62 protein-coding genes and 1 tRNA gene (1 of these 63 running past the window's edge) are annotated in these 55,462 nt (G+C 57.9%); 38 read left to right on the plus strand and 25 right to left on the minus strand.

The features are described 5' to 3' along the window. The 6 genes from V8J84_RS13200 to V8J84_RS13225 all read left to right on the plus strand — a co-directional run. A protein-coding gene (locus V8J84_RS13200) for a molybdopterin oxidoreductase family protein (RefSeq protein WP_339931876.1) crosses the window boundary here: on the plus strand, positions 1-255 show its end. It extends 1,374 nt beyond the left edge of the window; only the last 255 of its 1,629 coding nucleotides appear in the window; its start codon lies beyond the left edge, outside the window; the stop codon is at positions 253-255. A gap of 124 nt (positions 256-379) precedes the next feature. Then, positions 380-844 carry a (2Fe-2S)-binding protein gene (locus V8J84_RS13205; protein WP_339931879.1) on the plus strand — a complete coding sequence of 155 codons (465 nt, stop codon included), beginning with the start codon at positions 380-382 and terminating at the stop codon, positions 842-844. Between the two features lie 76 nt (positions 845-920). Next, a complete protein-coding gene (locus V8J84_RS13210) occupies positions 921-1,235 on the plus strand; it encodes a hypothetical protein (protein WP_339931881.1) in 315 nt (104 codons plus the stop codon). A 127-nt stretch (positions 1,236-1,362) separates the two neighbouring features. Continuing rightward, positions 1,363-1,923 (plus strand): hypothetical protein, encoded by a 561-nt coding sequence (locus V8J84_RS13215; protein WP_339931883.1) that lies wholly within the window; start codon positions 1,363-1,365, stop codon positions 1,921-1,923. Positions 1,924-2,011: 88 nt separating this feature from the next. Beyond that, positions 2,012-3,418: a glucuronate isomerase gene (gene uxaC, locus V8J84_RS13220; protein WP_339931885.1), complete on the plus strand. Its 1,407-nt coding sequence runs from the start codon at positions 2,012-2,014 to the stop codon at positions 3,416-3,418. A 7-nt stretch (positions 3,419-3,425) separates the two neighbouring features. Next, positions 3,426-4,856 carry a mannitol dehydrogenase family protein gene (locus tag V8J84_RS13225; protein WP_339931887.1) on the plus strand — a complete coding sequence of 477 codons (1,431 nt, stop codon included), beginning with the start codon at positions 3,426-3,428 and terminating at the stop codon, positions 4,854-4,856. A gap of 39 nt (positions 4,857-4,895) precedes the next feature. On the opposite strand, the gene V8J84_RS13230 is transcribed toward V8J84_RS13225, so the two are convergent. Together V8J84_RS13230 and V8J84_RS13235 are read right to left on the minus strand one after the other, a co-directional pair. Continuing rightward, entirely contained in the window at positions 4,896-5,414 is a 519-nt protein-coding gene (locus V8J84_RS13230; RefSeq protein ID WP_339931889.1) for a redoxin domain-containing protein, read from the minus strand. A gap of 32 nt (positions 5,415-5,446) precedes the next feature. After that, positions 5,447-6,127: a GntR family transcriptional regulator gene (locus tag V8J84_RS13235; RefSeq protein WP_339931891.1), complete on the minus strand. Its 681-nt coding sequence runs from the start codon at positions 6,125-6,127 to the stop codon at positions 5,447-5,449. A 326-nt stretch (positions 6,128-6,453) separates the two neighbouring features. On the opposite strand from V8J84_RS13235, the gene V8J84_RS13240 reads away from it, so the two are divergent. The 3 genes from V8J84_RS13240 to V8J84_RS13250 all read left to right on the plus strand — a co-directional run bounded on the left by V8J84_RS13240 (position 6,454) and on the right by V8J84_RS13250 (position 9,409). Beyond that, positions 6,454-7,437 carry a TRAP transporter substrate-binding protein gene (locus V8J84_RS13240; protein WP_339931893.1) on the plus strand — a complete coding sequence of 328 codons (984 nt, stop codon included), beginning with the start codon at positions 6,454-6,456 and terminating at the stop codon, positions 7,435-7,437. Positions 7,438-7,521: 84 nt separating this feature from the next. After that, complete coding sequence (locus tag V8J84_RS13245) at positions 7,522-8,109, plus strand: TRAP transporter small permease (RefSeq protein ID WP_339931895.1); 588 nt, start codon at positions 7,522-7,524, stop codon at positions 8,107-8,109. Between the two features lie 10 nt (positions 8,110-8,119). Next, positions 8,120-9,409 carry a TRAP transporter large permease gene (locus tag V8J84_RS13250; protein ID WP_339931897.1) on the plus strand — a complete coding sequence of 430 codons (1,290 nt, stop codon included), beginning with the start codon at positions 8,120-8,122 and terminating at the stop codon, positions 9,407-9,409. Between the two features lies 1 nt (position 9,410). Here V8J84_RS13250 and uxuA read toward each other — a convergent pair whose 3' ends face one another. The 10 genes from uxuA to V8J84_RS13300 form a co-directional block, all read right to left on the minus strand. Beyond that, complete coding sequence (uxuA, locus tag V8J84_RS13255) at positions 9,411-10,559, minus strand: mannonate dehydratase (RefSeq protein WP_339931899.1); 1,149 nt, start codon at positions 10,557-10,559, stop codon at positions 9,411-9,413. Between the two features lie 93 nt (positions 10,560-10,652). After that, positions 10,653-11,582: a sugar kinase gene (locus V8J84_RS13260; protein WP_339931901.1), complete on the minus strand. Its 930-nt coding sequence runs from the start codon at positions 11,580-11,582 to the stop codon at positions 10,653-10,655. A 12-nt stretch (positions 11,583-11,594) separates the two neighbouring features. Continuing rightward, a complete protein-coding gene (locus tag V8J84_RS13265; RefSeq protein ID WP_339931903.1) occupies positions 11,595-12,341 on the minus strand; it encodes an SDR family NAD(P)-dependent oxidoreductase in 747 nt (248 codons plus the stop codon). An 8-nt stretch (positions 12,342-12,349) separates the two neighbouring features. Then, positions 12,350-13,270 (minus strand): NAD(P)-dependent oxidoreductase, encoded by a 921-nt coding sequence (locus V8J84_RS13270; RefSeq protein ID WP_339932068.1) that lies wholly within the window; start codon positions 13,268-13,270, stop codon positions 12,350-12,352. Beyond that, complete coding sequence (locus V8J84_RS13275) at positions 13,260-13,610, minus strand: cupin domain-containing protein (protein ID WP_339931905.1); 351 nt, start codon at positions 13,608-13,610, stop codon at positions 13,260-13,262. Before V8J84_RS13275 ends, V8J84_RS13270 begins: the two co-directional genes overlap by 11 nt. Beyond that, entirely contained in the window at positions 13,607-15,928 is a 2,322-nt protein-coding gene (locus tag V8J84_RS13280; protein WP_339931907.1) for a DUF4962 domain-containing protein, read from the minus strand. Before V8J84_RS13280 ends, V8J84_RS13275 begins: the two co-directional genes overlap by 4 nt. Before the next feature lie 78 nt (positions 15,929-16,006). Next, the gene (locus V8J84_RS13285; protein WP_339931909.1) at positions 16,007-17,566 is read right to left on the minus strand and encodes an extracellular solute-binding protein; all 1,560 of its coding nucleotides are present in this window, start codon (positions 17,564-17,566) and stop codon (positions 16,007-16,009) included. 25 nt (positions 17,567-17,591) lie between these two features. After that, positions 17,592-18,473 carry a carbohydrate ABC transporter permease gene (locus tag V8J84_RS13290; protein WP_339931911.1) on the minus strand — a complete coding sequence of 294 codons (882 nt, stop codon included), beginning with the start codon at positions 18,471-18,473 and terminating at the stop codon, positions 17,592-17,594. A 12-nt stretch (positions 18,474-18,485) separates the two neighbouring features. Beyond that, positions 18,486-19,499, minus strand: a complete 1,014-nt coding sequence (locus V8J84_RS13295; protein ID WP_339931913.1) for an ABC transporter permease — start codon at positions 19,497-19,499, stop codon at positions 18,486-18,488. Between the two features lie 3 nt (positions 19,500-19,502). After that, positions 19,503-20,579 (minus strand): ABC transporter ATP-binding protein, encoded by a 1,077-nt coding sequence (locus tag V8J84_RS13300; RefSeq protein WP_339931915.1) that lies wholly within the window; start codon positions 20,577-20,579, stop codon positions 19,503-19,505. A 144-nt stretch (positions 20,580-20,723) separates the two neighbouring features. On the opposite strand from V8J84_RS13300, the gene V8J84_RS13305 reads away from it, so the two are divergent. From V8J84_RS13305 to manD, 6 genes are read left to right on the plus strand one after another with little or no spacing between them, the layout of a single operon-like run. Further along, positions 20,724-21,416, plus strand: coding sequence for a GntR family transcriptional regulator (locus tag V8J84_RS13305; RefSeq protein WP_339931917.1), 693 nt, complete (start codon positions 20,724-20,726; stop codon positions 21,414-21,416). 39 nt (positions 21,417-21,455) lie between these two features. Beyond that, positions 21,456-22,823 carry an MATE family efflux transporter gene (locus tag V8J84_RS13310; RefSeq protein ID WP_339931919.1) on the plus strand — a complete coding sequence of 456 codons (1,368 nt, stop codon included), beginning with the start codon at positions 21,456-21,458 and terminating at the stop codon, positions 22,821-22,823. A 33-nt stretch (positions 22,824-22,856) separates the two neighbouring features. Further along, on the plus strand, positions 22,857-23,684 hold the full coding sequence (gene kduI / locus V8J84_RS13315) for a 5-dehydro-4-deoxy-D-glucuronate isomerase (protein ID WP_339931921.1): 828 nt from the start codon (positions 22,857-22,859) through the stop codon (positions 23,682-23,684). After that, positions 23,681-24,436: a 2-dehydro-3-deoxy-D-gluconate 5-dehydrogenase KduD gene (gene kduD / locus V8J84_RS13320; RefSeq protein ID WP_339931923.1), complete on the plus strand. Its 756-nt coding sequence runs from the start codon at positions 23,681-23,683 to the stop codon at positions 24,434-24,436. Before kduI ends, kduD begins: the two co-directional genes overlap by 4 nt. Continuing rightward, on the plus strand, positions 24,433-24,912 hold the full coding sequence (locus tag V8J84_RS13325; RefSeq protein WP_339931925.1) for a GNAT family N-acetyltransferase: 480 nt from the start codon (positions 24,433-24,435) through the stop codon (positions 24,910-24,912). The genes kduD and V8J84_RS13325 overlap by 4 nt, the downstream gene beginning before the upstream one ends. Beyond that, the gene (manD, locus tag V8J84_RS13330; protein WP_339931927.1) at positions 24,899-26,125 is read left to right on the plus strand and encodes a D-mannonate dehydratase ManD; all 1,227 of its coding nucleotides are present in this window, start codon (positions 24,899-24,901) and stop codon (positions 26,123-26,125) included. Before V8J84_RS13325 ends, manD begins: the two co-directional genes overlap by 14 nt. A gap of 525 nt (positions 26,126-26,650) precedes the next feature. On the opposite strand, the gene V8J84_RS13335 is transcribed toward manD, so the two are convergent. Beyond that, a tRNA-Ser gene (locus V8J84_RS13335) sits at positions 26,651-26,740 on the minus strand. A gap of 170 nt (positions 26,741-26,910) precedes the next feature. On the opposite strand from V8J84_RS13335, the gene V8J84_RS13340 reads away from it, so the two are divergent. Continuing rightward, the gene (locus V8J84_RS13340) at positions 26,911-27,732 is read left to right on the plus strand and encodes a hypothetical protein (protein ID WP_339931929.1); all 822 of its coding nucleotides are present in this window, start codon (positions 26,911-26,913) and stop codon (positions 27,730-27,732) included. A gap of 15 nt (positions 27,733-27,747) precedes the next feature. Here the strand turns inward: V8J84_RS13340 and V8J84_RS13345 are convergent, their stop codons facing one another. Further along, positions 27,748-28,095 carry a hypothetical protein gene (locus tag V8J84_RS13345; RefSeq protein WP_339931931.1) on the minus strand — a complete coding sequence of 116 codons (348 nt, stop codon included), beginning with the start codon at positions 28,093-28,095 and terminating at the stop codon, positions 27,748-27,750. A gap of 203 nt (positions 28,096-28,298) precedes the next feature. Between V8J84_RS13345 and V8J84_RS13350 the strand changes: the two genes are divergently transcribed. From V8J84_RS13350 to V8J84_RS13380, 7 genes are all read left to right on the plus strand, one after another. Next, positions 28,299-29,042, plus strand: a complete 744-nt coding sequence (locus tag V8J84_RS13350; RefSeq protein WP_339931933.1) for a 50S ribosomal protein L21 — start codon at positions 28,299-28,301, stop codon at positions 29,040-29,042. 12 nt (positions 29,043-29,054) lie between these two features. Beyond that, complete coding sequence (rpmA, locus tag V8J84_RS13355; RefSeq protein WP_339931935.1) at positions 29,055-29,324, plus strand: 50S ribosomal protein L27; 270 nt, start codon at positions 29,055-29,057, stop codon at positions 29,322-29,324. Between the two features lie 149 nt (positions 29,325-29,473). Beyond that, positions 29,474-30,019 (plus strand): GNAT family N-acetyltransferase, encoded by a 546-nt coding sequence (locus tag V8J84_RS13360; protein ID WP_339932070.1) that lies wholly within the window; start codon positions 29,474-29,476, stop codon positions 30,017-30,019. Beyond that, entirely contained in the window at positions 30,016-30,525 is a 510-nt protein-coding gene (locus V8J84_RS13365; RefSeq protein ID WP_339931937.1) for a GNAT family N-acetyltransferase, read from the plus strand. Before V8J84_RS13360 ends, V8J84_RS13365 begins: the two co-directional genes overlap by 4 nt. A 39-nt stretch (positions 30,526-30,564) precedes the next feature. Next, positions 30,565-31,623, plus strand: a complete 1,059-nt coding sequence (obgE, locus tag V8J84_RS13370) for a GTPase ObgE (RefSeq protein WP_339931939.1) — start codon at positions 30,565-30,567, stop codon at positions 31,621-31,623. Then, positions 31,611-32,717 (plus strand): glutamate 5-kinase, encoded by a 1,107-nt coding sequence (gene proB / locus V8J84_RS13375; protein ID WP_339931942.1) that lies wholly within the window; start codon positions 31,611-31,613, stop codon positions 32,715-32,717. The genes obgE and proB overlap by 13 nt, the downstream gene beginning before the upstream one ends. A gap of 12 nt (positions 32,718-32,729) precedes the next feature. Then, the gene (locus V8J84_RS13380; RefSeq protein WP_339931944.1) at positions 32,730-33,992 is read left to right on the plus strand and encodes a glutamate-5-semialdehyde dehydrogenase; all 1,263 of its coding nucleotides are present in this window, start codon (positions 32,730-32,732) and stop codon (positions 33,990-33,992) included. On the opposite strand, the gene V8J84_RS13385 is transcribed toward V8J84_RS13380, so the two are convergent. Further along, the gene (locus V8J84_RS13385) at positions 33,989-34,579 is read right to left on the minus strand and encodes a histidine phosphotransferase family protein (RefSeq protein ID WP_339931946.1); all 591 of its coding nucleotides are present in this window, start codon (positions 34,577-34,579) and stop codon (positions 33,989-33,991) included. The two genes, V8J84_RS13380 and V8J84_RS13385, sit on opposite strands and share 4 nt — an antisense overlap. Before the next feature lie 32 nt (positions 34,580-34,611). Here V8J84_RS13385 and V8J84_RS13390 point away from each other — a divergent pair, with 32 nt between their 5' ends. The 3 genes from V8J84_RS13390 (at position 34,612) to V8J84_RS13400 (ending at position 36,522) form a co-directional block, all read left to right on the plus strand. Continuing rightward, complete coding sequence (locus V8J84_RS13390; protein WP_339931948.1) at positions 34,612-34,797, plus strand: DUF3553 domain-containing protein; 186 nt, start codon at positions 34,612-34,614, stop codon at positions 34,795-34,797. Between the two features lie 124 nt (positions 34,798-34,921). Continuing rightward, positions 34,922-35,689: a GNAT family N-acetyltransferase gene (locus V8J84_RS13395; RefSeq protein ID WP_339931950.1), complete on the plus strand. Its 768-nt coding sequence runs from the start codon at positions 34,922-34,924 to the stop codon at positions 35,687-35,689. Next, entirely contained in the window at positions 35,686-36,522 is an 837-nt protein-coding gene (locus V8J84_RS13400; RefSeq protein WP_339931952.1) for a lysophospholipid acyltransferase family protein, read from the plus strand. Before V8J84_RS13395 ends, V8J84_RS13400 begins: the two co-directional genes overlap by 4 nt. Here V8J84_RS13400 and V8J84_RS13405 read toward each other — a convergent pair. Continuing rightward, the gene (locus tag V8J84_RS13405) at positions 36,496-37,125 is read right to left on the minus strand and encodes a thiamine phosphate synthase (RefSeq protein WP_339931954.1); all 630 of its coding nucleotides are present in this window, start codon (positions 37,123-37,125) and stop codon (positions 36,496-36,498) included. The genes V8J84_RS13400 and V8J84_RS13405 overlap by 27 nt on opposite strands. Before the next feature lie 126 nt (positions 37,126-37,251). Between V8J84_RS13405 and V8J84_RS13410 the strand changes: the two genes are divergently transcribed. The 3 genes from V8J84_RS13410 to V8J84_RS13420 all read left to right on the plus strand — a co-directional run bounded on the left by V8J84_RS13410 (position 37,252) and on the right by V8J84_RS13420 (position 40,683). Further along, a complete protein-coding gene (locus tag V8J84_RS13410; protein ID WP_339931956.1) occupies positions 37,252-37,995 on the plus strand; it encodes an RNA methyltransferase in 744 nt (247 codons plus the stop codon). A gap of 76 nt (positions 37,996-38,071) precedes the next feature. After that, positions 38,072-39,217, plus strand: a complete 1,146-nt coding sequence (ctaA, locus tag V8J84_RS13415) for a heme A synthase (RefSeq protein WP_339931958.1) — start codon at positions 38,072-38,074, stop codon at positions 39,215-39,217. Beyond that, positions 39,214-40,683 carry a carboxypeptidase M32 gene (locus tag V8J84_RS13420; RefSeq protein ID WP_339931960.1) on the plus strand — a complete coding sequence of 490 codons (1,470 nt, stop codon included), beginning with the start codon at positions 39,214-39,216 and terminating at the stop codon, positions 40,681-40,683. The genes ctaA and V8J84_RS13420 overlap by 4 nt, the downstream gene beginning before the upstream one ends. 15 nt (positions 40,684-40,698) lie before the next feature. On the opposite strand, the gene V8J84_RS13425 is transcribed toward V8J84_RS13420, so the two are convergent. Further along, positions 40,699-41,481, minus strand: a complete 783-nt coding sequence (locus V8J84_RS13425; protein ID WP_339931962.1) for an enoyl-CoA hydratase — start codon at positions 41,479-41,481, stop codon at positions 40,699-40,701. A 51-nt stretch (positions 41,482-41,532) separates the two neighbouring features. On the opposite strand from V8J84_RS13425, the gene V8J84_RS13430 reads away from it, so the two are divergent. Next, entirely contained in the window at positions 41,533-41,952 is a 420-nt protein-coding gene (locus V8J84_RS13430; RefSeq protein ID WP_339931964.1) for a PaaI family thioesterase, read from the plus strand. Between the two features lie 46 nt (positions 41,953-41,998). Here V8J84_RS13430 and V8J84_RS13435 read toward each other — a convergent pair whose 3' ends face one another. Continuing rightward, positions 41,999-42,247, minus strand: a complete 249-nt coding sequence (locus V8J84_RS13435) for a DUF1127 domain-containing protein (RefSeq protein WP_339931966.1) — start codon at positions 42,245-42,247, stop codon at positions 41,999-42,001. A gap of 88 nt (positions 42,248-42,335) precedes the next feature. Here V8J84_RS13435 and V8J84_RS13440 point away from each other — a divergent pair, with 88 nt between their 5' ends. The 8 genes from V8J84_RS13440 (at position 42,336) to V8J84_RS13475 (ending at position 49,053) form a co-directional block, all read left to right on the plus strand. Beyond that, entirely contained in the window at positions 42,336-43,766 is a 1,431-nt protein-coding gene (locus V8J84_RS13440) for an aminotransferase-like domain-containing protein (RefSeq protein WP_339931968.1), read from the plus strand. A 152-nt stretch (positions 43,767-43,918) separates the two neighbouring features. Further along, positions 43,919-44,416: a 50S ribosomal protein L13 gene (gene rplM / locus V8J84_RS13445; protein WP_339931970.1), complete on the plus strand. Its 498-nt coding sequence runs from the start codon at positions 43,919-43,921 to the stop codon at positions 44,414-44,416. Beyond that, complete coding sequence (gene rpsI / locus V8J84_RS13450; protein WP_339931972.1) at positions 44,416-44,916, plus strand: 30S ribosomal protein S9; 501 nt, start codon at positions 44,416-44,418, stop codon at positions 44,914-44,916. The genes rplM and rpsI overlap by 1 nt, the downstream gene beginning before the upstream one ends. Positions 44,917-44,995: 79 nt before the next feature. After that, on the plus strand, positions 44,996-45,736 hold the full coding sequence (locus V8J84_RS13455; protein WP_339931974.1) for a helix-turn-helix domain-containing protein: 741 nt from the start codon (positions 44,996-44,998) through the stop codon (positions 45,734-45,736). Between the two features lie 73 nt (positions 45,737-45,809). Continuing rightward, positions 45,810-46,190: a VOC family protein gene (locus V8J84_RS13460; RefSeq protein ID WP_339931976.1), complete on the plus strand. Its 381-nt coding sequence runs from the start codon at positions 45,810-45,812 to the stop codon at positions 46,188-46,190. Between the two features lie 111 nt (positions 46,191-46,301). Continuing rightward, on the plus strand, positions 46,302-47,174 hold the full coding sequence (locus tag V8J84_RS13465) for an ABC transporter permease (protein ID WP_339932072.1): 873 nt from the start codon (positions 46,302-46,304) through the stop codon (positions 47,172-47,174). Further along, complete coding sequence (locus tag V8J84_RS13470; protein WP_339931978.1) at positions 47,171-47,971, plus strand: ABC transporter permease; 801 nt, start codon at positions 47,171-47,173, stop codon at positions 47,969-47,971. Before V8J84_RS13465 ends, V8J84_RS13470 begins: the two co-directional genes overlap by 4 nt. After that, complete coding sequence (locus V8J84_RS13475) at positions 47,968-49,053, plus strand: ABC transporter ATP-binding protein (RefSeq protein ID WP_339931980.1); 1,086 nt, start codon at positions 47,968-47,970, stop codon at positions 49,051-49,053. The genes V8J84_RS13470 and V8J84_RS13475 overlap by 4 nt, the downstream gene beginning before the upstream one ends. Here the strand turns inward: V8J84_RS13475 and V8J84_RS13480 are convergent. The 7 genes from V8J84_RS13480 to mnmA form a co-directional block, all read right to left on the minus strand. After that, on the minus strand, positions 49,050-49,565 hold the full coding sequence (locus tag V8J84_RS13480) for an acyloxyacyl hydrolase (RefSeq protein WP_339931982.1): 516 nt from the start codon (positions 49,563-49,565) through the stop codon (positions 49,050-49,052). The genes V8J84_RS13475 and V8J84_RS13480 overlap by 4 nt on opposite strands. Before the next feature lie 37 nt (positions 49,566-49,602). Then, entirely contained in the window at positions 49,603-50,220 is a 618-nt protein-coding gene (locus V8J84_RS13485) for a TetR/AcrR family transcriptional regulator (RefSeq protein ID WP_339931984.1), read from the minus strand. Next, the gene (ppk2, locus tag V8J84_RS13490) at positions 50,213-51,067 is read right to left on the minus strand and encodes a polyphosphate kinase 2 (RefSeq protein WP_339931986.1); all 855 of its coding nucleotides are present in this window, start codon (positions 51,065-51,067) and stop codon (positions 50,213-50,215) included. Before ppk2 ends, V8J84_RS13485 begins: the two co-directional genes overlap by 8 nt. Positions 51,068-51,119: 52 nt before the next feature. Beyond that, on the minus strand, positions 51,120-52,118 hold the full coding sequence (locus tag V8J84_RS13495; protein ID WP_339931988.1) for an alpha/beta fold hydrolase: 999 nt from the start codon (positions 52,116-52,118) through the stop codon (positions 51,120-51,122). Then, a complete protein-coding gene (gene metA / locus V8J84_RS13500) occupies positions 52,102-53,019 on the minus strand; it encodes a homoserine O-acetyltransferase MetA (RefSeq protein WP_339931990.1) in 918 nt (305 codons plus the stop codon). Before metA ends, V8J84_RS13495 begins: the two co-directional genes overlap by 17 nt. 32 nt (positions 53,020-53,051) lie before the next feature. After that, entirely contained in the window at positions 53,052-53,924 is an 873-nt protein-coding gene (locus tag V8J84_RS13505; protein WP_339931992.1) for an ATPase, read from the minus strand. 305 nt (positions 53,925-54,229) lie between these two features. Beyond that, positions 54,230-55,369 carry a tRNA 2-thiouridine(34) synthase MnmA gene (gene mnmA / locus V8J84_RS13510; protein ID WP_339931994.1) on the minus strand — a complete coding sequence of 380 codons (1,140 nt, stop codon included), beginning with the start codon at positions 55,367-55,369 and terminating at the stop codon, positions 54,230-54,232. Between the last annotated feature and the right edge of the window lie 93 nt (positions 55,370-55,462).

The raw sequence follows: 55,462 nt of genomic DNA on the forward strand, positions 1-55,462 counted from the left end.
AAAAATGACCACGGTCAGGCGATCCTGCGCGCCCGGATTACAGCCGACGTGCAGCGCGGCGACCTTTTTGCGCCGATCGACTGGACCGGAGAGACCGCGCCATCTGCACGGGTTGATGACCTTGTCGCGCCGCATGTGGACCCAGCATCGGGTCAACCGGCAAGCAAGGCCAGTACGGTGGCGGCGCACAAGTTCGAGGCAGGCTGGTATGGGTTCGCCGTTGCGACTAGCCAGATGCACTTGCGCTGGGACTAATGAGCCATGGCGCGCACCGTGAACGGCGTCCGCGCTGAACTTGCCGGAACCGCGTCAATAACTGTATAGGAAGGCGAGGCGCGCAGGATATTTGACGCAGCAGACACAGACATTACCAGTATACTTGACCCCCAAACGCGGCACCGCACGCGTTGTGTTCCGGCGCGATAAGGTGCTAATCGGCGCGCTTTGTGTCGCCCCGACACCTGTGGCCGTGATGCGCGACTACCTTTGCACTCTTTCGGGCCAAAACGCGCCAGAGTCGATCACCGGCTGCGTTCCGAAGTCGGTTCCCAATCCGGGACCGGTGCTGTGCTCGTGTTTCGGCATGGGTATCAATACCATCGTGACGGCGATTGAAACCAAGGGCTTGATGAGCGTCGAAAGCATCGGTGAGGTATTGGGTGCCGGCACCAATTGCGGGTCCTGTCGGCCTGAAATGGCGCAGTTGCTTGCGCGGATGCAGGTGCGGGAAGCAGCGACAGCGCTGGATCGCAGCGGTATCGCCTATCTCCCGTTTGAAACGCTGCACTCCGCGTGTTTCGATCGCTGGCCCTGCGCGACGTGCTTGGGTTGCGGTCCTGCGTGAATACGGTGTGCCGGATGCTGAACCCTGCCGGGGCGGCGGCCAGTGTGCAGGGGTTTTTCATCCCTCAAACCGCCTGTTGCAGGCCGACGCTGCGACCTTGTTGGGCTGCAACATCCTGACAGTGACCAAAGGTGGCGGCGGCGAATTCGAGCGCAGTCCGTCAAAGACCTGTGCCGCTTTTGGTTTGCGGGACGGTCAGGTTTGGGAGGGCAATTTGCCCGCGCTGTTCCCGGATGGTCTTCGTCTGCCTGACCCGACTGGGCTACATCTCAGCGCCAACTGTATCGCGGGCGCGCCAGACGCTTTCGAGAAAGCCATAATTGATGCCACGACAGCGGCGGCCCTTGATACGATGGTTCACACCACATCACGCATCGAAACAGCCGCTTAAGGAGGGATGCCAGATGAAGGCCTTTCCAGTGTTCATTCGCACGACAGGCCGCAAGGTCGTGATTGTGGGAGGTGGAGAGTAGGCGGCGCAAAAGGCGCGGCTGATCCTGAAAACTGACGCACAAATAGTGCTGGTTGCTGCAGGTCTTGATGATGAACTCATGGCTCTTGTGCATGAGCGCCGGGCGCAGCACATCAAAAAGCTGGAAGCGGGTGTGTTCCACGATGCCGCGATGATCTTTATCGGGACCGGCTGTCCCGGCATTTCCGCCGCCGCCGCTGCTAGCGCTGCCTTAGGTGAAAGTCTGACGGAGCGCGGGAAAACTGACACGTTCATCATTGCGACCGGTACGGGATGCGCGGACAATGCCGCCCCCGATTGCACGCGCTTTGCACGACCGAGAACGACCACGGCCCTTAACATCTCAACGCGTCCGTCCGATCAGATCGGCGCAAAACTGGCCGAGCAAGGTTTTCCGGCGTCGGGTGAGAATGATATCTGCGTGTATGTCTTCAAGCCGACGGAGCGTCTGATTAAGGCGACCCGCATGACTTTGTCGCGTGTCCTCAAGGAAAATGAGATCAGAAACGGTGCAGTCTTACTTGTGAAACGGCCAAGGGATGCACTGGCGCATTCCGAAGCGATACCGGCGAAAGCCGCGCAGCATCTGCTGGTGCATCACGGTTGAAGCCCCGCCTTCACCATTGTCAGTCGCGGCTTTGACCCGGCATAGTCGCTGCTCTATCAAGGGGTAACGCGACGCAGGGACAAGACCGATGCCACTCACCGATCCCGACCGTTTGTTCCCTGCGGAACCTCGTCAGCGCGACTTGGCGCGTGCTTTGTACAGCGCTGTTGCCGACCACCCAATCATCAGCCCACACGGTCATTGTGACCCAAGGTGGTTTGCGGAGAACATGCGTTTTCCCAATCCGACCGACCTGTTTGTTACGCCAGATCACTATGTGCTGCGCATGCTGGTCAGTCAGGGCATTCAGCTCACCGACCTTGGTATTACGGGAGCGGATGGCGCTGCGTCTGAAACGGACCCCCGCGCGATCTGGCGGCGCTTTGCGGCGGCCTATAAGCTGTTTCGTGGCACGCCGTCGGCGCTTTGGCTTGATCACTCGTTTGAACATGTGTTCGAGATCGACACAGTTCTTGGACCAGATACCGCCGACGCGATTTATGACCGGATCGAAACGCAGCTGGCCGCAGATGCCTTTCGCCCCCGTGCATTGTTTGAAAGGTTCAAGATTTATCTGCTGGCCACAACGGATGCGGCACTGGACGATCTGGGCTGGCATAGTGCAATCGCAGACAGCAGTTGGTCGGGGCGCGTGATCCCGACCTACCGCCCCGATGCCGTTGTTGATCCGGATTTCGAGGGCTTTGCAGACAATGTCAGGGCCTTGGGTGATCTGACGGACGAAGACACGATGACTTGGACGGGTTACCTTGCTGCGCACCGCGCCAGACGTGCGGTTTTCAAAGCCCATGGCTCGACGGCATCCGATCACGGACACCCCAGCGCTAAGACAGCAAACCTCATGCCAGCCGAAGCGCAGCAACTGTTTGATACCGTGATGTCAGGCGATTTCACACCCGCGCAGGCCGAGATGTTTCGGGGTCAGATGCTGACCGAAATGGCGAAGATGAGCCTTGAGGACGGGCTGGTCATGCAACTCCACCCTGGATCACGCCGCAACCATAGCGCCGACATTTTTGCGTGTTTCGGGCGAGACAAGGGCTTTGATATCCCCGGTCCAACGGACTACGTGAGCGCCTTGCAACCGTTGCTGGATGCTGTGGGTTTGGAACCTGATCTGACGGTGATCCTGTTTACCCTTGATGAGACCGCCTACAGTCGTGAACTTGCGCCGCTTGCAGGCGCTTATCCGGCGCTGAAGCTAGGCCCGCCGTGGTGGTTCTTTGACAGTTACGAGGGGATCAAACGGTTCCGTGAGGCCACAACCGAAACCTGCGGGTTCTATAACACTGTGGGCTTTAACGACGATACGCGCGCCTTTTGTTCAATCCCCGCACGCCATGATGTGTCGCGTCGTTGCGACAGTAGCTATCTGGCGAACCTCGTCGCAACAGGGCGGCTGCGCGAGGCAGAGGCGTTTGAACTGGCCGATGATCTGGCCTACGGCCTCGCCAAGCGTGCGTATAGGTTGTGAGGGTGCGATGACCGGACGAGCACGCCTCAGCCGTAGCGGGCAGCCGCCAAAAATCGGTATCGTCCATTTGGGCCCAGGTGCCTTTTTTCGGGCGTTCAATGCGCCTTTCACGCAAGACGCGATGGACATAGCTGGTGGCGATTGGGGTATTCTGGCCGTCAGTCTGCGCAGCCCTGCCGCACGGGACGCGCTATCGCCGCAAGGTGGCGTCTATCATGCGGTGACGAAGCAAGACGGTGGATTGGCCCCGCGGCTTATAAAGGCAGTCACGGATGTTTGGGTTGCGCCAGATGATCCGCGCGCAGTTGTTGAAGCGATGGCGGATGCCGATGTGCGGATCGTGTCGCTAACCATCACCGAAAAGGGCTATTGCAAAAGCGCAGAAACGGGTGGCCTTGATCTGGACCACCCTGATATTGTGCATGACCTTGCCTCGCGAGATCAGCCGGTGTCAGTGGTGGGGTTTATCGTTGCGGCTTTGATGGCGCGAAAGACGCGCGGGGCAGGGGCGTTCACCGTGCTTTCCTGCGATAATCTGCCGTCCAACGGCGCGCTGGTGCGCCGGTTGGTGCTTGAATTTGCAGGCCAAATCGATTCCGATCTGACGGAATGGATCGAAACGCATGCGACGTTCCCGTCAACGATGGTGGACAGGATCACGCCCGCGACGACCGAAACCGACCTTGACGCGCTGGCGCAATTGACCGGCGTTCAGGATGACGCGGCGGTCTTTCACGAAGATTTCCGCCAATGGGTGATCGAGGATAGCTTTGCAGCAGGGCGACCCGCGTGGGACGAAGCGGGCGCGCAGATCGTACCGTCCGTGGACGCCCACGAGATGATGAAGCTGCGGTGTCTGAACGGAACCCATTCGATGCTGGCTTATCTGGGCTATCTGGCAGGATACGAGACCATCGCCGATACGGTTGCCGATCTGGCCTTCGCGGCGCTATGCGAACGTGCTTGGCGCGAGGAAATCATTCCAACGCTTCCGCCGCCGGAAGGCGAAAACGTGCATATCTATTGCGACACGCTGATAGCGCGATACCGCGACACGTCAATCCGCCATCGGACGTGGCAGATTGCGATGGACGGCAGTCAGAAACTGCCGCAACGCATTCTCGGCACGATCGCCGACAACATCGCAGCCGGGCGCGCTACACCTTGCCTGATCCTCACCGTCGCCGCTTGGATGCGGTATGTGGGCGGTATTGATGAGCAGGGCGCACCAATCGACGTGCGAGATCCACTCGCGGCAGACTTGCGCGCTGCTTGTGACGCAAGTGATGGGACCGCCGAGTTGGTCAGTGAGCTTATGTCAGTTGCCGCAATCTTTCCGGCTGGGTTGCGGCAGCATGATGCGTTCAGGAACGCCGTTGCTGACGCCTCTGACAGATTGATCCGCGATGGTGCACAGGCGACCGTGAGGTCACTGTAGCCGATTACCCTGCCAAAGTTCCTGCTGGGTGTAGAGCGGCTAAGCCGTCCCGCGCACCGGGCGATCATTGGTGATATTGAAGATCATGCCGTCCAGCAACTCTTCCAGATCGGGGCGGGCAGCCGGTCCGTTTGAAATGTCGACCAGCATCAGCGTGCCGTCAGGACGCAAACCAAAGGCGCCTGGTTCAGCGAAATTCTTTGTCGTTTCCGCCTCGGACAAGGGCGTGGAGACATACAGGCCCAATGCGCGCATCTGGGGCTCGCTCAGATCATAGCAAAGCTCAAAATTCCACCCAAACTCGGCCAGATCCGCTGCCGCTTTGTCTGCGCTGTCGGCAGAGGCGACGATGATGTCCATATGGGCGGCCCAGTCGTTCAGCGCCGCATTCAGTTTGTTCAAGAACCGCTTGCAACGCGGACAGTGCCGCCCGCGATAGATAAACAGCATGGTCCAGAGATCAGATGGCGCACCGATTGTGCGGGTGGTCTCCTGACCGACGATAGGCAGATCAAACGGCGTCAGGGGCTGACCAACGCTGGGTTTAGGAAATGCCATGATCTATCCACTTCGATTTGTGTTTCAGAATTCTATTGAAAATAATCCTGATGGGTTTTGTGGATCTCTGCAATGATCGGATCAAGGCGACTGACATGGCCCCGGACAAGGGCCCGTGCGCGCGGGGCGTCACGATCCGCCAGTGCTTTGGCGATGTTGATGTGATCTGCCAACACATCCTCGCGTTCCTCGTCGTGGGACAGGCTTAGGACACAAAGCCGATCGACATGACGCTTGCAGGATTGGACCGTGTCGAAGGCAAGGGAAAGACCTGCCGCTTCACAGATCAAACGGTGGAAGTCATAGTCGAGGTCGTGGAAACGGGCGGTGTCTGCCGCGGCCAGCGCGGCCTTCTGGGCGTCCAGATTGACGTTCAGGCTGTCCGAATGCTCTGGCTGCCAAACCATGCAAGCGCGATCAATCACCTCAAGCTCAACAGCAAGACGAAGGAAACGTGTGTTCTCAATCTCTGCCAGTGAAAAGCGCCGGACGACCGTCGCGCGTTGGGGTCTGATGTTGAGAAGATTAAGGTTGCCCAGACGACGGAAAGCGTCGCGGATCGGCTGGCGCGACACACCAAACCGCTTGGCGACCTCGACTTCAGAGATTTTGGTGCCGGGCAAGAGTGTGAGGGACACAATCTCTTCGAACAAGTGGTCAAACACGACGTCCGCGGTTGAACGTGACTGCTGAATCGCCTGTTGGGTGGTCATCTGCGGCTCCTGAGAGTCAAATTTCTATGCTGCCTTCGCTGCGGTGCCTTAACCTAGCTTGTCTGCACAGACAAACCAGAACATCCTTGACTATTCTAGGATACTAGTCTTCATTGATGGTGTGGCCAGTAATCTTTACGCGGATTGCAAGGGCATAAGATGCGATCAGGGTGCATGGAGGATGTGCCAAGGTCGAAACTACAACGGGCGGAGGGATTTCACAGAACGGGACCTATCGATCTGTCCCGATGCGGACAAAACGAGCCTCAATGGCCAAATGTGTTCCGCCACACCCCCACCAAACATAACCTTTCAGGGAGAGAGACATGTACACGACCTTTATCAAATCCATTCCGGCGGTTGCTGCCGCTTTGACGCTGAGCGCGACGGCTGTTGTCGCCGAAGACTGGCGCGCGTGGAACATCCACGTCGATGGCCATCCCAACACTGCCGCAATGGACCGTTTTGCAGCGCTGGTCGCCGATAAAACCGGTGGCGATGTCACTGTTGAAGTTTTTCACGGTGGCGTTCTGGGCAGCCAGCCTGACGCGCTTGAGCAGGTGCAGCTTGGTGCGATTGACGTGGGCAACTTCAACCTTGGTCCCATCGGTCCGATCGTGAAAGAAGCCAACCTTGTGTCCTTGCCGTTTATCTTCCGCGATGTGGATCACATGTTCCGCGTGATGGACGGACCGGCGGGCGATGCTGTGTCCGAAGCCATGGGCGACGCTGGTATTCTGCCGATTGCATGGTTTGATGCGGGCGCGCGGTCTTTCTACAACAACACCGGTCCGATTAATTCGCCTGCCGACGTTGAGGGCATGAAAATCCGTGTGATGAACAACGATCTGTTCACCGGCATGGTGAATGCAATGGGTGGTAACGGCACGCCAATGGCCTTTGCCGAAGTGTATCAGTCGCTGAGCACAGGAGTTGTGGACGGGGCAGAGAATAACCTGCCGTCGTTTGAATCCGTGGGTCACTTTGAAGTTGCCGGCTATTATTCGATGTCCGAGCACCTGATCATTCCCGAGTGCATCTGCGTAAACACCGCCAAATTCAACGCTTTGTCCGAAGACATGCAGGCCGCTGTGACCGAGGCTGCTGTTGAAGCTGCTGCATTCCAGCGCGAGCTTTGGGCAGAGCAGACACAGGCCAGCCGCGAGGCGGTGGAAGCTGCTGGCGTCAAGATCAACATGATCGAAGACAAAGGTCCGTTCCAAGCCGCGATGGAACCGGTTTATGCCGACTATCTGGCAGCCAACCCGGACATGACCGAACTGGTCGAGATGGCCCAAGCGACCGAGTGATGTAAGCTCTGGTAAGAATTGGGCGTCCGGCTTTGGTCGGGCGCCTGCCTTTTCGGCAAATCACAGCAACAAGCGGAGCGTCGCATGACCGGCACCGACCCCATCCAGCCCATCGTAGACCCAGAGGCCAGCGAAGAGCACGGCACGGATTTTGGCCCCAAGGTTGGGCATGATTTGGGCCCCGTCGACACCGTCTTTCGCGGGATTGTCTGGGTGTGCCGGGTCATTACCGGCGTGGCGCTGGTCGTGCTGACCATTTTGTTGGGGTATCAGGTCTTTGGGCGCTACGTGATGAACGACACGCCGACATGGGTCGATCCGCTGTCGCTGCTGTTGATTATGCTGATCGCCTTTCTGGGTGCAGGGATCGGCGTATATGAACACACGCATTTGGCTGTCGTGATGCTCCGGCAGGCGGTATCGAAACGCATCCGCACGATAATGGTTTTTGCGACCGATCTGATCATGGCGGCATTTGGTGCGGTGATGATGTGGTATGGCTGGTCTTTGACACTGTTCAAATGGAAGTCGGACATCCCGCTGATTGGCTTGCCCGAAGGGTTGCGATCACTCCCGCTGACCATTTGCGGAGGCATGATCCTCGTGTTCTCACTGGGACATATGGTGCGGCTCTTGATGGGGCGCGACACGCGCGCCGACAGCGTAGAATAGGAAATTCGGGATGGGACTGGCACTGCTTTTGGGGATTTTTGCCCTGTGTGTAGCATTGGGCACGCCTGTAGCCTTTGCACTTGGTATATCCGCAATTTCCGTTTTCTGGTATGAAGGGCTGCCGCTGGTTGTCGGCTTTCAGCGGATCATCTCGGGCATCAATGTATTTTCGCTGCTGGCCATCCCGTTCTTTATTTTCGCGGGCGAGCTGATGTTCCATGGCGGGATCGCCATGCGGCTTGTCAAATTCGCTCAAGCCGCTGTGGGTGCGGTGCGTGGCGGGCTTGGCATCGTCAACGTATTTTCCTCTATGCTGTTTGGCGGCATCTCAGGCTCCGCGATTGCAGACATTTCGGCGCTCGGGTCGATCCTGATCCCGGTGATGAAAGACAAGGGCTATGACGCGGATTACGCGGTCAACGTAACTGTTACATCGTCAATCGCGGGCATCATTATCCCGCCCAGCCACAACATGATTATCTATGCAATTGCTGTCGGTGCCGGGTCCGGCATGTCGATCTCGAGCCTCTTTCTGGCGGGTGTCGTGCCGGGCATTCTGATGTGTATTTGCCTTGCGCTGGCTGCCTATCTGGTCGCTGTCAAACGTGGCTACCGCGCCGAACAATTCCCGGGATGGGAAGCCCTGCTGTTCGCCTTCTTCGGCGCAATCCCGGGCCTGATGACAGCGGTCATTATTGTGGGTGGCGTTCTGTCAGGTGTGTTCACGGTGACAGAGTCCGGCGCATTCGGTGTGATCTACGCGTTTCTGGTGACACTCATCGTCTACCGGTCGCTCACTTGGGAAAACTTCAAGATTGCGGTGAACCAGTCGGTTAAGACCACGGCGATGGTGATGATCCTGATCGCCTGTGCTGCGGCATTTGCTTACATGCTGACGTATTACCGTGTGCCAACGATGATGGTCGGCTTTATGATGGGCCTGACGGATAACCCGATCCTAATCCTGTTGATGATTAATGCCGTCTTGTTGCTGCTTGGCATGATTATGGACATGGCCGCATTGATCCTGATCTGCACGCCGATTTTTCTGCCCGTCGCAATGGCGCTTGGGATGGACCCCGTGCAATTTGGGATGGTTCTGCTGGTCAACCTTGGGCTTGGCCTGTGCACGCCGCCGGTCGGATCCTGTTTGTTTGTGGGTTGTGCTGTTGGCAAACTGCCCATGGAAAAGGCCGTGCGGACAATCTGGCCGTTTTATCTGGCGATCTTTGTCGCGCTGATGCTGATCACATTCGTTCCGGCCATTTCCATGACGCTGCCGAACCTAATCAACGGCTGATCTAGCTTAGGGCTGCAATGATGCCGCGTAATTCGGCCAGTCCGCGCAGGCGCCCGATCAGGGTGTAGCCGGGCTGAACGTCGCGCCCCAGATCGTCAAGCAGGGCATGTCCGTGATCGGCGCGGAAAGGCAAGCTACGGCCAAGGCGGCTTTCGACCTCAAGCAATTCGTCAATCACGGCGACCATGTCGACATCGCCGTTCAGATGTGCGCTTTCGGCAAAAGAGCCGTCGGCGGATTTTGTGACGTTACGCAAATGCACGAAGTGGACGCGGTCCCCAAATGCCTTCGCGATGGCGGGTATATCGTTGTCGGCATGGGCGCCAAGCGATCCGGTACAAAGCGTCAGGCCGTTTGCGGGCGCATCAACGGCGTTCAAAATCCAAGCGATATCATCTTGGGTCGACACAATCCGTGGCAGGCCAAGGATATCGCGCGGCGGATCGTCTGGATGAATACACAAGTTGACACCCAACGATGTTGCGGTCGGGATCACCTCTTGCAAAAACCGTTTGAGATTGGTGCGCAGATCGTTGTGGGTGAGGCCGGAATACGTCTCTAGCACCGCGCGAAGCCCATCCAGATCATAGGTGTCCACGGCACCGGGCAGACCGGCCATGATTGTCTCTAAGAGCGTTGTTTGATCTTGGGCGGTGCTGGCTTCAAACCATGCCTGCGCATCTGCGAGCGTTTTGGCGTCATAGTCCGCTCGTGCAGCCGCCCGTCCCAGCATATGAACCTCAAACGCTGCCATTTGGGTCGCCGAAAAGGATAGACATGTGCCACCACCAGCCACCGGCGCGGCAAGGTCCGTGCGTGTCCAGTCAAGGATCGGCATAAAGTTGTAGCAGACCGTTGTGATGCCTTCAGCCGCAAGGTTTTTGAGGCTCTCGCAATAGGCGGCAAAAAGAAGGTCAAGATCACCGATGCCACGCTTGATGTCCTCGTGAACCGGTAGGCTTTCAACCACGTCCCATGTCAGGCCCGCTGCCTCAATCTCGGCTTTGCGGGCGGCGATCGCTGTGCGGGGCCAGACCTCGCCATAAGGGATTGCATGCAGGGCGCTGACGATGCCCTGGGCGCCGGTCTGGCGCACTTGGGGCAGGGTGATGGGATCAAATTCTCCGAACCAGCGCCACGTTTCACGCATTTTTGTGGCCGTTCCTTAAAGCCGTATTGTCATAACGCAGGTGGCCGCGTTGATCAGCGGACAGTGCAATCTTTTCGGCAGGCACGGGCAAGATCAAGACTTCGATCGCGAGGCGAGAGAGAGGGAGGACGGATCAATTGGGACAAGCGCCCCGCGATGACCGATGACTTGACGTGAAAGAGCGCAGGCAAAGCGGATACCGTCCTCAAGCGACACGCCCGCAGCGTGACCGGCAAACAGGCCGGAATTGAAACTGTCGCCAGCCGCGGTGGTGTCGACAACCCGCTCAAGCGGCGAGACAGGCACCTCGGCCATTTTGCCGCCTTCAGCATAAAGCACGGCGTCCGCACCATTTTTGACCACAACCGTTACCGCGCCAGCATCAAGATAGCGTTGCGCGGTTGCTTGCGGATCGGCGTCGTGGAACCAATCTACTTCATCCTCGTACGAGGGCAGCACAAGATCGCTGATGGCTGCGCCACGCATGATTTCAGCCGTCATCTCATCGCCTGACGCCCAAAGCTTTGGCCGCAGATTGGGATCAAACGCGATTGTTTTTCCGTCTGCGCGCGCGTCACGCAGCACAGCAAGGAGAGTTGGACGGCGTTCAGGGGCAAGAATTCCCAGCGTGATGCCCGAGAAATAGATCAGGTCTGCATCTGCCATGGCAGCGGACAGTGCATTGGGATCATCGGCCAGCGTGCGGGCGGCGGACTGGCCACGCCAATAGGAAAAGCTGCGCTCACCATTGTTCAGCGAGATTAGATAAAGGCCAACGGTCCGTCCCGCAGCGGTTTGCACAAAGTGGTCGTCGATGCCGCTGTTTTGCATGAAGGCCCGCATATCGCCCGAGATCGCATCATCCCCGACGGCGGTGAAGTAACTGACCTGCGCGTCCGGCGCACAGCGCGCCAGATACCACGCGGTGTTGAACGTATCGCCTGCAAAACCCAGCCGAAAGTCCCCCGGCGCATCCGAGGGCGCCAGCTCTGCCATACATTCGCCAATCGCGAGAACCCGCATCAAAAGCGCCTCTTATGAAAAGACCATACCGCCATTTATGTCGATGTTTGTGCCGGTCATGAAGGCACTATCGTCACAGGCCAGAAACAGGATCAGGTTGGCGGCGTCGTCGACATGGCCCTGACGTTTCAGCGGTGCGTTTGCTTCAAACCCGCGCCGACCTGCATCAGGTGTGTGGATATTGTGGAAATCGGTGTCGATCATGCCGGGGCAAAGGGCGTTCACACGCACATCGGGGCCGACCTCTTTGGCAAGACCACGCGTCATGGTCATCACGGCGCCTTTGGACGTGGCATAGGCCAAAGAGCCGGGTCCACCACCGTCACGACCCGCTTGGCTGGCGATGTTTACGATGGCACTGCCGGATTTCATGTGTTCAAGACAGGCCTTGGTCATCATGAAAGTGCTGGTCAGGTTCAGTGTCATGACCTTTTCCCAGAACGCCACATCCATTTCGGCGATGGTCTTACGGGCCACAAGGCCGCCTGCGTTGTTCACAAGCACATCGACGCCGCCGAAGTTGTCCACTGCGGCACCGACCAAGGCATCAACACCGGCTTGCGTATTCAGATCGGCCTGCACAGCAACCGCCTTGCCGCCTGCGGCCTCGATCTGGGACACAACGGCATCCGCCCCCTTGGAGCTTTCGAAATAGCTGATGGCGACATTTGCCCCCTCGGAGGCAAGCTTGCGCGCCGCGGCGGCCCCGATGTCACGTCCGCCACCAGTGACAATGGCTGTTTTTCCGGAAAGCTTCATCTGGTGTCCTATCGTTCAAGCGTTTTGAAATAGTCGAAAATTTCGGGCACATTGCCTTCGCCCATGCCCGCCGCAACGCCAGCTTGCAAGGCGCTGGAGGTGCCTTCAGCGATGGGGGACGCAGTGTTCATATCCGCGACCATTTGCAGGAAATAGGCGATATCCTTGTTGGCATTATTGATCGAGAAACCAAGATCGCTGACGCCATCAACGGCGTATTTCTTGCAAAACCCCATGAACGGTGAATTCGACGGGCCTGCTGACATGATGTCGTAAAGCTGGGCACGGTCGATTCCTGCGCGATCGGCCACGGCAAAGGCTTGGCTCATCGCGGTGACGGTTGTCATGCCCATGAAGTTGTTGATCAGCTTGGTCACATGCCCCGCGCCAAGCGCACCAAGGTAGAAGACGTTTTCGCCTTGCTCATCCAGCACCGGCTTAACCTTGTCATAGGTTGCGCGGTCACCCGCCGCCATGATGTTGAGCAATCCGTCCTTGGCGTGGGCGGGCGTCCGGCCCAGCGGCGCATCGATCATGCCCGCACCTTTGGCGGCCAAATCAGCACCGATCTTGCGTGTGCTTTCAGGGATCGATGTGCCGAAATCAATCAGAACTGCACCCTCTTTGATACCCGCAAGGATACCGTCATCGCCGTAGACAAGGCTTTCGACCACGTCGGATGTCGTCACGCAAAGCATCACGATATCGCTGGCCTCTGCCACCTCGCGGGGGGTGGCGACTTCGGTGGCGTTCCCGCGTGCCAGCACGGCGTCAAGGGCGTCACGTTTGCGGCCCATGACCACGACCTCAAACCCGCGGGTTTGCAGGTTCTCGACCATGTTGCCGCCCATAAGGCCAAGGCCGATGAAGCCGATTACAGGTTTGGTCATGTTTGGTCCTCCAAAAGACGCATTGGTCTTAGATGAAATCTTCGCGGTGCGGTGTGAATACGTCGAGCAGCATGCCCGCCTCTAGACAGGTCGCGCCGTGTTCGATGTTTGGCTCTTTATAGAGGCTGTCGCCCGCGCCGACGGTGTATTGCTTGTCGCCAACGGTGAAAGCGAATTTGCCCGACATCACGTAGGTGATCTGCTCATGGCGATGATGATGCAGGGGGGCCGTAACACCCTCATCGAAATGCACTTCGACCACCATCAGGTTGTCATTGTAGGCGCCGATTTTGCGGCGCAGGCCGGGGGCTACTTCTTCAAGTTTGCCATCCGCTGCGGGAAAGTAATTTTGCACGCTCATGGTGTCTCTCTTGTTCATGAATTGGCGAGTTTCTTCATCACGACCTTGAAGGTGTTTTCGTCGGGGTCGGTGAAATACAGATCGGCGTCGTACCCCTGATCATCCATAAAGTTGAAGATCCGCTTGGGCGCGTCCAGCCGGTAGGGCACCAGCAGCGTGGCGATCCGGTGGCGTGTGGCGGCGGGGTAGGCGGCGGTCAGGTACGTGCTGACATGCAGACCATCGTAATCGGCGGGGTCCACATCCGTAAATTCGGTCTTTTGCGAGATCACGGGCTTGCCCGCCTCGGACCAAACGACCTGACCATAAAACCCTGCACGCTCTCCGGTGTGGCGGAAGGACGTTTTGCCAAGCTCAAACCGGTTGTTGGCATGAAGCAGCCAATCGACCGTTACGGGTTCGTCCGCGTCGACTTTATCGACGATCACAAAATAGGAATTGCGGACGAAATAGACCTCGCGTTCGGCGCGGGTCACTTCGGGTGACAGGCTTTGATAGGCCGCCGTGGCATCGCCGCAGATATAGATGTGATCCTCGCGCTCTTCTGCCCCGATGATCCGACCTGATGCGGCCAGTGCCTTGGCCTTATCCTTTTCGGCGTACTGCCCTTTGCCATTGATCAGGATTGCGTTCTTCGACCGGGTCTGGCGGCGCCATGCGCGGTGCATGGACGAGTTGAAGGCCACATAGTAGCCCGACTGGATTGCCATATCCTCGCCGTAGGCGGCCATGCAAAACGCGTTCTGATCGCCGTGGCTGTGGCTGACAGAGCCAAAGCGGGATGATTTGAACACAAACTGGATGTGGTTGTCGGGGTCGTCCATCGCGTGCTGCACGCCGACCCAGCCGATCCCTTTGAAATGTCTCAATCCACCTTCTGGCGGGGTGGCGGCGATCACCGGAAAATCGGTCTGATAGACCAGTTCATCAAAGTTGGTATCCCACCAGCCCCAATTATAGAACGCGCCCTCTGTGCCAGGGTTCGTGGCAAGGTTTTCGTCGCAATACCACTGGTATTCGCCTTTGCCCGTGACACCTGCAAACTGACGCAGGTTTAGACCGGTTTTGATCCCGGCAAGCTCCCCTTGGGTGCTGTCATCGCCAAAGGTGGCGCGTCGGGTGTTCGGAGCCTTGCAGAACAGCGGGAAGTCCCCGGTGTTTTGCAGGAACGGGCGCTTGTAGAGATCAATGCCGGTGTACGATTTCAGCCGGTTTGCCGCGTCGATCAGATAGGCGATGCCCATCATCCAGTAGTTGGTGCCCTCGGCCCAGCCACCGTCTGCATCGCCCCACGGCGAATAGACCGTCATCAGGAACTCGATGGAATAGTTCAGCCAGTCGCGGGCCTCGTCGTCCTCGTCGTCGCCCAGCAAGGCGATGCAGCAAGGGATCAGGCAAAGCGAGACAGAGCGCACGGCGTGGCTGTCATAGGGAAATAAGTGGATTTTGGCGTTATCAATCGCGTGCTCCGCAATATCGCGGGTGCGGGCAAGGAGGGCGGCGCGCACGGTCGCGCGCTCTTCGTCCGACAGATCGTCATAAAGCCAGTCGTAGCCCCAAGAGAGCGCATTGCAGACACGGTAAGCCCATTCATCGGTATAGGCGCGCGACGTGACGCCCATCGGGTCCCAACTTGCGGTTTCAAGCAGCCACTCTTTCGCGCGGGCGGTCATTTCGGCGTTGCCAGTCACCTTGCCGCCGATGGCGAGGTGGCGGATCGCATACCACATTTCTTGCAGGTCGATATAGGTCTGACGCCAGACCGGCGCCGTGCGCTGGTGACCGGGGTAGCCTGCCGGTTCTTTCATCACGTCGCGATCCATCCACGGCAGAACGGACTTTTCATAAAAGGTGGACCATGTGGCGTGGTCGGCATCCTTGGCGACGGCGGCTTTGAACTCGGCCAAGCGATCAGACGTCAGCCACAGGCGCGGGTGATCGATTGCGACGCCTGCAAGCCGCGTATCGCGTGGCGCGAGGGGAACTTCTGGCAGGCCCTCGGGCATGGTGAAACTGCGGATATTGCTCCAATCGCTGGTGGGCGCGCCGGTCGCGGCGTCGCAAGTGGCGTAAGACCAATGGTGTTCGCCCGGTTCCAGCACAGTGTCTGGCGTGAAAAAGTTATAGGGCAGACCCGCAAATGTCTGCGTCTTTCCCTTTGGAAAGGCCGGATCAGTCGAGAGGCGCAGCACATATGCAGCGCCTTCATCAATGACCGGAAGCCATGAAAAGCGGGGCGGATTTTCGACAATGTCGATGTCATTCGTCGGTCCATACTGAATGGTCAAACGGCCTGCATTGGGCTCATCGAGCGGTGGCAGTGTGTCTTTGGGCATCGGTTCGTAATCCGCAAATCTGTTAGAAATTATGTTCGGGTGCGACGACATGCGCCGCCCCCGAAACGGGAGGATGATTTAGCCGCCGTACTGGCGATCATAGGCAGACTGCATGACAGCCAGCAGTTCCTGCATGCCCATCTCGTTGACTGTCGCGATATACTCGTCCCAGTCTTCCATCACGTCACCATTGCCCAGAATCCAGCTTTGCTGACGCTCAAGCATGTAGTCACGGATCGAGCTCCATGTACGGTCATAGACCTGCTGCTCTTCGGCCGTGAATGCAACGCCAAGGAAGTCGGGGATCAACAGATCCTCGGTGTCGTAAAGCGCGATACCTTCCAGAGCGAATTCGTTGCTCCACTGGATTTCGTAGTTGTAATCCTGGAAGTAGCCACGACCCTGAAGCTGGGCACCCACCTGATAGAGGGACCGGTTGACCGGACCAGCATCAAGGAATTCCTGCGTAAAGATCGGTTGGCCATCAACCATTTCATACTGTTCGCCCTCGACGCCGAAATTCGCCAGACGGCGACCTTCTTCGGTGAACCAGAAGTCAAAGTACTTGATGGTTTCAACTGGGTTTTCATTGGTGTGACCAATGGCCCAACCATCAGGCTTTACCAGAATACGGCGGTGCTCTTCGATGCGACGACCCAAGGGAGACGCCGGTGGCAGGAAAGCTTCAAACGCGAAACCGTCAATTTCCGACGACAAACGGTTGTAGCCGGATGTGGATGCAAACCAGTCGTGTGTCGAGCCGCCAAGGTTTTCCGACAACAGGAAGTCACGCGCGGACGAACCACGGGTGAAGATTTCCGCGTCGATCAGGCCCTCATCATACCAGCGTGCCAGATTGGCGATACCGTCCCGGTAGCCTTCGCCAATGTAGCCATGGTCAATCGTGCCGTCTTCGACAAGGAAGTCATGGTAGGTGTCAGAGCCGTGCGCACGTCCGTCCCAGAGAGTGACGAGGCGGATAAGCTCTGGCCACTGACGGGCAAAGAACGGAACTTCGTCGGCCAGACCATTGCCATTCGGGTCTTGTGTTTTGAAGGCACGCAGGACGTTTTCGTATTCCTCGACGGTTTCGGGAACCTCAAGATCAAGCGCCTCAAGCCAGTCAGTGCGGATCCAGTAGGCACGTCCATATTTGCCGTCGGGCAGATACGGGATGTAGTACATCTGGCCATCAGATGCCTTTACCGCAGCTTCGATGTCGGGACGGGTTGCGTAATAGGCGGCGATGTTTGGCGCGTGCTCGGCAATCAGATCATTGAGCGGGACAAACGCACCCTCTGGGCCAAACTGGTTGACGAAGTCGCGGATCCGGCTGGAGCCGACGATGTCGGGGATGTTGCCACCCGCAAGCATCAGGTTCAGGGCCTCGGTGCGGCCTGTGTTTTCGTCGGTGCGCATGTTCGCGCCAACGGTGTCGTTGATCAGGTGGATGCCGGTCAGCTCACGGGCGACCTGCTCCACGGGCCAGCTTTCCTCATAGATCGGATAGCGTGCGTGGTTCATCTGGATGGTCAGTTCCAGCGGTTCATCAACGATCCGCAAGTGACCATCGGCAAAGGCCGGTGTGGTGATGGCGCTGCCTGCAAGCAGGGCCGCCGCTAGTGTAAGTTTACGCATTTGATTTCCTCCCATTTGCGTTTTCTTATTCTTTGACACCCCCGAGAAGGATGCCTTTCTCAAAATATTTTTGGATGAACGGGTAGACGATCAGCACGGGGATGATCGAACAGACAATGATGGCCGCCGTCACGGTTTCGGCGCTGAAGCCTGCGGCGGTTTGCACGATGGCAAATTCATCGTCGTCCGACAGCGTTGCGATGGTGTGGCGCAAGAAGACTTGCAGCGGAATTTTGTCTTCGGATTGCAGCAGCACCATGGCCCAGAAAAAGCCGTTCCAACGCGCCACAATACAAAACAGTGTGATGGTCGCGATCGCGGGTTTGCTCAGCGGGATAAAGACCTTCCACAGCACCTGAAAATCATTCGCACCGTCCATCCGTGCCGCTTCCTCAAAGCTTTGCGGGATCGCTTCAAAGAAGTTGCGCAGCAAGATGATGTTGAAGGCATTGACCGCAAAGCCAAGGATGATCCCGAACATGCTGTCCAGCAGCCCCAGATCGCGCATGTTCAAAAAGAACGGGATCAGGCCGGCGTTGAACCACATGGTGAACGCGATGAAGAGGTTAAAGAACCGCCGTCCTTTCAGCTGCGGCCGCGACAGGGCATAGGCGCAGGGGATAATGAACACCAGCGACATGATCGTGCCACCGATGGTGTAGATGAAGGTGTTGCGATAGCTCAGCCAGAATTTCGGATCGCCGATGATGTAGCCATAAGCCTCGAGCGTGGCATCAATGGGCGTCAGCACCACCTTGCCCGCCTGCGCCGCGAAACCGGAACTGAAAGAAACAGCCGCGATATAGATGAACGGATAAAGCGTCGCTGCCGTAAACATCCCGATCAGGACGGACACCACCAGCGCGAAAATCTTGTCACCGCGTGAATATAGACCCCATTTTTGCATGTCTTTATCCCCCTACCAAAGCGATGTGCGTGAATAGCGACGCGACAAGGTGTTGGCGGTCATCACCAGAACAAAGGCGACAACGGCGTTAAACAGACCCGCGGCGGCAGCCAGATCGTATTGGCCCGATTGCAAGCCCTGACGATAGACCCAGGTGTTCACCACATCCGCCGTTTCATACGTGGCTGGCTGATACAGCAGGATCACAAGTTCGAACGACACTTCCATCACGTTGCCGATGCGGATGATCAGCATGATCAGGATGGTGGGCAGGATCGATGGAATGGTGATCTTCCACATCATCTGCCAACGGTTCGCCCCGTCGACCACAGCACTTTCGTAAAGCGACGGGTTCACCCCGGCGATCGCGGCAAGGAATACGATGGAGCCAAAGCCCGCCTCTTGCCAGATGCCGGTGCCCACAAAGATGGGACGGAACCAGTCCGGCTGGGTCAGAAAGTAGATGGAATCAAGCCCGAACCAGCCCATCACGGCGTTGATCACACCCACAGTCGGCGAGAACGCAGTGATCACGATACCCGCAATGATCACCGACGAGATGAAGTGCGGCAGGTACACAATGGTTTGTGCCGTGCGCTTGTAAGAGGCGTTCAACACCTCGTTGAACATCAATGCCAGAATGATCGGGGCAGGGAAGCCGAACAGCAGATTGTAAAAGCTGATCGTGATTGTGTTGCGGACGGCGCGGATGAATTGATCGTTGTTGAACAACGTCTCAAAGTGTTCCCAGCCGATCCAGGGGCTGCCTGCCACACCACGGAAGATCGAATAGTCTTTGAACGCGATTTGCAGGCCATACATCGGCTTGTAAAGGAAAACGACGAACCAGATGATCGCTGGCAACAGCATCACGTAGATCTGCCATTCGCGCTTGAAGTGATCGAACGTCCTGACCCATGTGCTGTCGGGCGTGCGGGTCTGGCGACGCTCGCGAAGGGCTTCGTTGGCCTCGACCACCACCTCTTCGACAGGAATGCCCCCAACGTCTGAATTGCGATCCGACATGGTCTAGCCCCCGATGTTAAGCGCGTGGCCGGTGTCAGCGTCGAAAAGCTTGATCAGGTGGGCCGGCACGTGAACGGCGCCCACGCCGGACAGGTGCGCGATATCGCCCTGTGTTTCGGCCTTGAACACCAGATTGTCTTCGCCGTAGCGCGCATGCAAAAGGGCCTCGGACCCCAGTGGCTCTACCAGATCAAGGTTGATGGGCAGGGGGGTCGTATCGGCCCCTTCGGTCAGTGACACGTGTTCGGGTCGCACCCCGACAATGACGTTGCGACCCGCTTGGCCGTTGATGGCACCCGAAAGCTTCAGTTCGGTGCCGCCGATCTGGGCGCCGCTGTCGGTTAGCACGCCCTTCATCTGGTTCATCGGCGGAGAGCCAAGGAACCCGGCGACAAAGGTGTTGGCTGGATTGTTAAAGAGCTCCATCGGGGTGCCGACCTGTTCGATGCGGCCATCGTTCATGACGACAATCCGGTCGGCCAGCGTCATCGCCTCGACCTGATCGTGGGTCACATAGATGGATGTGACACCAAGGCGGTTGTGCAACCGCTTGATCTCGGCCCGCATTTGGGTCCGCAGTTTGGCGTCGAGGTTCGAGAGCGGCTCGTCAAACAAAAAGACCTTGGGATGCCGCACGATAGCGCGGCCCATTGCAACCCGCTGTCGCTGCCCGCCTGAAAGATCGGCTGGGCGACGGTCAAGATATGGGGTCAGGCCAAGGATCTCTGCGACGTCATCAATGGTCGTCTTGATCTCGGCTTTCGGCATTTTGCGGATACGCAACCCGAAGGCCATGTTATCGGCCACGTTGAGGTGCGGATATAGGGCGTAGTTCTGGAACACCATTGCCACATCGCGGTCTTTCGGGGCCACGCGGTTCATCCGGCGTCCGTCGATTTCCAGATCACCGTCGGTGATCTCCTCCAGCCCCGCGATCATCCGCAGGGTTGTGGATTTGCCGCAACCGGACGGGCCGACAAGGACCACAAATTCCTTTTCCGCGACCGTCAGGTCGATGCCATGAACAACTTGAAAAGCCCCGTAGGCTTTCACGATCCCATTCAGATCAACGCCGGCCATTGTTCCCTCCCCACGGCTGTCGTGACGGTTGATCCCCTCCAAGCGAATCAACTTACATACTGGTATACTAGTCAAATATTTGCTTTGCCAGTCTAGTATACTAGTTTAATCTGGTTTAGCGTGGGCGGGAAATAGGAGAGCGGGATGGTCACGACACCTGTGAGAACTGAACGGCGCACCAGTGTGGATGACGTTTTCGATGCGCTTCACGAACAGATTTCGACACTGGAATTAAAGCCGGGTGACCGGATATCAGAGGCCGAGATCGCGGCACAATTTGGCGTGTCGCGGCAGCCGGTGCGCGATGCGTTTAGCCGTCTTGCCAATCTTGATCTTCTTTTGATCCGCCCGCAGCGCAGCACAGAAGTGCGACGTTTTTCAATGCGGCAGATTGAAAAGGCGCGTTTCATCCGCGCCGCAATCGAAACCGAAGTGCTGCGCCGTGCTGCCCGACTGTGCGATGCCGCCGGAGAAGTGGAACTGAACGCGGCGCTGGCGCAACAAGACGCTGCTGTTGAAAAAGCGGATATCGAGACCTTTGGCCGGCTCGACTATGAATTCCACGGCACGCTTTGCCGGATTGCGGGCGTTGATTACGCCTATGATGTGATCCTTGAAGAAAAGGCAAAGGTAGATCGGCTGTGCATGTTGGGCCGCGAGAAAGAGCAACGCATGCCCGAACTGGTCGCGGACCACCGGGCAATCGCAGGTGCGGTGGTTGCTCATGATGCCGAGGGGGCCGTGTCTGCTGGCATGAAACACCTGTCACGCCTAGACGAGACGATCAGCAGGATCACTGCGACGAATGCGAACTACTTTGAACACGCGCCTGAATAAGCAGCGCGCGACCGCGCAGTCTTCGCGCCGGATACAATCATGACCCAATCCCCTGCAACTGCGTCGCCAACACCGGGCGCTGCGGCCGTCTTTGCCTTGGCATGGCCGATGACGCTGAAGGCGATCTTTTTGCATGGCACTGTGGTGGTGGACGGGTTTCTTGTGTCTGCCTTGGGAGAGGGCGCGCTGGCGGCGATGGGACTTGCGGCAGCCTTGGGGGGGATCGTGCTTGGTGTGATCTTCGCATTCTCCCATGCGATGCAAATTCGCGCGGCTCAGGCCTACGGGACAGGTGACGCGGTCTTTATGAAATCCGTACTGGTTTCGGGACTTGCCGTGAGTATCGTCATCGGGATCGTCGGCGTCGCCGCAATCGCTTTGGGCGGCCCCGTTCTGATCGGGATGTTGGCGCCCACGCCGTTGATTGCCGAACAGGCATTGGCTTATCTGATGATCTTTACGGTCGTCATACTTGCCGAAGCGGTGGGCCAATGCATCGCCAGCTTCTTCAACGGATGCAGCCGGAGCAAGCTGCCGCTTTACGGTTACCTGATCTCGGTGCCGGTCAACGTCATGGCGTCGCTCGTCCTGATCCATGGATACTGGGGCTTTCCAGAAATGGGCGTGGCGGGGGCGGCCCTTGGCAGTGCCATAGCAATCACCTTGCAGACGCTGTTCTGGATCGTTCTTCTTTGGCGGACGGACGGCGGTCTGGCGTCTGTGCACGGATGGCATAACAGCACGTTCGGGCCGACCCTGCGGAGACACATACGATTTGCTCTACCAATCGCCGCCACCTTTGTCAGTGCCACGATGGCGACCCATGTTTGTTCGCTGATCTATGCCAATATGGCGCTGAACGATTTTGCCGCCCTGACGCTGATCGCGCCGTGGAACCTGCTTGCGGGGCAGGTGGCGATGCAGTGGACCCAAGCCACCGGTATTCTGGTGGCGCAGCTTTTGGGCAAACACACATCCGAAGCAACGCTTGATCTGTTCCTCGCACGCGCTTGGCGGGGGGCCTTTGTGGCCGCCTTGATCGTCGCTCTGATCTTTCTGGTGATGTGTCTGTCGCTTGACTGGATATACCCGAACCTCGAGGCCGAGACCCGCACCATTCTGCTGGGATTTTTACCGATCCTACTCATCATCCAGTTCCCCCGCGCGACCAATGCGATCTGCGGGAATACCCTGCGGGCGGCGGGCGATACGGTCTATGTGATGCACATTTTCGTCTGGTCGCAATGGGCATTCCGCGTGCCCGCCACGGCCTTGCTGATCCTTTACTTCGACGCCTCTGCCTTTTGGATCCTTTCGTTGTTCCTGTGGGAAGAGGTCATCAAATTTCCAGCCTTTCATCGTCGCCTGTGGCGCGGTGATTGGAAACACGCACACGTCGCCGCCTGACGGCACACCATCAGAGTTTTATAGGAGGACACTATGATCAAAACCAACCTGCGCCGCGCCATCGACCCGCGCCATGCCAAGACATTCGAAACCAGCCAACTGCGCGATGAATTCCTGATCGACAATCTGTGGGTCGAGGATGATATCAGCCTGACCTACACCCAATACGACCGCATGATTGTGGGCGGGGCGTGGCCCAAATCCGGCCCGTTGACCATCGATGCCGTTGACCAGACCGGCACGCCGGGATGGCTGGACCGGCGCGAGGCTGTGCTGGTGAACCTTGGCACATCCGGCAAGGTCGAGGCGGCGGGCGAAACCTATGAGCTTGGCCGTTGCGATATGCTTTACCTTGGTATGGGGTCCGGCGCGGTCACCGTGTCCGGTTCGGACGCGCGGTTCTACATCATTTCCGCTCCGGCGCATCGCGAAATCGCAGCCCAGCTTGTGACAATCGACGACGCCAATCAGGTGCCTTTGGGCAGCCGAGACACCTGCAACGAACGGGTGATCTATCAGTTCGTCCATCCTGACGGGATCGAAAGCTGCCAGATCGTCATGGGCATGACCAAACTTGCGCCGGGGTCGATCTGGAACACGATGCCCGCGCACGTCCATGAACGCCGGTCCGAGATTTATATCTACATCGACCTGCCAGAGGATCAGAACGTCGTGCATCTGATGGGTGAGCCTGATGAAACCCGCCACATGATCGTGCGCAACGAGCAGGTCGTTCTGTCGCCGCCGTGGTCGATCCATTCCGGCGCGGGCACGGCGGCCTATTCGTTCATCTGGGCCATGGCTGGCGATAATATGGCGTTCACCGACATGGACATGGTCGCGATGGAGGATTTGCGGTGAGCCGGTTTTCCTTGGCCGGAACCCGCGCGCTTGTGACGGGGGCCAATACCGGCATAGGTCAAGCCGTCGCCGTCGATCTGGCCGCAGCTGGTGCACACGTGGTTGTCGTGGGCAGATCGTCGATGGATGAGACGTTGGCGAAGGTGGCTGATGTAGAAGGCCGCGCCGATGCGCTTGCCGCCGACCTTGGCACCGTCGCGGCGGCGCAAGAAATGTTCGCAAAGGCGGAGGCGAGTTTTGGCCCCATCGATACGCTCGTGAATAACGCTGGCATCATCCGCCGTGCCGATAGTCTTGAGTTCTCGGAAGAGGATTGGGACGCGGTGATGGACATCAACCTCAAGGTCGTCTTTTTCCTGTCCCAAGCCTTTGCAAAGGCCCGCGTTGCGACCAAAGCGGGTGGCAGCATCGTGAATATCGCCTCGCTTCTGTCGTTTCAGGGTGGCATTCGGGTGCCGTCCTACACGGCATCCAAAAGCGGGGTGGCCGGGTTGACCAAGATTCTCTCGAACGAATGGTCTGCCCAAGGCATTACGGTGAATTCCGTGGCGCCGGGCTATGTTGTCAGCAACAACACGACCGATTTGCGCAACGATCCCGAGCGCAACAAGGCAATCCTTGACCGCATTCCTTTAGGGCGTTGGGCAGAGCCAGAGGACATCGCAGGGGCCGTGACCTATCTGGCATCGCCCGCTGCACGATACGTCACGGGCATCACCCTGCCTGTTGATGGAGGATGGCTTGGGCGATGACACCCACGCCAGTGGCCATCACGCTGCGCCCGGCAAGGCGCGACGATGTCGAGATGATCCTTTGGCTGGAAGAGGTTGCGATGAAAGACTACGCCGTCGCCCTATGGGGAGATTGGCGTTCGTCTGACACTGCCGAGACAGTGGATGTTTCGGTGCACGAGATGGTCGTGGCGGGCGATAGTAGCATCGGTTGCATCGCTACGCGCGTTGACGCTGAAGCGCTCAGCCTGCTGAGGCTCTATCTTGCGCCTGACGTGCGTAGCAAAGGCATTGGCGCAACCGTGTTGCGGCAGATCAAGCAGCGGGCGGATGACATCCGATTGCCCGTTCGGTTGCGTGTTCTGGCAAACAATCCTGCCAGACGGTTTTATACGCGCCACGGATTTGAAACCGAAGATCAAACGCCAGATCACATCTATATGGTGTATCATGGCCCTACCTTCAGTCGCGAGGATACAGCAGTTGAAAATCACTGATGCAAAGGTCTTTGTCGGCGGGCCGGGCAAGAACTACGTCACACTCAAGATCATGACGGATCAGGGGGTCTTCGGTCTTGGCGACGCAACGCTCAACAATCGTGAAACCCTGCCTGCCGCCTACCTGCGCGACTATCTGGTCCCTAATCTGATCGGGATGGACCCGCGCAATTCCGAAGATATTTGGCAGTTCTTCTATCGCGGCGCGTATTTCAGACGCGGGCCGATTGCGATGGCGGCCTTCGGGGCAATCGATATGGCGCTGTGGGACATCAAGGGCAAACTGGCGAACATGCCGCTCTACCAACTTTTTGGCGGCAAAAGCAGGGACGGCGCGATGGTCTACGCGCATGCGACGGGCGCAGACCTGCCCGATCTGATGGACAGCGTCGCCCGCTATGTTGACCAAGGTTACAAGGCTGTGCGCGTGCAATGCGGCATCCCTGCCATGCCGACGACGGGCTATGCTGTTCCCGAAAAGACAGGCGGGCAGGGCGATTTCATCACCGATTTTAGCGGCATTCGACCCAAGATCGAGATTTGGGACACCGACCGCTACCTGCGGTTCATGCCTACCGCTTTGGCCGAAATTCGCGACCGGTTCGGGCCAGAGTTGAAGATTCTGCATGATGTGCACCACCGCCTGACCCCGCGCGAAGCTGCTGCGTTTGCCAAGGAGGTCGAACCTGTCGGCCTATTCTGGCTTGAAGACCCGACGCCCGCCGAAGATCAGGACGCACTACGGTTGATCCGGCACCATTCCACAACGCCGATCGCGATTGGCGAAGTGTTCAATTCGGTGTGGGATTGTAACCGCCTGATCGAAGACGAGCTGATTGATTTCATCCGGATCGCTGTCACGTATGGTGGAGGGATCACGCCGGTCAAACGCATCGTTGATCTGGCAGGGCTGCATCATGTGCGCACAGGGTTTCACGGTGCGCCCAGTCATTCGCCGATCTCGATGGCCGCGCAGCATCACCTGAACGCGTGGGCCCCGAATTTTGGCATTCAGGAATATCTGGTGCTGGGCACGCCGGAATGCGACGCGCTTTTTCCATCGGACCACGCCATGCATGACGGCATGATGCAGGTCAGCGATGCGCCCGGCCTTGGAGTTGATTTCGACGAGAGTGAAGCCGCGCGGTATGACTACAAGCCCGGCAGCCATCCTGTTGTCCGCCTCGAAGATGGGACGATGTGGCATTACTAAGATTTTGTGCCGACGAACGGTAATCTACGTGATTGTTGCGCCGGCGCTAGGCTGTCAGTGAAGGCCCGCTTTGCCAAACCACAAGGGGCGACCTCTGTCGGTCTCTTCGACCCTATCGTGGGCAGGACAGTTGCACTTTGCTTTCGAGTGGCTGAATTTCTCGGAAATGGCGTCTGACGCAGTTACTCCTTTCGCGAAACTGGCGCCGTCCGCGCGTCGGCACGTCTATTTGTTCAAAGGTGATCAATTCTTTGACCGTTTCGCCGCTTGACGATCCTATCGGTTCAATCGCTTCTCAAACAGCTTGGTTCGATGGTGAGTCTTCTGTTTCTTGTCTGGAACAGCGAGATCGGTGGCGTGGGCAGTGCGTGGATAACCGCAGCGATTGCTCTTGTGGGAGCCGCAGCGCTTTCAATCCTGCTCGCGAGGGAAGCAGAGCGGTAGTGTATAGCTTACCGCTTTGCGATAGACCGCAACAAAAAGAGCCGCCCAAAGCGACCCTGCGAACCAACAACATCAGTGAAATGGCGGAGAGACAGGGATTCGAACCCTGGGACCCCGTGAAGGGTCAACGGTTTTCGAGACCGCCCCGTTCGACCACTCCGGCACCTCTCCGCGCTGGGGTCAACGGGGTGCCGTTTAATCGCGTGCTGACCGCTGTGCAAGCGCCATTTGCGGCAATCGCCGCGCATTTGTGTGCGTCCGTGATCGACAATTGCTTGGCATAAGGCGGCGCGGGGCCTATCTGACTACCAATAGACGCACCCGCAAGGATATCTGCTGCCATGTTTCACCGCTTTTCGCTGACCGCGTCGTTTCTTGTCGCGGCAACCGCTTTACCTGCGCAAACGGACCGCGCGTCTGAATTGTTTGACGTCCTCGAACTTGGCACCGTGCTTGAGATTATGCGTGACGAGGGGTTGGGCTACGGTCAGGAACTGGGTGAAGAGATGTTCCCCGAGCGTGTGAATGCCGACTGGACTGCGCTGGTGGCCCGCATCTACGATCTGGACACCATGATCGGCGAGGTAGAGCGTGATTTCACCCAGTCGCTTGAGGGTGACGACGTGGACGCGATGATCGCTTTCTTCAACGAAAAGCCCGGAAGCAACTTTGTCGATCTGGAAATATCGGCCCGCCGCGCGCTGATGGACGACGCTGTCGAAGAAGCCAGTCAGGACGCCGCAGCGATTGCGATGGCCGACGAAACTGACCGGTATCGGCTGGTTCAGGATTTTGTTGAGGCCAACAGCCTTGTGGATAGCAATGTGGTTGGGGCCTTGAACGCGAATTATGCGTTTTACACGGGCCTGATCGACGGCGGTGCGCTTGGTGGTGACCTGACCGAAGACCAGATTCTAAGCGATGTCTGGGGGCAGGAACCTGAAATCCGTCAGAACACGACCGAATGGATCTATTCCTTCCTGCTCATGGCGTATGAGCCGATGTCAGACGAAGACCTGCAAGCCTATATCGCGTTTTCCCAAACACCCGCAGGGCAGCAGCTTAATGAGGCCTTGTTTGAAGGCTTTGACGATGTGTTCGAAGAGATCAGCCGCGCTTTGGGGCTGGCCGCGTCGCAGTTCATGATCGGGGCCGAGCTTTAGCGCCTGTTGCCTGATCTAATTGCCGTAGACCATCAGCGCGGTAATGAGCGCCTCCGGGTTGCCATCGTAGATACCGATATCGCCCTGCATCTGTGTGATGCGGGCAGGGCGGTCACCTTCGGGGATCAGGGCGGCATCCATCGCGTCAGACAATGTCGCGCCGCCGCCTGCACGAATATCGGGGATGATCGTGTTGAAACCGGATTTGACGATCAGTTCGACCTGCCCGCGCCGCTGGCTGTAAATCGCATTTTCAGCGGCTGATGTCAGCGCGTTGACCGGCAACAAAAGTGGATTGCCAAGATGGTTTGCCTCGCCGGAACACCCGGCCAGAAAGACAGTCAGGCAAAGATAGTTACGCATGGCGGCACCTCGTGTTCTGTCCCCTGAATATGACGTGAAAGACGGGGTTGACTTAAAACCTATCTGCGCAGATAAGCCGCCATCCGTGCAAGTGACTTGCGCGGGTTATTGCGAAAATACGCCGAACATGGCGCGCTGTCCAAAGGTACTGAACACCTGTTCGATCAGGGGCCTCAGAGACGCGGAAAACGAAGGAATATCATATGTTTGCGGTTCTCAAGACCGGTGGCAAGCAGTATAAGGTCGCATCTGGCGACGTTCTGCGTGTCGAAAAACTGGACGCCGCCGCTGGCGACAAAATCCAGTTCAACGAGATTCTTATGGTAGGTTCGACAGTTGGCACACCCATGGTGGCCGATGCTGGCGTGCAGGCCGAAGTGATCGACCAGATCAAAGGCGCGAAGACCATCAACTTCGTCAAGCGTCGCCGGAAGCACTCTTCCGCACGTAAGAAGGGCCACCGTCAGCAACTGACACTGGTTCGCATTGGCGACATCCTTGAAAGCGGTGCTGACAAGTCCGGCGTGAAAGCCGCGCTGTCCGGTGCAGGCATGGATCACGTTGTCAGCGATGGTCGCTATGCAAAGAACAAGACGCAGCAGGCCGAAATGGACCGCCGCGTTGTCGAAGGTGAAGCAAAGGAAAAGGTCGCAGAGACCAAAGCCAAGAAAGCCGCACCCAAGAAGAAAGACGAGAAAGCCGTTGCAGCGCCTAAGAAGGCCGCTGCCAAGGCTGGCGCCACCGCTGATGCCGACGATCTGAGCAAGATCAGCGGCGTGGGTCCGGTGATCGTGAACAAGCTCAACAGCTTTGGCATCACGACATTCGCACAAATCGCAGCATGGACGCCAGAAGACGTGGCTGATATGGACGAGAAACTGTCATTCAAAGGCCGCATCGATCGTGACGATTGGATTGCACAAGCCAAAGAATTCGACAAAGGCTAAGGAGAGACACCAATGGCACACAAAAAAGCAGGCGGTTCATCCCGTAACGGGCGCGACTCAGCTGGTCGTCGCCTTGGCGTTAAGAAATTTGGCGGCGAAGCTGTCATTCCAGGCAACATCATCATGCGCCAGCGTGGCACAAAGATGTGGCCGGGGGCCAATGTTGGCATGGGCAAGGATCACACAATCTTTGCAACCGTCGAAGGCAACGTCCAGTTTCATAAAGGCCTGAAAGGCCGCACCTTTATTTCAGTTCTCCCAGTGGCGGAGGCCGCTGAGTAAACCGAAAAATTCAAAGGTAACACTTTTGGGGGGATCGGTGAAAACCGGTCCCCTTATTATTTCATCCTTTCGTCACGATATGGATGCAAAGACCTGCAAGGGCGGTTTTTCGGAGGAGGAGAGACCCGATGATGCACAACACGATAGCGATGCCTGACAAGGCTGCCGCGAATGATCAGGTTTCGTTCGAGACAGACCGCTTTACCCTGCGCCCGCTGCGCCGGTCTGATGCGGGTCTTGTCGCGATGTATGCCGGTGACGAACGCATTGCCCGCGGCACCCGTGCCATGCCTCATCCGCTGCCCCCCGGCGCCGTAGAGGCGATGATTGACCGCGCCAGCGATCCGGAACGCTCTGAAGACATGTGGATCCTTGATGGCACGGCACAAGGTGGTGCGGAAGCGTTGGGCCTTATCAGCCTTGAGCGGATGGACCGCGACCAGTCCGAGATTTACTACTGGATCGCGCCTGCCTTCTGGAACACCGGTCTGGCAACTGCGGCTGTCAAAGCGATCCTTGCTGCAAACCCGCATGGCTCGAAGCGTATTTTTGCTGAGGCGTTTCAGGATAATCCGCAATCTGCGCGTGTTCTGACCAATGCAGGGTTTGACTATCTGGGCGATGCAGAGGCATTTTCGGTTTCCCGGCAGGCTGTTTTGCCCACGTGGACCTACACGATCAAGCTAGAGGCATGACACTCCCCCGTTTGGTGGGGGAACGGATCACGCTGCGCCCGATGGTGACGTCGGACGCGGCGGCCATGTTTGCCGCCATGTCGGACTGGAATGTGGTGCAATGGCTTACTGCGCCGCCATATCCTTACACCTTGCAGGACGCTGACTGGTTTATTGCGAACGGGCAAGATGACGCGTGGACGATTGATCTGGCCGGGCAGTGCATCGGCTCTATCGGCGATCTACCAGAATTGGGCTATTGGCTCGCGCCTGCGCACCACGGTCAGGGCTATATGACCGAAGCGGCACGACTGGCCGTCGATTGGCATTTCGCGCAATCTACAGATGATTTGAGGTCCGGTCATTTTAAGGGGAACGCGGCATCGCGCGGCGTCCTTCTTAAGCTTGGATTTCAGGACACGCATATCGAACATCACTTTTCCAAACCACAGGGCAAGGAAATGGTGCATCAATGTATGTGTCTGCCCCGTGACCGCTGGCATGCCTTGAGAAACGCGCAGCAATAGCTTAGCTGCCAGACGAACCCGAAAAGAAAGCCCGCCGCTATGAAGTTCCTTGATCTGTGTAAAGTCTACATCCGCTCCGGCGGCGGTGGTGCGGGCTGTGTGTCGTTCCGGCGCGAGAAGTTCATCGAATACGGCGGTCCCGATGGCGGTGACGGCGGTAACGGCGGTTCGGTCATTGCCGAGGCCGTTGATGGTCTGAATACGCTGATCGACTTTCGCTACCAGCAGCATTTTTTTGCGCAATCCGGCCAGCACGGCATGGGCAGTCAGCGCACCGGCAAAACCGGCGAGGATATCATCCTGCGCGTGCCGGTCGGCACCGAGATTATCGACGAGGACGAGGAAACTGTCATTGCCGACCTGACCGAGGTGGGGCAGCGCGTTGTTCTTGCCAAAGGTGGTAACGGTGGCTGGGGTAACCTGCACTTTAAGTCGGCCACCAATCAGGCACCGCGGCGTGCCAATGCGGGGCAAGAGGGGATCGAACGTACGATCTGGCTGCGGCTCAAGCTGATTGCGGATGCGGGCCTGTTGGGCATGCCAAACGCGGGTAAATCGACTTTTCTGGCCGCGACATCTAACGCGCGGCCCAAAGTGGCTGACTATCCCTTTACGACCTTGGTGCCCAACCTTGGCGTCGTGGGCGTCGATAACGTCGAATTTGTCGTGGCCGACATTCCCGGCCTGATCGAGGGCGCGTCCGAAGGGCGCGGTTTGGGTGATCTGTTTCTGGGGCACGTGGAACGCTGCTCTGTCCTTTTGCATCTGGTCGATGGCACGTCCGGCGATCCGATGGCCGACTACACCACGATTATCGGAGAGCTTGAGGCATATGGCGGCGATCTGGCTGACAAGCCACGTGTCACGGTGCTCAACAAGATTGACGCGCTTGATGAAGAAGAGCGCGCCTTCATCAAATCCGAGATGGAAACTGTTGTCGGTGGCGATGTGATGATGATGTCGGCCGTTACAGGCGAGGGCGTGACGGACGTGCTGCGCGCGCTCAAAGATCAGATCGCGGAAGACAAGCTGCGTCACCGCAAAGACAACCGCACCGACGAAGAGGTGGCCGAAGAGGACGCGCCATGGCAGCCTTAAAAGATGCCAAACGGCTGGTCGTCAAAATCGGATCGGCGCTGCTCGTTGATCGCGATACGGGCACTTTGCGTGCGGACTGGCTGAAGTCGCTTGCCGCGGATGTTGCTGCGATCCGCCAACGCGGGACCGACGTTATTCTGGTATCGTCAGGGTCGATCGCGCTGGGGCGCGGTGTGTTGGGGCTTGGCAATGGCCCGCTCTCGCTTGAGCAATCGCAAGCCGCCGCAGCCGTTGGACAAATCCAGTTGGCGCGCGCTTATGAGGATGCCTTGCAGCCCCACGGCGTGACCACAGGGCAAGTCCTTGTCACGCTTGAGGATTCCGAGAACCGCAAGCGTTACCTGAACAGCCGCGCGACGATGCAAACCCTATTGACGCTGGGCGTCACACCCATCGTGAATGAGAATGACACCATCGCGACAGACGAAATCAGATACGGCGATAACGACAGGTTGGCGGCACAGGTCGCTGTCACCATCGGCGCCGACCAGTTGGTTCTTTTGTCAGATGTAGACGGTTTTTACGCAGATAATCCGCACGTCAACAAAGACGCGCAGCGCTTTGATATCATTTCCGAAATCACACCCGAAATCGAGGCTGCTGCCGGTGATGCGGGATCAGGCCTGTCCAAGGGCGGGATGAAAACCAAAGTCATGGCGGCGCGGGTGGCGACAGAAGCAGGGTGCGCGATGGCGATCACACTTGGCTCTCCTTTGAACCCGCTGCGGGCTTTGGAAAATGGTGCGGCTTGTACATGGTTCACGGCTCATACAGACCCGCAAGCGGCCCGCAAACGCTGGATCGCGACTATGAAACCGCGCGGACAGCTGACCGTCGACAGTGGCGCGATGACTGCACTGCAAAGCGGTAATAGCCTGCTGCCCGCTGGCGTGGTGGCTGTGAGCGGTGCTTTCGGGCGCGGTGATCCTGTGACGATTTTGGATGCCGCAGGCAACCAGATCGGATCGGGTCTGAGCCGTTACACCGGAGCCGAAGCGCGCCAGATCATGGGGCGGCAGTCGGCTGACATTGAAACGATCCTCGGCTACAAAGGCCGCGCTGCATTGATCCACCGTGACGACATGGTGCTGTAAAGGACCCGCAAGATGAACACCCAAGATACCATTGGCCCCATGATGACAAAAATTGGTGAGCAGGCGCGGGCTGCCGCTGTCAGTCTTGCCTCTGCGCCGTCTGATGCCAAGCGGGACGCCTTGCTGCACGCCGCTGACACGATGTGGGCCAACCGTGCCGATATTATCGCGGCAAATAAGAAAGATCTGGCCTTTGGTGCTGAAAAGGGCCTTTCGCCCGCCATGATGGACCGGCTGATGCTGGATGAAGCGCGGGTGCAGGGCATGGTCGACGGATTGCGGGCTGTTGCCATGCAGGATGATCCCGTGGGTGCCGAGATTGACAGCTGGACGCGCCCCAACGGGCTGCATATCCGCCGCGTGCGCACGCCCATTGGCGTGATTGGCGTCATTTACGAAAGCCGTCCGAATGTGACTGCTGATGCCGGTGCACTGTGCCTCAAATCAGGAAACGCAGTAATTTTGCGAGGTGGGTCCGAAAGCCTGCATTCGGCCACAGCAATCCATGCGGCGATGGTTGAAGGTTTGCAGGCTGCCAGACTGCCCGAGGCCGCGATCCAGCTTGTGCCGACCCGCGACCGCGCTGCTGTCACGGCGATGCTGCAGGCGACAGATCATATCGATGTCATTGTGCCACGCGGCGGCAAGGGGCTTGTTGGACTTGTGCAGAAAGAGGCGCGTGTGCCTGTCTTTGCGCACCTAGAAGGCATTTGCCATGTGTATGTGGACGGAAGTGCCGATCCCGAAAAGGCGCGTGACGTGTTGATCAACGCTAAGACACGCCGGACCGGCATCTGCGGATCAGCCGAAACCGTGTTGATCGCCAAAGATTTCGTTGCAAAACATGGCTTAACACTGCTGAGCGATATGATTGCCAAAGGGGTTGAGGTGCGGGCCGACGACAGTCTCTCATTTGATGGCAAGACCGCAGCAGAACCCACTGATTTCGGGAAAGAATTCCTTGATATGATCATCGCGGCGAAAGAGGTCGCGGATGTCAACGAGGCGATCGCCCATATCCGCACCTTCGGGTCCAATCATACGGATGCGATCATTGCTGAAGATGACGCGGTCGCAGACCAGTTTTTCGCGCAGTTGGACAGCGCGATCCTGATGCGGAACGCGTCGACCCAGTTTGCTGATGGTGGTGAATTTGGCATGGGCGCCGAGATTGGCATCGCGACGGGCAAGTTGCACGCGCGCGGGCCAGTGGGTGCGACGCAGCTGACCAGCTTCAAATATCTGGTCACCGGGGACGGAACAATACGGCCCTAGAACCGTGCGATGATATGATCGCCGTCTAAATCGATAGAAAGCGTGCGGCGTGCGTCCCGCGCCACCTCTGGCAGCATGGCAAATTGTACCTGTGCTGCGCTGTGTGAAAACTTCAGCCGTGGATTGGTCAGGGTTTCCCAAAGGACTTGGTCAATGTTTTTGCGGGGTCCGGTGCCGACGATCTGCCATGTCCCATGATCCTCGCTGATCTGGATATCGCCACCGGCCGGCAGGCCGGATTCAACACATTGCAGCAGCAGAAATGCGATACGCACTTCGGGACGTGGCTGGTCGCCTTCCACCTTCCACACATAGCCAAAACGCCCGCCGCGCGCTGTGTCGGCCAAGACCGATAACACCTCAGTGCGGGGCACGAACTGCTCGGCACGGGCAGCACCATAGGCGATCCTGAAAAAGCGGATACGTGCATTTGCATTTTCAACGCTATCGTTGATCAGCGCGATTTCTGCATCGGTATCACCATTGGTAAGCGTCAACAGTTCAACACCGTTGCCGATTGCCCCCAGAGGGCTGATAAGGTCGTGACAGATACGCGAGCCAACAAGTGCTGCAAGATCATTGCGCATGGGAAAATAGCTTTCTGAAAAAGGAGACCGGAATGTCGGCAGAACTGAACGCGCTACTGGAACCTGGCATGCTGGTCACACATCCCCGACGGCCGGAGTGGGGTGTCGGGCAGGTCCAGTCGAATATTGGTGGACGCATCACGGTGAACTTTCGTGAGGAAGGAAAAGTCGTCATTGACGGGGCGCGGGTCAGTCTGGACATCGTTTACGCCGAATGAGCGGGGTGCAACTTACGGTAGCAACGTGGTGTGTTGAGTCAATCTTAACCATCATCCTAATTTTGAAACCTTGCCAAAAGGTTACGCCTTTCCTAGGTAGCGCAGAGTTTTGCATTGGCAGTCCATGACCCAACCATCCCCGGAATTTCAGGTATCACTGGCGCGATCGGATGACGAAATCGCACAGGCGCAGCGATTGCGTTATGACGTTTTCATTCGTGAAATGGGTGGGGACGGCCCGCTTGTGGATCATGCAGCAGGGCGTGACGTTGATGCCTTTGATGCAGCGGCAGATCACATGGTGCTGCGCGATATGACACGGCCTGCGGGCCAGCGCATTGTTGGCGTTTACCGTTTGCTGACAATGGCGGGTGCAGAGAAGGCGGGAGGTTTTTACTCAGCCTCCGAATTTGACTTGTCGCCATTGATCCGGTCAGGCCGCCGCCTGCTTGAGCTGGGGCGGTCCTGTGTCCACAAGGATTATCGCGGCGGGCAGGGGATGTTCCAGTTGTGGTCGGCATTGGCGCGTTACGTTTCGACCCATCAGATTGATGTCTTGTTCGGTGTGGCATCGTTTCATGGGACCGACACGCAGGCCCATGCTTTGCCGCTGGCCTACTTGCATCACGCACATCTTGCGCCAGCCGAGCTGTGCCCGCGCGCGACGGTGTTCCACGACATGAATACGATCCCGGCAGATCAGATCGACAGAAAGGCCGCGATGCGCGCGGTGCCGCCATTGATCAAGGCGTATCTGCGTTTGGGCGGTATGGTTGGCGCGGGTGCTTTTGTGGATCATGCGTTTAACACGACCGACGTCTGCCTTGTTCTGGACCTTGACCGTATGTCTGACAAACAGCGCGCCATTTATCTGGGTAAATCGACCGCATGAACAATGACACGTGGACATCCGATACGGTGCCCGAGCATCTGAAAATCTCGCCCATGGGTTGGGTGCGCGTCATCGCGCGCGGTGTGCCGTTGGTGTCTTTGATCCTGATCTGTCTGGCGCTGCTGTTGCTGGTGCGCTTGATTGAGAAGCCGTTGTATGGCGAGGTGCGTCCTTGGACGCCATATATCACGCAATTTGTGTGCCGCAGCGCGTTCTTCATCATGGGAATAACCTACCAGACAGAAGGCACGGTGATGCGCGGACCGGGTGCCGTTGTGGCGAACCATTCATCATGGCTCGACATCTTTGCGCTGAACGCGGCCAAACGCATCTATTTTGTATCGAAGGACGAAGTCGCAGGTTGGCCCGGCATAGGCTGGCTGGCACGGGCCACCGGAACGGTCTTTATCCGCCGCGACAGAAAAGAGGCTGCATCACAGATCGCCGTTTTCCGCGAGCGTTTGGCTGCAGGGCATAAGCTTTTGTTTTTTCCCGAAGGCACATCAACCGACGGGCTTCAGGTGCTTGCGTTCAAACCCACCTTGTTCGCGGCGTTCTTTGATCCGGCCCTGAAGGATACGCTTGCCATTCAACCTGTCACCGTCCGCTATCAAGCGCCAGAAGGCGCAGACCAACGCTTTTATGGCTGGTGGGGGGATATGGAACTTGCCCCGCATTTGCTGGGCACATTGGCGGCATCACCGCAGGGCAGGGTGACGGTTGTCTACCATCTGCCTGTGCAAGTTGCCGATTATGCCAATCGCAAGGTGCTTGCCGCAGATCTTGAGGTGGCTGTGCGGAGTGGTCTAGCCCAGCATCGCATTCCGGAGTGATGTCAGGGCTGCGGCCGGATCGTCTTGCGACCAGATCTCGTCGCCGATGCCAAAGAAATCCGCGTGTGGCGCAAGCGTGCGGATCAGCGTGTCGTCCAAGGCACCCTCGGCCACGACAGGCACCTCAATCATGGCCGACCACCACTGGAACAGCTCCAACTCGGCTTGCGTGCCGTCGCCCAGCGCGCTGTTGCCTGCAGGGCCAAAGCTGACGTAATCGGCGCCCAATTCGCCTGCTGTCATACCGTCGTGACGCGAATTGCCGCAAAATGTGCCGACAATCGCATCATCGCCCAGTGCTTTGCGTGTTTTCGCCACGGATCTGGCGTGGTCCGTCAGATGCACGCCGTCCAGCCCCAGACGTTCGACCATCTGCACATGGCTGTCGATCACAAGGGCCACATCGCGGGCGTGCGACACCTCGCGCAGGGCATCGGCGGCTTTGGCGATCTGGTCTTCCTCGCGCAGCCCAAGCGAAAGACGCAAGCAGCCAACCGGCACGGCATCCAAACAGGCCGCAAGCTGATCGGGGAATTGCGACAGATCAAACTGCGCGGGGGTGATCAGGTAAATCTGCGGGATCAGGTCATCTTGGTCGGTCATCGTATCGGTCCGGGTTTGAGCGTGTTGCCACCCCCTTAGCGGGGATTTGCAGGCTTGGCTATTGGTCAACGGCTTGCCTTGCGGTGAAGGCAGACGTATCAGCCTGCAAAACATGGGATTTGCCTTATGCCGACCGACACGCCGCAACCAGCATTTGTTCTTGTGCGCCCCCAGATGGGTGAAAACATCGGTGCGGCAGCAAGGGCCATGTGGAACTTTGGTTTGGATCGGATGCGGATCACGTCGCCCCGTGATGGCTGGCCCAATCAGAAGGCCGTAGCGATGGCATCTGGCGCAGGGCGTTTGCTGGATGAGGCGATCTTGTGCGACAGCACCGCCCAAGCCGTCGAAGACTGCACCTATGTCTATGCGACGACTGCCCGCCAGCGCGATCTGACCAAGCCCGTTTTCACGCCCGAAGCCGCGATGATCGACGCGCGTGACCGGATCGCAGCTGGTGGCAAGGTCGCCGTGCTCTTCGGCCCTGAACGTGCGGGGCTTGAAAACGAAGATATCGTGCGCGCCAACGCGATCATTTCGGTTCCGGTCAATCCCGACTTTCCATCGCTCAACCTTGGGCAATGCGTTCTGCTGACAGGCTATGAATGGCGTCGTGCCACGCAAGAGGCCGCGCCACAGACCATGCAAGCGGCTGACGACTGGGCCAGCCGGACCGAGATTGAAAAGCTGGGCGATCATTACGAACAACGCCTGGAGGAGGCAGGGTTCTTTTTCCCTGACCACAAGTCCGACAGCATGAAGCTGAACCTACGCAATCTGTGGTCGCGGATGCCTTTCACTCAGGCGGACGTGCGCATGTTGCACGGCATTATGCGCCAGATGGTCCGGTGGAAAGAGCGCGGCGACTAGAGGACGCAGGGCAGGGCGCTTGCCCCCTTCACCCGCCGCACATAGATTGCGCGACAAGAGCATCAGGAGGCCGGATATGGCGCAGAAATCCCGCAGCATTTTCGAAGAGGTCGGCACCACCCAAAAGCAGGTCGCGGCCCCCGGTGGCATTGATGCCAAGGGGCAGGGCGCGCGTGTCGCGATCCGTGGCTGGCTGATGGTGCTGTTTGCGCTGGTGGCGATCATGATTGCTGTGGGTGGATTGACCCGTCTGACAGATTCAGGCCTGTCGATCACCGAATGGGCGCCTGTGACGGGTGCAATCCCGCCTTTGTCCGCAGAGGATTGGGCGACAGAGTTCGACAAATACAAAGAGATCCCCGAATACCAACTGCAAAACGCTGGCATGACGCTGGACGAGTTCAAGACAATCTATTGGTGGGAATGGGGTCACCGTCAGCTGGGGCGCGTCATTGGTCTTGTTTGGGCGGTCGGTTTCTTGTTCTTCCTTGTGACGCGCAAAATCCCAACCGGCTGGACCGGAAAGCTGTTCTTTGTGGGCGCTTTGGGCGGTCTGCAAGGCGCGATCGGCTGGTGGATGGTCCACAGCGGCTTGCAGGCAGGCATGCTTGATGTGGCGTCTTACCGGCTGGCCACGCATCTGGGTCTGGCCTTTGTCATCTTCGGATTTCTGGCGTGGTACATCATGGCCCTGTCACGACGCAGTGCCGATATCATGCAGGCGCGGCGCATGGGCGACAGCAAACTTGCCAGTCTGACCACTGCGCTTGTTGTAGTGGCCTTTGTGCAAATTCTGATCGGGGCTTTGGTCGCGGGGATCGACGCAGGCCGCACATACCCTGACTGGCCGCTGATGGCTGGCTCCTTTCTTCCGCCCGAGCCATTCATGCTTGAGCCTGTCTGGCGGAATTTCTTTGAAGACGAAGGTCTTGTGCAGTTCATGCACCGGATGGCGGGTTATTTCCTGTTTGCCTTCGGCTTTGTCGTTTGGCGTAACGGGCAGCGTAACGCCAACGGCCAGACGCGTTTTGCCTTTAACGCGATGATGGCGATGCTGGTGATCCAAATGCTGCTGGGGATCGTGACGGTCATGTATTCTGCGCCGTGGCAGGCCGCGATCCTGCACCAGTTTGGTGCTGTGGTGCTTTGGGTGCTGATCCTGCGCGCACGTTTCCTTGCCCGCTATCCGTATCCACAATCCGTTCGAGGGAAAATCGCATGAGCGCCTTTGATGACCTGATGCAATTCCAGCGCGAGACCGAGGCGCTGGGTCAGATTGCGGGCCGTTTGGGGTGGGATCAGGAAACCATGATGCCGGATGGCGCCGCCCCTCAACGGGCGGAGGAGCACGCCGCCATGAGCCGTGTTCTGCACGCCCGCCGCATTGACCCGCGCGTGGGCGAATGGCTGGAAAAAGCGACACCGGTCACGGAGACGGACGCAGCACAGTTGCGCCACATCCGTCGGAATTTCGAAAAAACGGCGAAGGTTCCTGCCGATCTTGCAGCGGCGATTGCCAAAACAACATCATTGGCCCACCGCACGTGGGCCAAGGCCCGCGCCGAGGAGGATGTCGCAGCGTTTCTGCCGGTCCTGTCGCAGGTCGTCGATTTGATGCGTAAAAAGGCAGTCGCTGTGTCAGACGGTGCCAACAGCTATGACGCGCTGTTGGACGACTATGAGCCCGGCATGACGGGTGAGACTTTGGCGGCCATGTTCGACGCCCTGCGCCCACGACTGGTCGCCCTGCGCGAAGCGATCCTGAGCAAGCCCGCACCGGCAGCACTCTCACAAGCGTTTGACGAGGCGGGGCAGCTTGCCCTGTCACAAAAGCTGGCGAAGGCTTTCGGGTATGACACGGACCACGGACGGATCGACAAGGCCGTGCACCCGTTTTCAAGTGGGTCGGGTCTTGATGTGCGGATCACAACGCGCACCAATCCGCTGGATCCGTTCAACTGTTTCTACTCGACGATCCACGAGGTCGGCCACGCTTGTTACGAACAAGGGATCGACCGCGACTATTTGCTGTCGCCGCTCGGGTCGGGTGTGTCGATGGGCGTGCACGAAAGCCAGAGCCGGATTTACGAAAACCAGCTTGGCCGCAGCCGCGCGTTTACCGGATGGCTTTTCGGGCAGATGCGCGATCAGTTCGGCGATTTCGGGATTGCTGATGAAGATGCGTTCTATGCCACCGTCAATCGTGTAAGTGACGGTTTCATCCGCACCGAAGCGGACGAGGTGCAGTATAACCTGCACGTGCTTCTGCGCTTTGATCTTGAGCGCGCGTTGATGGCCGGCGATCTTGCCGTGTCCGATCTGGAGGCGGCTTGGAATGACCGCTTCAAAGCGGACTTCGGTTATGCCGTCGACATGCCGTCAAATGGCGTGTTGCAGGATGTGCATTGGTCCGAAGGGCTGTTTGGCTACTTCCCGACCTATACGCTGGGCAATGTTTATGCAGGGTGCCTGAACACGGCGATGCGGTCGGCTGTCCCGTCGGTTGATGCCGATCTTGCGCGCGGTGACGCGACGACTGCCACGCAGTGGCTGCGTGAAAACGTGCAGCGCCACGGCGGCCTGCGCACCCCGCAAGACACGATCATCCACGCCACAGGTGCGGCACCGACAGAGGCGCCGCTACTGGATTATCTGGAAACCAAGTTTGGAGATATCTACGGGCTTTGACTTGCGAGGCGATCGTCAGGACCAGTCTGGCGATCGCTTTTCCAGAAATGCGTTGATGCCCTCATCGGTGTCCGGCACGGCCATGTTCTGTACCATGACGTCACCGGTGTAGGCGTAAGCCTCGTCCAGTGGCATCTGGGCCTGCGCGTAGAACGCCTGCTTTCCGATAGCCACGGCGCTTGCCAATTTGGCGGCGATGGTCGTGGCAAGGGCGCGGGTTTCGGAGCCAAGCTGATCTGATGGCACGGCCTTGTTGATCAGACCAAGCGATTGCGCCTCGGCTGCATCAATGAACCGACCCGTGGTCAGCATCTCAAACGCCGCTTTGCGCGTGATGTTGCGGGTGAGGGCCACCATCGGGGTGGAGCAGAAGAGGCCGATATTCACGCCGTTTACGCCAAACCTCGTGTCATCGGCAGCGATAGCCAGATCACAGGTGGCAACCAGCTGACACCCCGCTGCGGTGGCGATGCCGTGGACCTGCGTAATCACGGGCTGCGGGATGGATTGGATGCGCTGCATCATCGCGGCACAGCGGTCGAACAGGTCCTTGAGCGCGGCGGCACCTCCATCGGGGTTCTGACGCGCGGCCTGCATTTCACGCAGATCGTGACCGGCGCAAAACGCCTTGCCACTGCCTTGAATGATGACAGCCCGCACGTTGCGATCATCCGCGATGGCCTCTAACGACCCGTGGAGGCTGGCAATCATCGCATCCGATAGCGCGTTCAGCTTTTCAGGATGGTTCAGCGTCAGCGTGGCAATGCCGTCAACATCCTGCCGGTCCAATATTGTCATTGCGATGCCCTCATGGTCAGTTGCAACCAGATTAGGCCAGGAGATGCGCTGATGGAACCAAAGATGACCATTGCCGAGATGAATGCGTTTCTTGAGGCTGAGTTTCCACAGATTGATGGTGATTTCAGGATCGACCAGATCACGGACGATGGCTGCGATGTGACGCTGATCGTGGCAGAGCGTCACCTGCGGCCCGGAAATACGGTGTCAGGCCCTGCGATGTTCGCATTGGCGGATGTGGGCATGTATATTGCGGTGATGTCGCGCATCGGGCCAGTCGGGCTGGCGGTCACGACAAATTGCAGCATTGATTTCATGCGCAAGCCGGTGGCGGGTGTGAACCTGATCGGCAAGGCGCGCCTGCATAAGTTGGGGCGCGTGTTGGCTGTGGGCGATGTGCTGATTTATTCCGAAGGGATGGATGCACCTGTTGCGCGTGCCTCGTTGACCTATTCCATCCCGAAACACTAAAAATGGGCCGGAGATGATCCGGCCCAGTCAGGAAGATGGCAGGATGTCAGTCCTGCCAGAACGGCTTGTCCGCCTCGGTTTTCGCCGCATGGCGGGTCAGGCCGATATCGTCCAGCTCGTGCGGATCAAGCCGCGCAAGGTGACGTCGTGTGCGAAAGGCGCTCTCCCATTTCGTCACCTTGACCGCGACCGCGACGCAAAAACGGGCCAGCGTGGGAAGTTTGGCCTGCGCGTTCAGGTGGGCGATCTGCGCGGTCACAGTGGTGTGCGGCGCGTGTGACGTGGTCAGTGACATGGGACAATTCCTTTCAAATTGTATTGACACAAAGTAGCGATTTGCTATGAATTATTGATACAAACGAATAACACGAGGCGTCGAGGAAATGATTGTATCGGATACAAAGTGGACGCCAGACCTAAGCAACGCGGGGCGCTCAAAGTATAAAGCCTTGGCTGCCGCGATCCGTGAGGGAATTGTATCGGGACAATTATCATCCGGTGAGCAATTGCCTCCCGTGCGCGAACTTGCGTTTCGTGTGGGCGTCACGCCGGGCACAGTGGCGCGGGCCTATTCTGTCCTGACGGATGAGGGGCGGCTGAACGCTGGGGTCGGACGCGGCACCTTTGTCGCCAAGGCACGGGGCATCGCGCAGCCCGTGCTGGCAACACCGGATGCGCCTGTCATGCTGGACCCGGTTCTGGACCACCCCGAACAGGCTCACTTGCTGAGCCCGAAAATGCCAGAAGCCGGGCAGGGTGCGCTGATCCGTGATGCGATGACCCGCTTGGCGCAGAACATGCTTCCTGATCAGCTTTTGCGCTATCCCAGCCGCGACACCGATATTGCCGCCCGCGCAAGCTTTGCCGCGTCTGTCGCAGATGCACCGGTGGGCCCGTTTGAACTTGAAGATGTGGTGCTCGCCAACGGCGGGCAAAGCGCGATTGTGATGATCCTGCAAACCGTTCTGACCGGAACTGCGCCGGTGATTGCCGTGGACGAATTGAGCTACGGCGGCTTCCGCTCTGCCGCGATGCTGTGCCGTGCGAAGGTTGTTGGGGTGCCATGGGACAATGCAGGGCCGGTGCCGGCGGCGTTAGAGCATATGATCAAGACAGAAGGCGTGCAGGTCTTTTGCACGTCAGCCGAAGTGTGTAACCCGATCGTGCGTTCCGCGACACCTGAGCGCCGCCAAGAGATCGCGCGGATGGCAGAACGCTACGGTGTGCATATCGTAGATGATGATTGTTACCGCCTGATGCGCACCCCGCACGCAGGGCCGAGTTACCGCGCGCTGTTGCCTGATCTGGGCTGGTATGTGACCTCGCCTTCCAAGTCGATCACTGCGGCACTACGGATCGGGTTTGCGATTGCCGCACGCGGCTGGACAAGCCACCTCGTCCGCACGTCAACCTTCCAATCCTTTGGCGTGACCCGTCTGATCACCGACCTTTACGCCGATATCATGGCGCAGCCGCAGATGGATGCGGTCATGGACGGCGTGCAGGCGCGGATTGCGCAGGACGTGCGGGCTGCTGTGAATATCCTAGGGCGTTATCAGCTGACGTGGTCGGAAACGGTGCCGTTCATCTGGCTCGAATTGCCACTGGGCTGGCGCGCAGGCGAGTTTTGTCAGGCGGCAGAGGCGTCTGGCGTGCTTCTCAAGTCTGCCGATGATTTTGCCTTGCGCGACAGCCGCAGCATCCATGCTGTGCGTATTGCCTTGAACGGTCAGGTCAGTCATGAACGGTTTGCGCAGGCGATGCGAACGCTGCGTGATCTGCTTGATCACCCGCCAGAGCGGATTTCGGTGTGATTGTGGTGGGGTAAAATAATACCTTAATTGTAACCCGCTGTTTTTGCAATTCTTTTTCGTGCAAACGGTGCTTGACCGTGTATGTGACCCCTTTATAAGCCCGTTATCCGAATGACGGGCCATGCAAGGCCCCCGAACCTTTTTGGTGAGATATGAAAACCTTTTCTGCAACTCCGGCAGATATCGACAAGAAATGGATCCTGATTGATGCCGAAGGCATCGTTTTGGGCCGTCTCGCATCGATCATCGCCATGCGCTTGCGCGGTAAGCACAAGCCATCCTACACGCCGTCCATGGACATGGGCGACAACGTGATCGTCATCAACGCCGAGAAAATCCAGATGACCGGTAACAAGCGCGAAGAGCGTTACTACTGGCACACTGGCCACCCCGGCGGCATCAAGTCCAAGACCAAAGCCGACATTCTTGAGGGTGCACACCCCGAGCGCGTCGTCATGAAAGCTGTGCAGCGCATGTTGCCACGCGGTCCTTTGGCCAAGCAGCAGATGACACACCTGCGCGTTTTCGCAGGCACAGAGCACGGCATGGAAGCCCAGAAGCCAGAAGTTCTGGACGTGGCCGCCATGAACCCGAAAAACACACGCACACAGCACAAGGCCGACACGACCGGCACGCCGGGGAGCGCATAATGGCTGATCAGATCAATTCGCTCGAAGAGCTTGGTGCAGCCGCTGGCGGCATGGACCTGGCCGAGGCGCCCGTCACCGAAGAAGTGATCCAGCGCGAGCCAAAGAAAGACGAGTTCGGCCGTTCCTACGCGACTGGCAAGCGGAAAGATGCGGTTGCCCGCGTCTGGATCAAGCCGGGTTCCGGTAAGGTCACCGTGAATGGCAAAGAGATGAAAGAGTATTTTGCACGCCCCGTGCTGCAGATGATCCTTGCTCAGCCGTTTTCGGTTGCTGGCGTCACCGATCAGTTCGACGTTGTCGCAACTGTCAAAGGTGGCGGCCTGTCCGGTCAGGCCGGTGCTGTAAAGCACGGTGTGTCCAAGGCACTGCAACTGTTTGACCCAAGCCTGCGCCCTGCGCTGAAGGCTGCTGGTTTCCTCACACGCGACAGCCGCGTTGTTGAGCGTAAGAAGTACGGTAAGGCCAAAGCGCGTAAGAGCTTCCAGTTCTCCAAGCGTTAAGTTTTACGACAGTTTTGGAAAAGGGCGGTCCAGTTGGGCCGCCCTTTTTGTTTGTGGGGCAGCGGGTTAGGTTAGCGATATGTATGATCCCAAAGGCAACAGCCGCGACCGCGCGATTGATCTGGTCCAGTTCACCGAGACCGAACCGCCAGCGCATTTGGGTGGTATTGTGCATCGGTTTCTGGAACTGCGCACGACCGAACCATTGCCCGCTGACTACCGTTTTCACGCTCTTCCCGATGCCTGCACCTACATCATCTTCGACCAAAGCGACGCGCATGTCGCGGGCCTGACCAAGCTGCAAGCCTCTGCTGAAGAGCTGAACCTTGGTCGCACGTTTCATTTCATCAATATCCGATTCCTGCCTGGGGTCTGGCAGGCGGATAAAGTTCCGGTCGGATTCGGGCAGATTGATGATCACTACGCAGGGGACCTGCCGCTGATCGCCATGAACAGTGTGCTGATCAGGCAGGGGTTTGATGCCAGCCAAACGGCCTTGGTCAGCTTTGTCGATGATCTGGTGGCGCGCGGGCTTGTCGTGGCCAATCCTGTGACCGAACAAATCTTTGCCCAGATGGATGATATCTTTACCGTTGCCGACATGGCCGAGATTTGCGCGCTGTCGCCGCGACAGTTGCAGCGGAACCTCAAACGCACCACGGGCTTCACCCCGCATGATTTCTTGAAAGTTCTGCGGCTTCAGCAAGCACTGAAGGGAGAACCATCCCTGTCCTACGCCGATCAGTCGCATTTCATCCACTCGTTTCGAAAAGCCACAGGCTACACACCCGGAAAATACGCAAAAAAGTTTGATGTCTGAAATCTACAATACGGGCCGCCACTGATCGCTTAATCCTGTCTTCATCAAGACAACACATCAAAGGATAAAGCAGATGACACAGATGAACCCCGTAGGCTGGTTTGACATTTATGTTGATGATCTGGACCGCGCCGTCGCGTTTTATGAGGCGGTTTTTGATCGCAAGCTGGAGCCAATGGGCGATCCAACCGGCGAGACACAGATGATGGCCTTCGCCAGCGACATGAGCGTCTATGGCGCAGCAGGCGCGCTGACCAAAGCACCACACGCGGGCCCTGGCGTGGGGGGCACAATCATCTATTTCATGGCCGAGGACTGCGCGACAGAACAAGGCCGCGTAGAGGCCGCAGGCGGGCAGGTGATCCGGCCAAAGTTTTCGATCGGAGAGTTCGGCTTTGTGTCGATCTGCATGGATACCGAAGGCAATATGTTCGGCATGAACTCCATGGTCTGACAGAGGTTCGTAACGAGTGATCGGTTTCCGGCATGGGCAGGGCGCAAGCTTTGCCCATGCTGTGCGTTTGCGCCTTGACGATTCAATGGCTCGCGCACAATCATGACCGCTATGGCAAAAGGCGCACTCACCGCAGATCAAAAGCGCAGCATGTTGCTGCTGGCCCCGCCATTTGCCTACGCATTGCTTCTGTTGGCGGTGCCGTTGCTGGCGATTGTGTTGTTCAGTTTCTGGACGCAGGACTTCATCACGCTCGACACCACATTCACGCTCGCCAACTATCAGGAAATCGCGGAAAAGCCGATATATTTCGCGCTGTTACAGCGCTCTCTTTATGTGTCGGGCGTGGTCACTCTGGTGACGGTTCTCTTGGCCTATCCTGTGGCCTATTTCGTGTCATTCCACGTGCATCCCAGCCGGAAATCGATCTGGCTCTTCCTGATCACAATCCCGTTCTGGACCAGCTACCTGATCCGCGTGTTTTTGTGGAAGGTCATCCTTGGCTACAATGGCGTCATCAATACCGGCCTGACCCAAGCTGGGATCATTGATGAGCCGCTAACCTTCATCCTGTATAACGTGAACGCGGTCATCATCACACTGGCCCACGCCTTTGCGCCCTTTGCGATCCTGCCGATCTTCGTCGCGCTGGAAAAGATTGATCGCTCGCTGCTTGAGGCATCGCAGGACTTGGGCGAAAGTAAACTTAGCACGTTTTTCCGCGTGACTTTGCCGCTGTCGGTGCCCGGAGTGGTGGCAGCTGTGTTGATCGTGTTCATCCCGACAATCGGTGACTATGTGACACCGGAACTGATGGGTGGCGCGGGGGGCAAGCTGATCGCCAATATGATCCAGACGCAATTTCTGGCCCTGAATAACGCACCACTGGGTGCGGCCTTGGCGATTGTGGCGATGTTGTCGGTCACAGCGATCAGTCTTGTTTTTGTGTTATTGAACCGTAAATGGCTGCGAGGCCGCGCATGAGCCTGCGTTTTTATACCATCGCGTATCTGGTGTTTCTTTACGCGCCCATCATGCTACTGCCGATCTTTGCGTTCAACGACGCGACGATCATCGCGTTTCCGCTGTCCGGCTTTACGACCGACTGGTTTGGCGAGCTTATGACAACAAAAGCCCTGCATGACGCGGTTGGCAATTCACTGTTTATCGCGCTAACCACCGCCGCGCTGTCGACCTGTTTGGGCATGTGTGCCGCCCGGGCAGGGGCGATGCCGCATTTCCGGTTCAAGGCGGGGATCATGGGTTTTGTCATGCTGCCGCTGGTTCTGCCAGAGATCATTGTTGCGGTGTCGCTGCTGGTGGTGGCGGTGCAGATCCTCGGGTTGGGCCTGTCGAACTGGACAATCATTGCGGCTCACACGCTGATTTGCACGCCGTTTTCCATTGCGATACTGAACGGCGCGTTCCAGAACCTTGATCCATCACTGGAAGAGGCGGCACTTGATCTGGGCGAAAGCCGCTGGTCGGCGTTCTGGTCGGTCATCTTTCCGCTGGTCATGCCAGGCGTGATCTCATCGTTCCTCATCGCCTTCACCATATCGCTGGACGAGTTCATCATCGCCTTCTTCCTCACAGGCGCGAATCCGACGATGCCCGTCTATATCTGGAGCCTGCTGCGCTTTCCCGCATCACTGCCCGTTGTCATGGCACTAGGGACAATCCTTGTGGCGCTTTCGATCCTTCTTTTGACCATTGCTGAAATCCTGCGCCGCCGCGGCATCGCCAAAGCCGGCGGCAAGGATACAGGGGGCTTTTTGTGAAACCGCTTATCGAACTCACAGGCGTTCAGAAATTCTATGGCGACTATCACGCGCTGCGCGATATCGATCTGACGATCAACGAGGGCGAGTTTTTCTCGCTTCTGGGGCCGTCGGGTTGTGGCAAGACCACGCTTTTGCGAACCATCGCTGGCTTTGAAGGCGTGTCTGAGGGCAGCGTCATGATCGGCGGCAAAGACATGGACGGTGTATCGGCCAACCTGCGCCCCACGAACATGGTGTTTCAAAGCTATGCGATTTTCCCGCATTTGACGGTGGCGGAAAACGTGGCCTTCGGACTGCGCAAACGCAAGGATATCGCCAAGTCGGACCGTCCGGCGATGGTGGAAGACGCGCTCAAGATGGTCGGGCTCGCAGGTTATGGCGACAGGGCCGCACATGCACTGTCAGGCGGGCAGCGGCAGCGGGTCGCATTGGCCCGCGCATTGATCCTGAAACCTAAGGTGCTCTTGCTGGATGAGCCGTTGTCGGCGCTGGACAAAAAGATGCGCGAACAGATGCAGGTGGAATTGATCCGCCTCCAGCGTCACGTGGGAATCACGTTCATTCTGGTCACCCACGATCAGGAAGAGGCATTGGTGATGTCGGACCGGATCGCGGTGATGTTCGAGGGCGAGATCGGACAGCTTGATGATCCCGAGACATTATATCGACGCCCGAAGTCCAAACGTGTGGCTGAATTTATCGGCAAGATGAATTTCCTACCGGCTGAGGTGACCAGCGCATCCGATGTGATCGCGCTGGATGTGGCAGGGCTTGGAAAATGTGAAGTCCCGCAAGAGCAGGCGCCGGGAGGTGCAACTGTAGGATCAGGTGTGGTGGGTATCAGGCCGGAATCATTGGGAATTCTGTTTGAGGGCGAAACCACAGACCGGCAGTTGGTGGATGCTGTCGTGGACGAGGTCGTCTATTACGGCGACATGACCTACTACGATGTGCGGATCGCCGGCGTTGAAGAGCCGATCACCATTTCCATGAAGAATATGATCGGGCGTCCCGTCTTGGACAAAGACGACCAGACCCAAGTGATCTGGGACGCGCGCGCGCTTGTCGTGATGCCCTAAAACGCGATTGCGTAGCGGATGGAAAGCGTTTCCAGACCGGGGTTCAGGTTCTGGGTGTCCGCGTTTGACCTGTGATCGTAAAGCACACTGACGGTCGCGCCATTGCCCAACGCATATCCAATGCCAAAGGCCGAACGAAATTGCATGGCGCCGCCGATGTCCGGCCCGTCACCGGCAAAATAGATGCCGGGCATCAGCGATGTTTCAACGAATAGCGGACCCGCAGTCAGAATGTCGTTCGACGTCCACTTCGCACCGACGCCCAACCATGTGTCGCCTGTATCAGTCACGGAAATCGCCATAGTTGGCTGGAACGGACCGTAGGTGCGGCCCATGTCGTAGCCTGCGTAAATCTCGGTGCCGATGAAGTCTTCCTGAAACTCGGTGGCGCCTGTCTGGAACGATAAACGCTGGACTGTGCGACCTTCGACTAAACACCCTGTTGGGCAATCGTTCAGCGCCATATCTGCTAAACTGGTCAGGGCAAAAATGACCGCGAGCGTTCCGTCCATCCGTGATTTTCCGTCAATTCAGCTTATGAAATGCGTGTTACGTGTCGGGCGCAATCAGGCCCAGCCCGCGCAGATAAACGCCAATGGCGGATTCAAGCAAGTCTTCGGGTGGAAAAGGGCTTTTTGTGCCCGGAGAGCCACGCGCGAACAACTCGACAATGCCGTGGGACATGGCCCAAACGTGGGCCGAAAACATCTGTGGCGGTGGTCGCTTTTCTGCGGGAATATGCTGCGAAAGTTCGGCCGCTGCGGTTTCCAGCACACCCATCGCGCGCGTGGCGGCATCATTCAGATCGGGCGTTCGCTGGATCGAAATGCCGCTTTCGAACATCGCGATATAGTGGCCCGGATATTTGTTGGCGAAGGCCAGATAGGCGCGGCCCGTCGCATAGAACGCCTCAAGCGCAGATGGTTTGCCGCCATTATAGGCGTATTCCATCAGGTCGCCGAAGGTGCGGTAACCTTGCAATGCGGCTTCGGCGATCAGGTCTTCGCGGCCTTCAAAGTGGCGATAGACTGCCGCCGGTGTGACGCCCGCGACCCGCGCCGCCTCGGACAGGGTAAATCCCGTCGGACCCTTCTGTTCGATCAGGGACAGGCAGCCGTTGACCAGCGCCTCTTTCAGGTTGCCGTGGTGGTAACCCTGTTTAGGCATTCCACAGGTCCACGCCGCCCGCAACCTTGTCGTCGACAGGCGCAAGGTCTTTGTCGGGGTAATCCAGCTGGTGCAACACCGACCGGATCGCGTTGACCCGCGCGCGTTTCTTGTCGTCGGATCGCACAACGGTCCATGGCAAATCGTTGGCGCGTGTCAGTGTTTCCTGGATAGCATCTGTATAGGCATCCCAGCGGGATAGGCCTTCCACATCGATCCAGCTGAGTTTCCATTGCTTCAGTGGATCGCTTTCGCGGTCCAGAAAACGTTTCAACTGCGTCGCACGCCCGACGTTCAGCCAGATTTTAAAAAGCTGGATACCGTCATCGGCCAATTGCTGTTCAAAAGTATTGACCTGAGAGAAAAACTTTTCGCGTTCTGCTGGCGTGCAAAAGTCGAAGACATGTTCAACCACACCGCGGTTATACCAGCTCCGGTCGAAAAAAACGATCTCGCCGGTTGTGGGCAAGTGTTTGATGTAACGCTGGAAATACCACTCTCCGGCTTCGGTTTCGGTGGGCTTTGACAGCGCTACAGTACGCGCGGCACGCGGGTTCAGGTTTTCGCGAAACCGCTTGATCGTGCCGCCTTTGCCGGCCGCGTCACGTCCTTCAAACACCACAACAACCCGCTGGCCTGTGTCGCGCACCCAAGCCAGCATGCGGACAAGCTGTTCTTGCAGGTGTTCCATCTCGGCCTCATAGGCCTTCTTATCCCACGCTTTTCCGTAGGGATAGTCAGGGTTCAGGACCTGCTTTTTCGAGCGGTTCTTGATCAGATCGCGCACCCAATCGGGCGCGTCTTCGTTGAAATATCGGCTGATACCGCCGTCAAAGGGCAACGTCATGGGGCAGGCTCCTGATCGTGGTGTTGCGGGTCACTATGGGCCGCACATGGCCCTAGCGCAATCCGGCGCGCGCCGCTGCACGGTTGATCGCATCCACAGCCGCCTGCGGGTCCGCGTGGTGCGGCATGTGGCCCACACCCTCAAGGCGGATCAGGTTCAGATCGGGGATCAGCTTGATCGCCTCTTCAGGGTGCACAGTGATCGGCACGGTTTCGTCCGCCGTGCCATGCACCACTTCAACCGGAATAGTCAGGTTCGGGTAGCGCTCAGCCATTGCGACCACGTGCGGGCGAAGCGTGTTCACCTGACGCACGTTTGCGCGGAATGTGGTGGGGCGGATTGCCAGTTCGCCACCGATGTATTCGGCGTAACCTTCTGGCGCAGGCTGTGGCGCGAAAACGCCTTCAATGCTGGAATTGATCGCGCTTTTCGGCGCAAACGCCGAGATCAGTGGAATAATGACCGCGCCACCAAAGGACGATCCGTTCACCGTGTAATACTGACCCAGATCACCAGGCCATGGCATCATCACACCAGCAAGCGACACAACGCCCGATGCGTTCACGTCCGCCTGGTTCTCAAGACCTGTAGTGGCCCACGCCATCGCCACGATGCCGCCAAAGCTGTGGCCAACGACCACAGGGTCAGTAATCCCGATCTGTGTAGCTGCTTCACGCAGCATGGCGGCTTGTGCTGTCGGACTATCGCCATCGGTTGCCAATGCGCCTGTTTCAACAGAAGGCACACGATCGGTATAGCCCAGACCGGGGCGATCAAATGCGGTGACCGTGTAGTCGTCTGTAAGGCGGTCCATCAGGTCAAAGGTGTAATCGCGCAGATTCCCGCCGGCACCATGCAGCAGCACCACATGCGGACCGGAACCCTTTTGCACATAGTGCACGCGCCCGCCGGTGACTTCGGCAAACTGTCCGATTGGCGGGTAGGACGTTTCGGCGTCCTGCACACGTTTGGACGACACACAGCCCGTCAGTGCAGCGCCAAGCCCGATGGCCGCAGCCCCGTAGGTGAGTGTTTTAAGTACCAATCGCATCAAGGTCATACTTTGTTGTCTGATAAATTTCGTTGATCCAGTTACCATATAGAAGGTGCGCGTGACTTCTCCAGCGGTTGAGAGGGGGTTGCGTCGGGTCATCGTGGGGATAGTAGTTCTGCGGCACGTTGATCGGCGTGCCTTCGGCGACGTCGCGATCGTATTCCTGTTTCAGCGTGCCATCGTCATATTCGAAGTGGTTGAAGATATAGAGTGCACGGTGTGCGGCATCCTCGACCAAGGCGGGGCCAGCCTCGTCGCTGGTGATCAGCGTGCGCAGGCCTGGGGCCGCGTCAATCTCATCCTGACGCATTTCGGTCCAGCGGCTGACGGGGATCACGCAATCGTCCGAAAACCCGCGCAGATAGGGCGAGTTCGGCACGATATTGGTGTGTCGGAAGCACCCGAATGCCTTGTGGTCCAGCATGTGTTTTTTGACACCGTGGAAATAGTTGATCATCGCCATGCCGCCCCAGCAGACGCCAAAGGTGGAATGCACGTTGCTCTGGGTCCACTCCATCACCTCGCACAGCTCGTCCCAATAGGTGACGTCAGTGAACGGCAGGTGTTCAATCGGCGCGCCGGTGATGATCAGCCCGTCAAATTTCTGGTCCTTCACGGCTTGGAATGGCTGGTAAAACTCTTCCATATGCTCCGCCGCCGTATTGCGGGTCTGGTGCTCGGACATGCGGATGAGCGTCAGTTCAATCTGCAAGGGCGTCGCACCGATCAGACGGGCAAACTGGTTTTCTGTCTGGATTTTCTTGGGCATCAGGTTCAGCAGCGCAATACGCAGCGGGCGGATGTCCTGACGGGCGGCGGCATCTTCATCAAGCACCATGACACCTTCGTTCGACAGAACGTTAAAGGCGGGCAGGGTGGCTGGCAGTTTGATCGGCATGATACGTATCCTCGGCGGGCAGAGATTGAGATTTAGGCGGCTGACCCGCGCATCTCAAGGGCGTCAGCGATCATGCTGACAAAGCCCTCCGCATCGTGAACGCGCGTGACCGCGTCCATTGGCACCGTGATACCCCATTTTTCCGCCATCGCGCGATACCGCGGCTGCCGGTGCGCAAGCGCCTTGGCAAAGGCCCACCGGATGAAATCATCAGGGTTCACCTTGTCCGGGGCCACGCCGAATTCGTCCAGATAGGCGTGCCATGTGTTCAGCAAGAACACCGGATCGTAGGACATCGGCTTTGGCTCTTTATCAAAGCGGCGGACCAGTTCGGCTGTATGTGCATCCGAGCCTTCAATCCAGACCATCAGCGTTTTCGACGCCAAATCAGTCAGGATCGGATCGTTTGGATCGTCTGCATCGACCCACTCGCAGATCGATCCGCCCGTATCGCAGATAAAGTGCGGGTATTGGTACAGCCTGTTGGATCGCTCGATAAAACGGCCTGTGTCGTGCAGTGCCGCAATCTCGGCCTGTTGGAACTGGTCCTGACGGCGCGTGTATTCATCCCACGGCAGCCCGCCCAGCGCCGGATCGCCTGGTTTGCCAAGATATGACGACATCGGCTTGAGATCATTAAACGAAATGTTCGATCCGATATAGATGCTGTCCGACCGCAGCAGATCACGCAGGAACGGCACCTTCATCGCCTCGGTCTTGGCGTTGTCCGCGATCAGTTCGCCCATGTAGCGGGTGCCGATGCGGTAATCGATAGAATAGTGAAACCAGTCGCCGCTTTCGCGAAGCATGGAAGACAGATAGGTTTTGCCAAGCCCTGACATCGCGAACAAAAGCACGCGTTTGTTGGGGGCGTTGCGCCAGTCGGAAGCGGTCTTGTAAATCATAGGAATTGATTAGGCCCTCACGTGCGGAAGCGCCAGCGTTTGGGGCGCCGGCGCTTCCTTTTATTTCACATGCGTGTCAGTGCTGTATGCAACAGCGCGTGCGAAACGGCAGACCATCGAGCATCCAAAAGGTGTAATTCGAATGGTCTGTTGCAAACAGCCACGGTGCAAGACGCAAAGAGTTTCACGCCGAGGACTTTTTCTTCCGATCCCCGCCGCTGGGAAATGCACGGAATGTTCGCCTTGCAAATACTCCGGACCAATCGATTAAGATGGCATCATTTCAGTGATGAATGTCTATGGCGTCAGTATCCGCGCCAGATCCAACCACCGCCCAGTACGCGCGTGCTGTCAGGATCATAAAAGACACACGCCTGACCGGGCGATACACCTTCTTCGGCAACCAGCAATTCCACCTCGGCCTCGGTGTCCGAGATCGGACGCAGGACCGCGTCGGTTGGTGGCCGTGTCGAGCGGACCTTGACTGCAATCTTGCGCTCACCACCGGCCAGAAAATCGCCGTCGCCCAGCCAATTGATCTCACGCAACGGGACCTTCCGGGTCGCCAGCATCTCTTTGGGGCCGACGATCACTTGCCGCGCGTCTACATCCAGCTTCACCACGTAAAGCGGATCGGACAACCCGCCGATGCCAAGCCCGCGCCGTTGGCCGATGGTATAATGGATGACGCCGCGATGCTGGGCGAGCACGTTGCCATCCACGTCAACAATATCACCCGGTTCCGCAGCACCAGGGCGCAGTTTTTCGATCACAGCGGCGTAGTTGCCGTTGGGCACAAAGCAGATGTCCTGACTGTCTGGCTTATCCGCCACGCCTAAGCCGAATTTCTCGGCCAGCGCGCGCGTCTCTGCTTTGCTTTTCAAATGCCCCAAGGGGAAACGCAAATAATCAAGCTGTTCTGCCGTGGTCGAAAACAGAAAATACGACTGATCACGGTTCGGATCACCGGCGGCATGAAGCTCTGGCCCCTCATCACCCATCATCCGTTGGATATAGTGACCCGTTGCCATGCAGTCGGCGTCAAGATCCTTTGCTGTTTCCAAAAGGTCCTTGAACTTCACACGCTCGTTGCAGCGGATACAGGGCACTGGGGTGGCACCTGCGAGATAGCTGTCCGCGAATTCATCGATCACGGCTTCGCGAAAGGTGTTTTCGTAGTCCAGAACGTAGTGGGGAAAGCCCATCTCTTCGGCCACGCGCCGCGCGTCGTGGATATCCCGACCCGCGCAACACGCGCCTTTTTTGGCAAGCGCAGCGCCGTGGTCATAAAGCTGTAGCGTTACACCAACAACGTCATAGCCTTCGTCCGCCAATTGTGCTGCCACAACAGAGCTATCGACACCGCCTGACATGGCGACAACCACGCGGGTTTCCGCAGGCGGTTTGGCAAAGCCTAATGAATTCAGCGCAGGGTCGAGCGGCATGTTTGATCCAGTCCTGTCAGATTTGATGCCATATATAGGAAAATCCGAAACACTCTCAATCCCCTGCTATACCTGACGTTAAGCATCATAAGT

The sequence above is a fragment of the Yoonia sp. 208BN28-4 genome, from assembly GCF_037543925.1.
Classification (GTDB): Bacteria; Pseudomonadota; Alphaproteobacteria; order Rhodobacterales; family Rhodobacteraceae; genus Yoonia.

Coding starts and splice junctions, on each gene's coding strand:
- uxaC (WP_339931885.1), top strand. CDS start 2,012: ATGCCACTCACCGATCCCGACCGTTTGTTCCCTGCGGAACCTCGTCAG.
- V8J84_RS13225 (WP_339931887.1), top strand. CDS start 3,426: ATGACCGGACGAGCACGCCTCAGCCGTAGCGGGCAGCCGCCAAAAATC.
- V8J84_RS13230 (WP_339931889.1), bottom strand. CDS start 5,414: ATGGCATTTCCTAAACCCAGCGTTGGTCAGCCCCTGACGCCGTTTGAT.
- V8J84_RS13235 (WP_339931891.1), bottom strand. CDS start 6,127: ATGACCACCCAACAGGCGATTCAGCAGTCACGTTCAACCGCGGACGTC.
- V8J84_RS13240 (WP_339931893.1), top strand. CDS start 6,454: ATGTACACGACCTTTATCAAATCCATTCCGGCGGTTGCTGCCGCTTTG.
- V8J84_RS13245 (WP_339931895.1), top strand. CDS start 7,522: ATGACCGGCACCGACCCCATCCAGCCCATCGTAGACCCAGAGGCCAGC.
- V8J84_RS13250 (WP_339931897.1), top strand. CDS start 8,120: ATGGGACTGGCACTGCTTTTGGGGATTTTTGCCCTGTGTGTAGCATTG.
- uxuA (WP_339931899.1), bottom strand. CDS start 10,559: ATGCGTGAAACGTGGCGCTGGTTCGGAGAATTTGATCCCATCACCCTG.
- V8J84_RS13260 (WP_339931901.1), bottom strand. CDS start 11,582: ATGCGGGTTCTCGCGATTGGCGAATGTATGGCAGAGCTGGCGCCCTCG.
- V8J84_RS13265 (WP_339931903.1), bottom strand. CDS start 12,341: ATGAAGCTTTCCGGAAAAACAGCCATTGTCACTGGTGGCGGACGTGAC.
- V8J84_RS13275 (WP_339931905.1), bottom strand. CDS start 13,610: ATGAACAAGAGAGACACCATGAGCGTGCAAAATTACTTTCCCGCAGCG.
- V8J84_RS13280 (WP_339931907.1), bottom strand. CDS start 15,928: ATGCCCAAAGACACACTGCCACCGCTCGATGAGCCCAATGCAGGCCGT.
- V8J84_RS13285 (WP_339931909.1), bottom strand. CDS start 17,566: ATGCGTAAACTTACACTAGCGGCGGCCCTGCTTGCAGGCAGCGCCATC.
- V8J84_RS13290 (WP_339931911.1), bottom strand. CDS start 18,473: ATGCAAAAATGGGGTCTATATTCACGCGGTGACAAGATTTTCGCGCTG.
- V8J84_RS13295 (WP_339931913.1), bottom strand. CDS start 19,499: ATGTCGGATCGCAATTCAGACGTTGGGGGCATTCCTGTCGAAGAGGTG.
- V8J84_RS13300 (WP_339931915.1), bottom strand. CDS start 20,579: ATGGCCGGCGTTGATCTGAATGGGATCGTGAAAGCCTACGGGGCTTTT.
- V8J84_RS13305 (WP_339931917.1), top strand. CDS start 20,724: ATGGTCACGACACCTGTGAGAACTGAACGGCGCACCAGTGTGGATGAC.
- V8J84_RS13310 (WP_339931919.1), top strand. CDS start 21,456: ATGACCCAATCCCCTGCAACTGCGTCGCCAACACCGGGCGCTGCGGCC.
- kduI (WP_339931921.1), top strand. CDS start 22,857: ATGATCAAAACCAACCTGCGCCGCGCCATCGACCCGCGCCATGCCAAG.
- V8J84_RS13325 (WP_339931925.1), top strand. CDS start 24,433: ATGACACCCACGCCAGTGGCCATCACGCTGCGCCCGGCAAGGCGCGAC.
- V8J84_RS13340 (WP_339931929.1), top strand. CDS start 26,911: ATGTTTCACCGCTTTTCGCTGACCGCGTCGTTTCTTGTCGCGGCAACC.
- V8J84_RS13345 (WP_339931931.1), bottom strand. CDS start 28,095: ATGCGTAACTATCTTTGCCTGACTGTCTTTCTGGCCGGGTGTTCCGGC.
- V8J84_RS13350 (WP_339931933.1), top strand. CDS start 28,299: ATGTTTGCGGTTCTCAAGACCGGTGGCAAGCAGTATAAGGTCGCATCT.
- rpmA (WP_339931935.1), top strand. CDS start 29,055: ATGGCACACAAAAAAGCAGGCGGTTCATCCCGTAACGGGCGCGACTCA.
- V8J84_RS13360 (WP_339932070.1), top strand. CDS start 29,474: ATGCCTGACAAGGCTGCCGCGAATGATCAGGTTTCGTTCGAGACAGAC.
- V8J84_RS13365 (WP_339931937.1), top strand. CDS start 30,016: ATGACACTCCCCCGTTTGGTGGGGGAACGGATCACGCTGCGCCCGATG.
- obgE (WP_339931939.1), top strand. CDS start 30,565: ATGAAGTTCCTTGATCTGTGTAAAGTCTACATCCGCTCCGGCGGCGGT.
- proB (WP_339931942.1), top strand. CDS start 31,611: ATGGCAGCCTTAAAAGATGCCAAACGGCTGGTCGTCAAAATCGGATCG.
- V8J84_RS13380 (WP_339931944.1), top strand. CDS start 32,730: ATGAACACCCAAGATACCATTGGCCCCATGATGACAAAAATTGGTGAG.
- V8J84_RS13385 (WP_339931946.1), bottom strand. CDS start 34,579: ATGCGCAATGATCTTGCAGCACTTGTTGGCTCGCGTATCTGTCACGAC.
- V8J84_RS13390 (WP_339931948.1), top strand. CDS start 34,612: ATGTCGGCAGAACTGAACGCGCTACTGGAACCTGGCATGCTGGTCACA.
- V8J84_RS13395 (WP_339931950.1), top strand. CDS start 34,922: ATGACCCAACCATCCCCGGAATTTCAGGTATCACTGGCGCGATCGGAT.
- V8J84_RS13400 (WP_339931952.1), top strand. CDS start 35,686: ATGAACAATGACACGTGGACATCCGATACGGTGCCCGAGCATCTGAAA.
- V8J84_RS13405 (WP_339931954.1), bottom strand. CDS start 37,125: ATGACCGACCAAGATGACCTGATCCCGCAGATTTACCTGATCACCCCC.
- V8J84_RS13410 (WP_339931956.1), top strand. CDS start 37,252: ATGCCGACCGACACGCCGCAACCAGCATTTGTTCTTGTGCGCCCCCAG.
- ctaA (WP_339931958.1), top strand. CDS start 38,072: ATGGCGCAGAAATCCCGCAGCATTTTCGAAGAGGTCGGCACCACCCAA.
- V8J84_RS13420 (WP_339931960.1), top strand. CDS start 39,214: ATGAGCGCCTTTGATGACCTGATGCAATTCCAGCGCGAGACCGAGGCG.
- V8J84_RS13425 (WP_339931962.1), bottom strand. CDS start 41,481: ATGACAATATTGGACCGGCAGGATGTTGACGGCATTGCCACGCTGACG.
- V8J84_RS13430 (WP_339931964.1), top strand. CDS start 41,533: ATGGAACCAAAGATGACCATTGCCGAGATGAATGCGTTTCTTGAGGCT.
- V8J84_RS13435 (WP_339931966.1), bottom strand. CDS start 42,247: ATGTCACTGACCACGTCACACGCGCCGCACACCACTGTGACCGCGCAG.
- V8J84_RS13440 (WP_339931968.1), top strand. CDS start 42,336: ATGATTGTATCGGATACAAAGTGGACGCCAGACCTAAGCAACGCGGGG.
- rplM (WP_339931970.1), top strand. CDS start 43,919: ATGAAAACCTTTTCTGCAACTCCGGCAGATATCGACAAGAAATGGATC.
- rpsI (WP_339931972.1), top strand. CDS start 44,416: ATGGCTGATCAGATCAATTCGCTCGAAGAGCTTGGTGCAGCCGCTGGC.
- V8J84_RS13455 (WP_339931974.1), top strand. CDS start 44,996: ATGTATGATCCCAAAGGCAACAGCCGCGACCGCGCGATTGATCTGGTC.
- V8J84_RS13460 (WP_339931976.1), top strand. CDS start 45,810: ATGACACAGATGAACCCCGTAGGCTGGTTTGACATTTATGTTGATGAT.
- V8J84_RS13465 (WP_339932072.1), top strand. CDS start 46,302: ATGGCAAAAGGCGCACTCACCGCAGATCAAAAGCGCAGCATGTTGCTG.
- V8J84_RS13470 (WP_339931978.1), top strand. CDS start 47,171: ATGAGCCTGCGTTTTTATACCATCGCGTATCTGGTGTTTCTTTACGCG.
- V8J84_RS13480 (WP_339931982.1), bottom strand. CDS start 49,565: ATGGACGGAACGCTCGCGGTCATTTTTGCCCTGACCAGTTTAGCAGAT.
- V8J84_RS13485 (WP_339931984.1), bottom strand. CDS start 50,220: ATGCCTAAACAGGGTTACCACCACGGCAACCTGAAAGAGGCGCTGGTC.
- ppk2 (WP_339931986.1), bottom strand. CDS start 51,067: ATGACGTTGCCCTTTGACGGCGGTATCAGCCGATATTTCAACGAAGAC.
- V8J84_RS13495 (WP_339931988.1), bottom strand. CDS start 52,118: ATGCGATTGGTACTTAAAACACTCACCTACGGGGCTGCGGCCATCGGG.
- metA (WP_339931990.1), bottom strand. CDS start 53,019: ATGCCGATCAAACTGCCAGCCACCCTGCCCGCCTTTAACGTTCTGTCG.
- V8J84_RS13505 (WP_339931992.1), bottom strand. CDS start 53,924: ATGATTTACAAGACCGCTTCCGACTGGCGCAACGCCCCCAACAAACGC.
- mnmA (WP_339931994.1), bottom strand. CDS start 55,369: ATGCCGCTCGACCCTGCGCTGAATTCATTAGGCTTTGCCAAACCGCCT.